This window comes from Methylobacterium sp. C33D, assembly GCF_053345825.1.
The window spans coordinates 1-56,064 of the sequence record NZ_JBKFAV010000015.1; the positions used below are offsets into that span (position 1 = coordinate 1).

Annotated in this window: 51 protein-coding genes (1 of these 51 only partly in view); 23 read left to right on the forward strand and 28 right to left on the reverse strand. The window is 71.0% G+C overall.

Annotated features, from left to right (window positions below):
- From ACLBXO_RS13670 to ACLBXO_RS13680, 3 genes are all read left to right on the forward strand, one after another.
- The coding region (locus ACLBXO_RS13670; protein WP_447685690.1) for an RNA degradosome polyphosphate kinase at positions 1–2,263 on the forward strand (2,263 nt) is incomplete at its 5' end.
- Between the two features lie 82 nt (positions 2,264–2,345).
- Entirely contained in the window at positions 2,346–3,899 is a 1,554-nt protein-coding gene (ppx, locus tag ACLBXO_RS13675; RefSeq protein WP_447685691.1) for an exopolyphosphatase, read from the forward strand.
- A gap of 511 nt (positions 3,900–4,410) precedes the next feature.
- On the forward strand, positions 4,411–6,870 hold the full coding sequence (locus ACLBXO_RS13680) for a methyl-accepting chemotaxis protein (protein WP_447685692.1): 2,460 nt from the start codon (positions 4,411–4,413) through the stop codon (positions 6,868–6,870).
- 12 nt (positions 6,871–6,882) lie between these two features.
- On the opposite strand, the gene ACLBXO_RS13685 is transcribed toward ACLBXO_RS13680, so the two are convergent.
- Positions 6,883–8,328, reverse strand: a complete 1,446-nt coding sequence (locus ACLBXO_RS13685) for an acetamidase/formamidase family protein (RefSeq protein WP_447685693.1) — start codon at positions 8,326–8,328, stop codon at positions 6,883–6,885.
- 82 nt (positions 8,329–8,410) lie between these two features.
- Positions 8,411–10,738 (reverse strand): NADP-dependent malic enzyme, encoded by a 2,328-nt coding sequence (locus ACLBXO_RS13690; RefSeq protein ID WP_447685694.1) that lies wholly within the window; start codon positions 10,736–10,738, stop codon positions 8,411–8,413.
- Positions 10,739–10,804: 66 nt separating this feature from the next.
- On the opposite strand from ACLBXO_RS13690, the gene ACLBXO_RS13695 reads away from it, so the two are divergent.
- A complete protein-coding gene (locus ACLBXO_RS13695; protein WP_331315666.1) occupies positions 10,805–11,467 on the forward strand; it encodes a CatB-related O-acetyltransferase in 663 nt (220 codons plus the stop codon).
- Positions 11,464–11,715, forward strand: coding sequence for a DUF3297 family protein (locus ACLBXO_RS13700; RefSeq protein WP_331315665.1), 252 nt, complete (start codon positions 11,464–11,466; stop codon positions 11,713–11,715). The genes ACLBXO_RS13695 and ACLBXO_RS13700 overlap by 4 nt, the downstream gene beginning before the upstream one ends.
- On the opposite strand, the gene ACLBXO_RS13705 is transcribed toward ACLBXO_RS13700, so the two are convergent.
- The 4 genes from ACLBXO_RS13705 to aspS are packed head-to-tail and all read right to left on the reverse strand — an operon-like array spanning position 11,685 to position 15,827.
- On the reverse strand, positions 11,685–12,017 hold the full coding sequence (locus tag ACLBXO_RS13705) for a hypothetical protein (RefSeq protein ID WP_447685695.1): 333 nt from the start codon (positions 12,015–12,017) through the stop codon (positions 11,685–11,687). The genes ACLBXO_RS13700 and ACLBXO_RS13705 overlap by 31 nt on opposite strands.
- Positions 12,014–13,090: an acyltransferase family protein gene (locus ACLBXO_RS13710; protein ID WP_447685696.1), complete on the reverse strand. Its 1,077-nt coding sequence runs from the start codon at positions 13,088–13,090 to the stop codon at positions 12,014–12,016. Before ACLBXO_RS13710 ends, ACLBXO_RS13705 begins: the two co-directional genes overlap by 4 nt.
- Entirely contained in the window at positions 13,087–13,959 is an 873-nt protein-coding gene (locus tag ACLBXO_RS13715) for a glycosyltransferase family 2 protein (RefSeq protein ID WP_447685697.1), read from the reverse strand. Before ACLBXO_RS13715 ends, ACLBXO_RS13710 begins: the two co-directional genes overlap by 4 nt.
- Positions 13,960–13,982: 23 nt before the next feature.
- Entirely contained in the window at positions 13,983–15,827 is a 1,845-nt protein-coding gene (gene aspS, locus ACLBXO_RS13720; RefSeq protein WP_331315663.1) for an aspartate--tRNA ligase, read from the reverse strand.
- Between the two features lie 144 nt (positions 15,828–15,971).
- On the opposite strand from aspS, the gene ACLBXO_RS13725 reads away from it, so the two are divergent.
- From ACLBXO_RS13725 to xoxJ, 6 genes are all read left to right on the forward strand, one after another.
- Positions 15,972–16,370, forward strand: a complete 399-nt coding sequence (locus tag ACLBXO_RS13725) for a hypothetical protein (protein WP_447685698.1) — start codon at positions 15,972–15,974, stop codon at positions 16,368–16,370.
- A gap of 104 nt (positions 16,371–16,474) precedes the next feature.
- Positions 16,475–17,662: a ribonuclease D gene (gene rnd / locus ACLBXO_RS13730; RefSeq protein WP_447685699.1), complete on the forward strand. Its 1,188-nt coding sequence runs from the start codon at positions 16,475–16,477 to the stop codon at positions 17,660–17,662.
- A gap of 110 nt (positions 17,663–17,772) precedes the next feature.
- Positions 17,773–18,060: a hypothetical protein gene (locus tag ACLBXO_RS13735; protein ID WP_447685700.1), complete on the forward strand. Its 288-nt coding sequence runs from the start codon at positions 17,773–17,775 to the stop codon at positions 18,058–18,060.
- 701 nt (positions 18,061–18,761) lie between these two features.
- Complete coding sequence (xoxF1, locus tag ACLBXO_RS13740) at positions 18,762–20,567, forward strand: lanthanide-dependent methanol dehydrogenase XoxF1 (RefSeq protein ID WP_331315659.1); 1,806 nt, start codon at positions 18,762–18,764, stop codon at positions 20,565–20,567.
- A 134-nt stretch (positions 20,568–20,701) separates the two neighbouring features.
- Positions 20,702–21,313 (forward strand): c-type cytochrome, methanol metabolism-related, encoded by a 612-nt coding sequence (locus tag ACLBXO_RS13745; protein WP_331290232.1) that lies wholly within the window; start codon positions 20,702–20,704, stop codon positions 21,311–21,313.
- The gene (gene xoxJ / locus ACLBXO_RS13750; RefSeq protein ID WP_331315658.1) at positions 21,298–22,158 is read left to right on the forward strand and encodes a rare earth element methanol dehydrogenase accessory protein XoxJ; all 861 of its coding nucleotides are present in this window, start codon (positions 21,298–21,300) and stop codon (positions 22,156–22,158) included. The genes ACLBXO_RS13745 and xoxJ overlap by 16 nt, the downstream gene beginning before the upstream one ends.
- A 28-nt stretch (positions 22,159–22,186) precedes the next feature.
- Here xoxJ and folK read toward each other — a convergent pair whose 3' ends face one another.
- The 16 genes from folK to ACLBXO_RS13830 form a co-directional block, all read right to left on the reverse strand.
- Positions 22,187–22,657: a 2-amino-4-hydroxy-6-hydroxymethyldihydropteridine diphosphokinase gene (gene folK, locus ACLBXO_RS13755; protein WP_447685701.1), complete on the reverse strand. Its 471-nt coding sequence runs from the start codon at positions 22,655–22,657 to the stop codon at positions 22,187–22,189.
- Entirely contained in the window at positions 22,654–23,031 is a 378-nt protein-coding gene (folB, locus tag ACLBXO_RS13760) for a dihydroneopterin aldolase (protein WP_331315654.1), read from the reverse strand. Before folB ends, folK begins: the two co-directional genes overlap by 4 nt.
- Before the next feature lie 2 nt (positions 23,032–23,033).
- A complete protein-coding gene (folP, locus tag ACLBXO_RS13765; RefSeq protein ID WP_331315652.1) occupies positions 23,034–23,870 on the reverse strand; it encodes a dihydropteroate synthase in 837 nt (278 codons plus the stop codon).
- 84 nt (positions 23,871–23,954) lie between these two features.
- Positions 23,955–24,317: a hypothetical protein gene (locus tag ACLBXO_RS13770; RefSeq protein WP_091678351.1), complete on the reverse strand. Its 363-nt coding sequence runs from the start codon at positions 24,315–24,317 to the stop codon at positions 23,955–23,957.
- On the reverse strand, positions 24,298–25,008 hold the full coding sequence (locus ACLBXO_RS13775; protein WP_447685702.1) for a hypothetical protein: 711 nt from the start codon (positions 25,006–25,008) through the stop codon (positions 24,298–24,300). Before ACLBXO_RS13775 ends, ACLBXO_RS13770 begins: the two co-directional genes overlap by 20 nt.
- An 11-nt stretch (positions 25,009–25,019) precedes the next feature.
- Positions 25,020–26,165, reverse strand: a complete 1,146-nt coding sequence (gene pqqE / locus ACLBXO_RS13780; RefSeq protein WP_447685703.1) for a pyrroloquinoline quinone biosynthesis protein PqqE — start codon at positions 26,163–26,165, stop codon at positions 25,020–25,022.
- A complete protein-coding gene (gene pqqC / locus ACLBXO_RS13785; RefSeq protein ID WP_331315648.1) occupies positions 26,162–27,247 on the reverse strand; it encodes a pyrroloquinoline-quinone synthase PqqC in 1,086 nt (361 codons plus the stop codon). The genes pqqE and pqqC overlap by 4 nt, the downstream gene beginning before the upstream one ends.
- A gap of 185 nt (positions 27,248–27,432) precedes the next feature.
- Positions 27,433–28,332 carry a pyrroloquinoline quinone biosynthesis protein PqqB gene (pqqB, locus tag ACLBXO_RS13790; RefSeq protein ID WP_447685704.1) on the reverse strand — a complete coding sequence of 300 codons (900 nt, stop codon included), beginning with the start codon at positions 28,330–28,332 and terminating at the stop codon, positions 27,433–27,435.
- 33 nt (positions 28,333–28,365) lie between these two features.
- Entirely contained in the window at positions 28,366–28,455 is a 90-nt protein-coding gene (gene pqqA / locus ACLBXO_RS13795; protein ID WP_012317526.1) for a pyrroloquinoline quinone precursor peptide PqqA, read from the reverse strand.
- A gap of 224 nt (positions 28,456–28,679) precedes the next feature.
- Complete coding sequence (locus ACLBXO_RS13800) at positions 28,680–29,384, reverse strand: response regulator transcription factor (protein WP_020091831.1); 705 nt, start codon at positions 29,382–29,384, stop codon at positions 28,680–28,682.
- Positions 29,381–31,027: an ATP-binding protein gene (locus tag ACLBXO_RS13805; protein ID WP_447685705.1), complete on the reverse strand. Its 1,647-nt coding sequence runs from the start codon at positions 31,025–31,027 to the stop codon at positions 29,381–29,383. The genes ACLBXO_RS13800 and ACLBXO_RS13805 overlap by 4 nt, the downstream gene beginning before the upstream one ends.
- 78 nt (positions 31,028–31,105) lie before the next feature.
- Entirely contained in the window at positions 31,106–31,312 is a 207-nt protein-coding gene (locus tag ACLBXO_RS13810; RefSeq protein WP_012317529.1) for a hypothetical protein, read from the reverse strand.
- 84 nt (positions 31,313–31,396) lie between these two features.
- Positions 31,397–32,191 carry a formylmethanofuran dehydrogenase subunit C gene (locus tag ACLBXO_RS13815; protein WP_331315642.1) on the reverse strand — a complete coding sequence of 265 codons (795 nt, stop codon included), beginning with the start codon at positions 32,189–32,191 and terminating at the stop codon, positions 31,397–31,399.
- Between the two features lie 3 nt (positions 32,192–32,194).
- On the reverse strand, positions 32,195–33,142 hold the full coding sequence (gene fhcD, locus ACLBXO_RS13820; protein ID WP_447685706.1) for a formylmethanofuran--tetrahydromethanopterin N-formyltransferase: 948 nt from the start codon (positions 33,140–33,142) through the stop codon (positions 32,195–32,197).
- A gap of 27 nt (positions 33,143–33,169) precedes the next feature.
- Positions 33,170–34,816 (reverse strand): formylmethanofuran dehydrogenase subunit A, encoded by a 1,647-nt coding sequence (locus ACLBXO_RS13825; RefSeq protein ID WP_447685707.1) that lies wholly within the window; start codon positions 34,814–34,816, stop codon positions 33,170–33,172.
- Entirely contained in the window at positions 34,810–35,880 is a 1,071-nt protein-coding gene (locus ACLBXO_RS13830) for a formyltransferase (RefSeq protein WP_331315637.1), read from the reverse strand. The genes ACLBXO_RS13825 and ACLBXO_RS13830 overlap by 7 nt, the downstream gene beginning before the upstream one ends.
- A gap of 396 nt (positions 35,881–36,276) precedes the next feature.
- On the opposite strand from ACLBXO_RS13830, the gene ACLBXO_RS13835 reads away from it, so the two are divergent.
- From ACLBXO_RS13835 to fae, 7 genes are all read left to right on the forward strand, one after another.
- Entirely contained in the window at positions 36,277–37,254 is a 978-nt protein-coding gene (locus ACLBXO_RS13835) for a beta-ribofuranosylaminobenzene 5'-phosphate synthase family protein (protein WP_447685708.1), read from the forward strand.
- Between the two features lie 85 nt (positions 37,255–37,339).
- Positions 37,340–38,233 (forward strand): NAD(P)-dependent methylenetetrahydromethanopterin dehydrogenase, encoded by an 894-nt coding sequence (locus ACLBXO_RS13840; protein WP_331315633.1) that lies wholly within the window; start codon positions 37,340–37,342, stop codon positions 38,231–38,233.
- Between the two features lie 22 nt (positions 38,234–38,255).
- Positions 38,256–39,407, forward strand: a complete 1,152-nt coding sequence (locus ACLBXO_RS13845) for an ATP-grasp domain-containing protein (RefSeq protein WP_447685709.1) — start codon at positions 38,256–38,258, stop codon at positions 39,405–39,407.
- Entirely contained in the window at positions 39,404–40,378 is a 975-nt protein-coding gene (gene mch, locus ACLBXO_RS13850) for a methenyltetrahydromethanopterin cyclohydrolase (RefSeq protein WP_447685710.1), read from the forward strand. Before ACLBXO_RS13845 ends, mch begins: the two co-directional genes overlap by 4 nt.
- Positions 40,379–40,487: 109 nt before the next feature.
- Entirely contained in the window at positions 40,488–41,396 is a 909-nt protein-coding gene (locus ACLBXO_RS13855) for an ATP-grasp domain-containing protein (RefSeq protein WP_331315980.1), read from the forward strand.
- Positions 41,393–42,232 (forward strand): triphosphoribosyl-dephospho-CoA synthase, encoded by an 840-nt coding sequence (locus tag ACLBXO_RS13860; protein ID WP_331315630.1) that lies wholly within the window; start codon positions 41,393–41,395, stop codon positions 42,230–42,232. The genes ACLBXO_RS13855 and ACLBXO_RS13860 overlap by 4 nt, the downstream gene beginning before the upstream one ends.
- Positions 42,233–42,456: 224 nt before the next feature.
- Complete coding sequence (gene fae / locus ACLBXO_RS13865) at positions 42,457–42,969, forward strand: 5,6,7,8-tetrahydromethanopterin hydro-lyase (protein ID WP_012317540.1); 513 nt, start codon at positions 42,457–42,459, stop codon at positions 42,967–42,969.
- A gap of 636 nt (positions 42,970–43,605) precedes the next feature.
- Here fae and groL read toward each other — a convergent pair.
- Together groL and groES are read right to left on the reverse strand one after the other, a co-directional pair.
- Positions 43,606–45,246, reverse strand: coding sequence for a chaperonin GroEL (groL, locus tag ACLBXO_RS13870; protein WP_205833381.1), 1,641 nt, complete (start codon positions 45,244–45,246; stop codon positions 43,606–43,608).
- A 71-nt stretch (positions 45,247–45,317) separates the two neighbouring features.
- Entirely contained in the window at positions 45,318–45,608 is a 291-nt protein-coding gene (gene groES / locus ACLBXO_RS13875) for a co-chaperone GroES (RefSeq protein ID WP_331315629.1), read from the reverse strand.
- A gap of 209 nt (positions 45,609–45,817) precedes the next feature.
- On the opposite strand from groES, the gene ACLBXO_RS13880 reads away from it, so the two are divergent.
- Positions 45,818–46,804, forward strand: a complete 987-nt coding sequence (locus tag ACLBXO_RS13880; protein WP_331315628.1) for a CorA family divalent cation transporter — start codon at positions 45,818–45,820, stop codon at positions 46,802–46,804.
- 207 nt (positions 46,805–47,011) lie between these two features.
- Positions 47,012–48,472 carry a methyl-accepting chemotaxis protein gene (locus tag ACLBXO_RS13885; protein ID WP_447685759.1) on the forward strand — a complete coding sequence of 487 codons (1,461 nt, stop codon included), beginning with the start codon at positions 47,012–47,014 and terminating at the stop codon, positions 48,470–48,472.
- A 9-nt stretch (positions 48,473–48,481) separates the two neighbouring features.
- On the opposite strand, the gene pdeM is transcribed toward ACLBXO_RS13885, so the two are convergent.
- From pdeM to ACLBXO_RS13900, 3 genes are read right to left on the reverse strand one after another with little or no spacing between them, the layout of a single operon-like run.
- A complete protein-coding gene (gene pdeM / locus ACLBXO_RS13890) occupies positions 48,482–49,195 on the reverse strand; it encodes a ligase-associated DNA damage response endonuclease PdeM (protein WP_447685711.1) in 714 nt (237 codons plus the stop codon).
- Between the two features lie 41 nt (positions 49,196–49,236).
- On the reverse strand, positions 49,237–51,834 hold the full coding sequence (locus ACLBXO_RS13895) for a ligase-associated DNA damage response DEXH box helicase (protein ID WP_331315977.1): 2,598 nt from the start codon (positions 51,832–51,834) through the stop codon (positions 49,237–49,239).
- A complete protein-coding gene (locus ACLBXO_RS13900) occupies positions 51,831–52,787 on the reverse strand; it encodes an alpha/beta hydrolase (protein WP_091680189.1) in 957 nt (318 codons plus the stop codon). The genes ACLBXO_RS13895 and ACLBXO_RS13900 overlap by 4 nt, the downstream gene beginning before the upstream one ends.
- Before the next feature lie 274 nt (positions 52,788–53,061).
- On the opposite strand from ACLBXO_RS13900, the gene ACLBXO_RS13905 reads away from it, so the two are divergent.
- A complete protein-coding gene (locus tag ACLBXO_RS13905; protein ID WP_447685712.1) occupies positions 53,062–53,415 on the forward strand; it encodes a DUF6460 domain-containing protein in 354 nt (117 codons plus the stop codon).
- A 142-nt stretch (positions 53,416–53,557) separates the two neighbouring features.
- Positions 53,558–54,922, forward strand: a complete 1,365-nt coding sequence (locus ACLBXO_RS13910) for an MATE family efflux transporter (RefSeq protein WP_447685713.1) — start codon at positions 53,558–53,560, stop codon at positions 54,920–54,922.
- A 28-nt stretch (positions 54,923–54,950) separates the two neighbouring features.
- Here ACLBXO_RS13910 and ACLBXO_RS13915 read toward each other — a convergent pair whose 3' ends face one another.
- A complete protein-coding gene (locus tag ACLBXO_RS13915) occupies positions 54,951–55,292 on the reverse strand; it encodes a hypothetical protein (protein ID WP_447685714.1) in 342 nt (113 codons plus the stop codon).
- 215 nt (positions 55,293–55,507) lie between these two features.
- Between ACLBXO_RS13915 and ACLBXO_RS13920 the strand changes: the two genes are divergently transcribed.
- Positions 55,508–56,064, forward strand: the 5' portion of a protein-coding gene (locus tag ACLBXO_RS13920; protein WP_447685715.1) for an HpcH/HpaI aldolase/citrate lyase family protein. The gene runs 337 nt beyond the window's last position; 557 of the gene's 894 nt are visible here — the first part of the coding sequence; its start codon is at positions 55,508–55,510; the stop codon falls past the right edge of the window.

Consider the following 56,064-nt stretch of genomic DNA (forward strand, 5'->3'; position numbering starts at 1 on the left):
GGCCGATCCGGTCGGCACGGCGGCCGCGCCGGCGCCGGCCGCCGACGCCAACGACGAGTGGCCGGCCGCCGCCGCACCGGCGGAGCCGGCGGCCGGCGCGGCCCGCGAACCGGTTCTGGAGGCGGGGCGGTCCCTGCGTCACTCGCCGGAGCGGTTCGTGAACCGCGAGCTGTCCTGGCTGCAGTTCAATCGGCGCGTCCTGGAGGAGGCGTCGAACCCGAACCACCCGCTCCTGGAGCGCCTCCGCTTCCTGTCGATCTCGGCCAACAACCTCGACGAGTTCTTCATGGTCCGCGTCGCCGGCCTGATCGATCAGGTCCGGGCGGGGATCACGGTCCCGTCGCAGGACGGCCTGTCGCCGTCGGAGCAGCTGGTCCGGATCGGCGCCGAGGTGTCGCGCCTCGCCGCCGACCAGCAGGCCCGCTGGCGGGACCTGCGCGAGGAGCTGCACGCGGCCGACATCGACATCGTCGAGCCCGCCGCCCTCTCGGCCGAGCAGGCGGCGTGGCTCGAGGAGTACTTCCTCAACCACGTCTTCCCGGTCCTGACGCCGCTGGCGATCGATCCGGCCCACCCGTTCCCGTTCATCCCGAATCTCGGCACGACGATCGCGCTGATGCTGGTGCGGCCGAAGGACGGCCGTCTGCTGCGCGCGCTCATCCGCCTGCCCGGCGTCATCGACCGCTTCGTGCGCCTGCCGGTGAGCGACAGCGAGACCGCGGCGCGGCTGATGCCGATCGAGCAGGTGATCGGGATGTTCACCGGTCGGCTCTTCCCGGGCTACCTCGTGAAGGGCAGCGGCGCGTTCCGCGTGGTCCGCGACTCCGACCTGGAGATCGAGGAGGAGGCGGAAGACCTCGTCCTGCATTTCGAGACCGCGCTGAAGCAGCGCCGCCGCGGCGTCGTGATCCGCCTCGAGGTCGAGTCCGGCATGTCGGAGGATCTGCGCAGCTTCGTCGCCGACGAGCTCGAGATCGCCGCGGACGCGATCTTCCTCGTGGAGGGCATGCTCGCCCTGAACGAGCTGTCCCAGGTCGTCGGCATCGACAGGCCCGACCTGAAGTTCAAGCCCTACAACCCGCGCTTCCCCGAGCGCATCCGCGAGAGTGGCGGCGACGTCTTCGCGGCGATCCGCCAGAAGGACTTCATCGTCCATCACCCCTACGAATCCTTCGACTCGGTGGTCCAGTTCCTGGCCCAGGCCGCCCGAGACCCGAACGTCGTCGCGATCAAGCAGACGCTCTACCGGACCTCGTCGAACTCGCCGATCGTCGCGGCCCTCGCCGAGGCCGCCGAGCTGGGCAAGTCCGTCACCGCGCTCGTGGAGCTGAAGGCGCGGTTCGACGAGGAGGCCAACATCCGCTGGGCGCGCAACCTGGAGAAGGCGGGCGCGCAGGTCGTGTTCGGCTTCGTCGAGCTGAAGACGCACGCCAAGCTGTCGCTGGTGGTACGACGCGAGGGCGACAGGCTCGTCACCTACTGCCACGTCGGCACCGGCAACTATCACCCGATCACGGCCCGCATCTACACCGACCTCTCCTTCTTCACCGCCGACCCGGCGATCGCCCGGGACGTGTCGCGCATCTTCAACTTCATCACCGGCTACGCCGAGCCGGCGGAGCTGGAGCGGATGGCGGTCTCGCCGCTGACGGCGAAGAACAAGCTGCTCGAGCACATCGAGGCGGAGGTGGCCCATGCCAGGGCCGGGCGCCCGGCCGCGATCTGGATCAAGTGCAACTCCCTGGTCGACGGCCAGATCATCGACGCCCTCTACGACGCCTCGGAAGCCGGCGTTCAGATCGACTGCGTGGTCCGCGGCATCTGCTGCCTGCGGCCGGGCATTCCCGGCCTGTCGGAAACGATCCGGGTGAAGTCGATCGTCGGCCGCTTCCTGGAGCACGGGCGCATCTACGCTTTCGGCAACGGCGTGGGGCTGCCGCACCCCAAGGCCACGGTCTACATCTCGTCCGCCGACCTGATGAGCCGGAACCTCGACCGTCGCGTCGAGGCGCTGCTGCCGATCACGAATCCGACGGTGCATCAGCAGGTGCTCGACCAGATCATGCTGGCCAACCTGCTGGACAACCGCCAGAGCTGGCGGCTCCTCGCCTCGGGCGGGTGTGAACGGATCCAGCCCGCCGAGGGCGAGGAGCCGTTCAACGCCCACAAGTATTTCATGACCAATCCCAGCCTCTCGGGACGCGGCAAGGCCTCGAAGAAGTCGAGCCCGCGGGCGCTGAGCCGCCGTGCGCAACGCAGCTGAGTTTCGCCGCGCGGCGTCGCTGGGGTAAACCTCCCGCACGGCGCGTCGGCAGGCGCGCCGGGCTGATGAAGGACTCGGACGTTTGGGCAGCCCTCTTGCCAATCTCACCCTCGCACACGACGCGGAGGCGATCGACAGCGCCGCGCAACAGCCGGTGGCGATCATCGACATCGGCTCGAACTCGGTCCGCCTCGTCGCGTATGACGGGCTGACCCGGGCGCCGACGCCGCTCTACAACGAGAAAGTGCTCTGTGGCCTGGGGCGCAACGTCCTGACGACGGGCCGACTGAACGAGGAGGCGGTGGCCCGTGCGCTCGCTGCCCTGGCGCGGTTCCGGGTGCTGTGCCAGACGATGCGCGTCCGGCAGGTCTTCGTGCTCGCCACCGCGGCGGCGCGGGACGCCGAGAACGGTCCCGACTTTCTCCGCGCCGCCGAGGCGGCCTGCGGCCAGGAGATCCAGCTCCTCTCCGGACGGCGCGAGGCGGAGCTCTCGGCGCTCGGCGTGGTCTCGGGCTTCCACGCACCGAACGGGGTCGTCGGCGACATGGGCGGCGGCTCCCTCGAACTCGTGGACGTCCGCGGGGCGGTCGTCGGCCAGGGCGTGACCATGCCCCTCGGCGGTCTCGCGCTCCAGGACCTGTCGGGCGGCTCGGTCAAGAAGGCCGCCAAGATCGTCCGCGAGTACATGCGCAAGGCGGCCCCGCAGCTCGAGACGCTGCGCGGCCGGACCTTCTACGCCGTCGGCGGCACGTGGCGCGCGATCGCGCGGCTCCACCAGGCGGCCCGCGGCTACCCCGTGCACGTGATGCACGGCTACACGGTCGAGCCCACCGACGAACTCAGCTTCCTCCAAGTCGTCGAGCAGACCGACGTTGCGCTGCTGCAGGACGTCGACGCGATCTCGGAAGCGCGGCGCCCGCTGCTGGCCTACGGAGCCGTCGTGCTGGAGGAGATCATCCGGGTCGGACGCCCGCGCGAGGTGGCGATCTCGGCATCGGGCGTGCGGGAGGGCCTGCTGTTCGAGCAGCTCGATCGGGACACCCGGCTGATCGACCCGCTGCTGGCCTCGGCGTCGGAGTTCAACGTCCTGCGCGCGCGCTCGCCCCGCCACGGGGAGGAGTTGATCGCCTGGACGGACCGATTCGTTGCGACTCTGGACGGCCACGAGACCGCCGACGAGCGCCGGCTGCGCCACGCGGGCTGCCTGCTGTCGGATGTCGGCTGGCGGGCACATCCGGACTATCGCGGGGAGCAGAGCATCGCGGTGATCCAGAACGCCGCCTTCGTCGGCGTGGATCATCCGGGCCGCGCCTATCTCGCCCTGGCAGTGTCCCTGAGGCACACGGGCCTGGCGCCCGAGAAGGCGAACGCGATGCTCCGGAGCGTGGCCGGTCCGCGCCTGTTCGAGCGCGCCCGCCTCCTGGGCGCCTTGCTCCGGATCGCCTTCCCGATCTCGGCCGGCATGGACGGCGCGCTCGGTCGTGCCCCGCTCACCGTCGAGGATGGCCGCGTGGTGCTGCGCCTCCCGCGCGACTGGGAGGCTCTGACCGGGGACCGCCTGTTGAACCGTGTTCGCGGCCTCGGGCGCATCATCGGCCTGGACGGGCGTGTCGAGGTCACGGACGGCGCCGCCTGATCCGCGCGGCTCAGGTCCGTACCGGACGACGCACCACGTCGCCGGCGCCGCGGACCGAGCACCCGCCGATGCGGCGACGGCCTCGCGCGACGCCGAGGCCATCCTCGCCCTCCGGGACCGGTATGCCGCGCGTGGAAGCCCGCACGCGGCCCGCCTGACGCGACCTGCGGTGGCACGCGACCGCCGCGACTCATCGCGTGAACGCTGCCGCGCGGCCCAGAATACCTCGATCGATCGATAGATCCGCGATAACATTCGTTTAATTGAGAAACCTAAATTTTTTATTTGTCATTCCATTCCCTGCTTTCAATTCAACATTAAAACGACATTTCATCGTATGTATCGCCAATACATACTATCCAATAGTTTCACTACCCAGGGTGATCGGCCACGCACTTCGCTCTATGATGCGCGCGACGCCCCGAACGACCTCGCATTGTGGACTGTCCGCGCGATGAGATGGCTTGGCTATTTCTCAATCAAAGTCGTCATGTGCACGACAATATTCTCGATGGCGTTGATGTTATTGGGATACGCTGGAAATGCTCTGGTCGAGGCGCGGCTCCAGGCGCAACAGGCCGACGTCGCGGTCACATTGACCCGCGCCAGCCGCCAGCTGCTCAAGACGATCCTGCCGACGCGCCTCGAGAGGGGGGCGGCCCTCGCCCTGAGCGGAGACGCCGCCGCCGACCCGGACAGCCTGAAGGCCTACGCGACGAATCGGGATGCCGTGATCGCGAATTTCAGGAGCCTTCAGGATCTCCTGAAAGACCGCGATCTGCCCGCCGTGACGGTGACGATAGCGAGGCTGATCGCCGCCCAGGACGCGGTGAACCGGCTCCGCCCCCGCATCGATGAAGCCCTGCGCGTACCGAAGCCGAAGCGGGACCCTGCGCTGCTGCCCGCCGTTCTGACGGCCTTCCAGGAACTCGTCGACGCGCTGACGGCGACTACGGACGCCGTGGATTCGGCCATTCCGCGCGCCGACGCGATCCTGCAGCGCTACCTCGTCCTCAAGCGGTCGGCCTGGGCGACCCGCGTCGCGATCGGCAACGTCGCATTGCGGGTGCATACCTCGCTGGCTGCCGGGACATCGTGGTCGCTGCCGGAGACCGTGGCCGCGGCCCAGGAGCGGGCCCGGGTGCAGTCGGCATGGTCGAGCACCAGCGAGGCCGCGGCGCAGGGCTCGGACGCCGTGCGGGCCGCGTTCGAGAGGGCCAAGCGCAGCAATTTCGAGGGCGAGGCGGCGGAGGCGGCGCGCGCGATCTTCGACGCGCTGAGCCAGCAGCGGGCGTCCCCCTACACGTTCCAGGACCTCCGGAAACGGAACACCGTCGAGCAGATGACGATCGTGGATCTCGCCGATGCCGCCCTCGCCGAGATGGTGTCGCGGGCCGAGAACCTCGCCGCGGCGGCGGACCGCGTTCTCCTGCACAGTGCCGCGGCGCTGCTGGCGGTCCTGCTGCTCGTCGGTCTGGGTCTCGTGGCCCTGTTCAGGGGTGTGCTGCGCCCGCTCCGGATCATCGCCACCGCGATGCGGACGCTGACGGCGGGCGGGACCGCCGTCGACCTCCCGGTGCACACCTACCGGAACGAGTTCGCGCCGATCATGGTGGCCGTCCAGGCATTCCGGGACAACCTGATCCGCACGCGGGCCCTCGAAGGCGAGGCCGAGCGGGCGCGGCTGGACGCCGACGACCAGCGCCGGGACAGCCTGCGCCAGATGGCACAGCGCTTCGAACAGGCGGTCGGAGGCATGATCGGTCAGGTCGCGGCCTCGGCCTCCGCCTTGCAGGTCACGGCGCAGACGATGACCGCGACGGCTACCCAGACGGCCGGGCAGTCGACGACGGTCGCGGCCGCCGCCGAGCGGGCGTCCAGCAACGTCAACACCGTGGCGGCGGCCGCCGAGGAACTGGGCACGTCCGTGGAGGAGATCGGCCGGCAGGCCGACGGCTCGGCCGATCTCGCGCAGAAGGCGGCGGCCGAGGCCGACCGGACCGCCGCGCGCGTCCAGGATCTGAGCAGCGCCGTGAACAAGATCGGCACGATCGTGGGGCTGATCTCGACGATCGCCGAGCAGACCAACCTGCTGGCGCTGAACGCCACCATCGAGGCGGCGCGCGCGGGCGCCGCCGGCCGCGGCTTCGCCGTGGTGGCATCGGAGGTGAAGGCCCTGGCCGAGCAGACCGCCAAGGCCACCGACGAGATCGCCGGTCAGATCGCGCAGGTCCAGGCCTCGACCGGTCAGGCGGTGGAGGCCATCGCGGCGATCACCGCGCGGATCCGCGAGATCAACGGCGTGGCGACCTCGATCGCGGCGGCCGTCGAGGAACAGGGTGCGGCGACCCGGGAGATCGTGCGGAACGTCGGGCAGGCGGCTGTCGGCACCGGCGAAGTGACCAGCAACATCACCGGCGTCGCCCAGGCGGCCGAGAGCACGGGTCTGGCAGCCGGCCACGTCCTCGACGCGGCCTCTTCGCTCTCGGATCAGTCCGACCACCTGACCGCGGAGGTCGGACGGTTCCTGGCGAGCGTTCGCGTCTCCTACGCGATCTCCGCCGCGCAGGTCGCGCTGGTGCGGAGCAGCTTCGCGACGGTGCAGTCAATGGGCGATGCCGCGGCGGACATCTTCTACGGCCGGCTGTTCGACACCGCGCCGCAAGTCCGGTCGCTCTTCCCGGACGACATGAGCGCGCAGAAGCGGAAGCTGGTCGCCATGCTGGCGCTGGCGGTGTCCAATCTCGACAAGCCGGAGGCCCTGGTCGCGACCGTGCGCGATCTGGGCGACCGGCACGCCGGCTACGGCGCGCTGCAGGCCCATTACGAGGCCGTCGGCGCGGCGCTGCTCTGGACCCTGGAGCAGGGGCTCGGCCCGGACTTCACACCGGAGGTCCGGGACGCCTGGGCCGAGACCTACCGGGTCATCGCCGGCCTCATGACGATGGCCGGGACCGCGAAGGCCGCGTGAACCGGCCGGAGGTCAGGCGACGCGATCGGAGAAGATCGCCTTCTTGACCACGGCGTGGACGCCCCAGTTGCCGTCGACGACCTGCGTGATCCCGAAATCGACCGCCACCGACATCAGCGAGATGGCCTCATCCTCGGTGAGGCCCTTCGCGTGCATCAGGAACTGGCGCATCTTCCGGAACGCGTCGCGCATGGCGAGGTCGATGGAGGATTTCTGGAAGATCGCGCTCTGGGCGTCCGGGCCGAGGTCGCGCAGGTAGTTCGGGTAACTGAAGCCGGACAGGACCCAGTCGTCCCGGGTCTCGATCATCGGGAAATCGAGGGCTTCCAGCGGCGTCCCGGGCAGGTCGGCCTTCTTGTGGAGGATGAACTGGAAGGTGCCGGTGAGCGAGCACTCGATCGCGGTGCCGCACAACTCGGAATCGCCCTGGCTGGCATGGGGATCGCCCACTGAGAACAGGGCGCCCGGCACTGCCACCGGGTAGTAGAGCGTCGCGCCCTTGCCGATCCGCCAGTTGTCGATGTTGCCGCCGGTATAGCTCGGCGGGATCGTGTTGACCCGGTCGGCCTCGGCGGGCGCGACGCCCATCGTGCCGAAATGCGGCCGGATCGGGACGCGGATCCCTTTCAGGACCTCGAAGGTCTTCTGCGTCTTCGTGTGGTCCACCGGCAGGCCGGGATAGTCGATGGTCGGATGGGAGACGCCGAACGGGTCGGTCACGCCCGGCCAGCGGAAGCTGTAGACCGCCCGGGCCCAGTCGCGCTCGCCGGTGGCGTCGACCTCGTAGATGGTCACGACCTCGCGGGGTTTATCGCCGGTGATCAGGTCGTTGTAGTGGTATCCCCACCACGCCGCCGCGTTGCTGCCGAAGGCCAATCCCTTGTACTTGGGGTTGGCGGAGGGCCGGGGGGCGACGTCGAGGATGCGCACCTCCAGGACGTCGCCGGGTTCGGCGCCGCGGATCGCCACCGGACCGGTGCAGATGTGCACGCCGAGGCCGCCGCCGGGGCCGACCTTGGCGTCCATGGCGCCGGCCCCGCGGGGCGAGACACCCATCTTGTCCTTGGTCCAGAGATAGACGCTCTCGGCGCCCGGATCGCCCTGGATCATGCGCTCGGCATCGTCGCTCGCCTGATGGGTGAGCGTCTCGATCGTGACGAAGTCGCCGGAACCGATCTCGACCTTGGGCTTGAGGCTGCGGCTGAAGAAGCCCCAGTGGACGGTCTCGGCATTCGCCGGCAGGTGGTAATGCGCCGTGGCGGCGATCTTGGCGCCGCTCGCCTGCGCCAGGGCCGGGCTCACGAGCGACGGGCCGCCGGCCGCCAGGGCCGCGGCGGCGGCGCCGGTCGCCGCGAAGCCGCTCTTCAGGAAGGCGCGCCGCTCCGGCTCCAGATCCCGCCGGAACCGGCGGCGGTGCTCCTCGAAGGCGTGGCAGGTTGGATCGTCGCCCGCGCACATCGCGTCATCTCCCGGTGGTTTCGTGGCCCCGGGACCGGCAAGCAAATCGACGGCCACGCTCGCGGCCGCCGACGGGCGCTCCTCACTCCGAGATCATGCCGACGCCGCTCTCCTCGGCTCTCGGAGCGGCCTCGTCCGCCTGGGCCTCGACCACGGCCGCGGCCGTGACGTTGACGATGCCGCGGGCCGTCACCGACGGCGTCAGGATGTGGGCGGGCTTGGCCGGGCCGATCAGGAGCGGGCCGACCGGCAGCGCGTCCGCCAGCACCTTCGCGAACTGGAAGGCGATGTTGGCGGCGTCGAGATTCGGGAAGACCAGGACGTTGGCCGCGCCCTTGAGCCGCGAGCCGGGCAGCACGCGCTCGCGCACCATCTCGTTCAGGGCCGAATCCGCCTGCATCTCGCCGTCGACCTGCAACTCGGGATCCCGCTTGTGCAGGAGCGCGAGGGCGTCGCGCATCTTCATCGCAGACGGCGAATCCGACTGGCCGAAATCCGAGTGGCTGAGCAGCGCGATCTTCGGCGTCATCCCGAACCGGCTGACGTGGCTGGCGCAGGCCTGCGCCACGTCGGCGATCTCCTCGGCCGTGGGGTTCTGGCGGACATGGGTGTCGGCCAGGAAGTAGGCGCCGTTATGGGTCACCACGAGGCTCATCGCGGCGCACTGCTCCACGCCCGGGGCGAGCCCGATCACGTCGCGGATGATGCGCAGCCGCGTCTCGAACCGGCCCTCGAGGCCGCAGATCAGCGCGTCGGCCTCGCCGCGGCGGACCGCGATGGCGCCGATCACGGTGTTGTTGGTACGGACCAGAGTCCGGGCCGCGTCCGGCGTGATGCCGCGGCGCCCGGCCACCTCCAGGTAGGTCTGGACGTAGGCGCGGTAGCGGGGATCGTCCTCGGGATCGATCAGCTCGAAGTCGCGGCCGTGCACCATCGACAGGCCGAAGCGCTTCAGGCGAGTCTCGACCACCCGCGGACGGCCGACCAGGATCGGCAGGGCGACCTTGTCCTCGACGATCGCCTGGACGGCGCGGAGCACGCGCTCGTCCTCGCCCTCGGCGTAGATCACGCGCTTGGGCTCGGCCTTCGCCTTCGAGAACAGCGGCTTCATGATCAGGCCGGACCGGTGCACGAACCGGTCGAGGCTCTCGACATAGGCGTCGAGGTCCGGGAGCGGCCGGCCGGCGACGCCCGAATCCATCGCGGCCTTGGCGACAGCGGGGGCGATGCGCAGGATCAGGCGCGGGTCGAACGGGCTCGGGATCAGGGATTTCGGCCCGAACGGGCGGGCCTCGCCGCCGTAGGCCCGGGCGACCACGTCGGAGGTCGTCTCGTGGGCCAGACCCGCGATCGCCTTCACGGCGGCCTTCTTCATCTCCTCGTTGATCTTGTGCGCGCCGACGTCGAGGGCCCCGCGGAAGATGTAGGGGAAGCACAGGACATTGTTGACCTGGTTCGGGAAGTCCGACCGCCCGGTGCAGATCATCGCGTCCGGCCGCTCCTTCTCGGCCAGATCCGGCATGATCTCCGGATAGGGATTGGCGAGCGCCATGATCAGCGGCTTCTCGGCCATCTCCTTCAGGTACTCGGGCTTGAGCACGCCGCCGGCCGACAGGCCGATGAACACGTCCGCGCCCGGGATCACCTCGGCCAGCGTCCGCTTGTCGGTCTCCTGGGCGTAGACGTCCTTCCACCGGTCCATCAGCTCGGCCCGGCCCTTGTAGACGACGCCCTTGATGTCGGTGACCGTGATGTTCTCGCGGGTGGCGCCGAGGGAGACGAGCAGGTTGAGGCAGGCGAGCGCCGCCGCGCCGGCGCCGGACGTGACGATCCGGACGTCGGACAGGTTCTTGCCGGCGAGTTCCAGGCCGTTGAGGACGGCGGCCGCGACGATGATCGCGGTGCCGTGCTGATCGTCGTGGAAGACCGGGATGTTCATCCGGGCCCGGCACTGCTCCTCGACCTCGAAGCACTCGGGCGCCTTGATGTCCTCCAGGTTGATGCCGCCGAAGGTCGGCTCGAGGGCGCAGACCACGTCGACGAGCTTGGACACGTCCTTCTGGTCGACCTCGATGTCGAAGACGTCGATGCCGGCGAACTTCTTGAACAGGACGGCCTTGCCCTCCATCACGGGCTTCGAGGCCAGCGGGCCGATATCGCCGAGGCCCAGCACCGCCGTGCCGTTGGAGAGCACCGCCACGAGGTTCTGGCGGACCGTGAGTTCGGCAGCCTGCTGCGGGTCGTCGTGGATCGCCATGCAGGCTGCGGCGACCCCGGGCGAGTAGGCCAGCGCGAGGTCGCGCTGGTTGCCGAGGGGCTTGGTCGCCTGGATCTCCAGCTTCCCGGGCTTGGGCAGGCGGTGGTAGACGAGCGCCCCGGCCTTGAGGTCCTCGGACATGTTATCGGCCATCGCCCACGCTCCCGCTCACCTTTTTCACCGAGGACGACACGGTCGCGCATCGCGCGGGCCCGCGTCATGACCGGTCTGTTGCACCGGCTGCGCAGGGGGCGCAACCCGCACAACGAGACCCGGATCCACCTCGCCACGCTGGCGAGGACCCACGGCTTCTCCATAGGCGCCTATTCGTACGGCCGTCCAAAAGTCCGCTTCCCGGAGAGCGGGCGGCGGCTGACGATCGGCCGCTATTGTTCCATCGCCGACAAGGTCGAGATCCTGCTCGGCGGCGATCACCGCCTCGACTGGGCGTCGACCTACCCGTTCGCGGCGATGCGCGGGCACTTCCCGGACGCCGCGGCGCCGGAGGATTACCACGCCTCGCGGGGCGACGTGGTGATCGGCAACGATGTCTGGCTCGGGTCCGGCTGCATGATCCTGTCGGGCGTCACCGTCGGGCACGGGGCCGTGGTGGCGGCCCGAGCCGTGGTGACCCGCGACGTGCCGGCCTACGCCGTCGTGGCGGGCAACCCGGCGCGGGTGGTGCGCCGCCGCTTCGACGCGGAGACCGTCGAGGCGCTCGTGGCGGCGGCGTGGTGGGACCTGCCGCACGATGCGGTGACGCGGCTGGTGCCGCTGCTCCAGAGCGGTCGGATCGCGGAACTGCTCACGGCGTTGCGCGCGGGCGCGGATTCCCGTACCGGCGGGGCCCAACGCGAAGACCATCCGAGATCCGGACGATGACCGACACGCCTCCCGACCGCCTCGCCTCGAACCCGAACAGCCCGTTCTACGACGAGAAGGTGCTGGAGCGCGGGGTCGGCGTCCGATTCAAGGGCGTCGAGAAGACGAACGTCGAGGAGTACTGCGTGAGCGAGGGCTGGGTCCGGCTCTCGGCCGGCAAGACCCTCGACCGGGCCGGCAACCCGATGACGGTGAAGCTGAAGGGCACCGTGGAGCCCTACTTCCGCGACCCGGTCGCGGAGGCCTGATCGGCCACCCGCGCGAGCGCGGACTCGAAGTTGCGGACGGCCTCGCGGACGAGCCTCCCGATCTGATCCGGAGAGCGCGGCCCGTCGACGACGAGGCTCGCGAGGATGTCGGAGCGGCGAGCGCGCTGCTTGGCGGTGCGCCCGTGATTCGAGACGCGCAGGTGCCAGGGGCAGCCCGGCCGCCTCAGGTACAGGCTGTCGCCGCGCTCGTTCCGGGCGACGATCGCGAAGTCGTCCGCCTCCAGCATCCGCGCCGCCAGACCGAGCGCCGCGAGCGGCGGAAGCGGGCCGACGGCGGTCACGGCCCGGCCGGCTCGATCGTGCCGAGGCGGCGCCGCCCGAGCGCCCGCGCCTTGAGCGCCAGGGCCGGCCGCTCGACCGCGTACCAGGACAGGGCCGCGACCGGCACCGCGAGGGCGAGGGCCGGGACCAGCAGCGCGATCCCGGAGGCGGACGGCCACAGGGCGTGCAGGCTCTGCTGGACCGGCCAGCCGTAGAGATAGATCCCGTAGGAGAGATCGGACGACGGGTCGAACACGCCGCGCGCCAGGGGGCCGAGGGCGAGCCAGACCACGCCGTAAGCCTCGGCGAGGAACAGCAGGGCGGGGTAGGCCGGCGTCCGCGCGAGGACGAAGGCGCCGAAGACCAGGCAGGCGAGGGCCGCTGCCGAGACCCGCAGGCGATCGCGCCACAGGTAGAGACACGCGCCGGCCGCGAAGATCAGCGGCAGGCGCAGCGCCGTCTCGGTGCCCTTGGGCAGGTCCGCCCCCCGGGATCCGCAGGCGATCGTCAGGGCGAGTGCCAGCCCCAGCACGATCAGGGGGGCCGACCACCGTCGCCGGAGCAGCCCGCACGGGGCGGCGACGAGGACGCCGAGGTAGCACAGCACCTCGTATTTCAGCGTCCAGACCGTGCCGAGGGGCGCGCGGTAGGGGTTGGATTCGAAGACGCCGGGGAGGGCGGCGTTGCTCTTGAAGGTCGTCAGCGTGCCGCGGATGAACGACCACAGGGCGGGATCGCGCCAGTACTCGGAGACGGGCAGACGGGTCAGCGCCGCGCCGAGCCCGAGCGCGACGACGAGCGTCGCCGCCACGAGGCCGGGCAGGATCCGCAAGGTCCGTGCGAGGGCGTAGTCTTGGATACCGCGCCGGTCGCAGCTCATCGTGACGAGGAAGCCCGACACGGCGAAGAAGCCGTTCACCGCGTGCTCGCCCAACGTGTAGCCGGTGAGCCAGGCGAGGGGCTCGTCGCCGGCGGCGCCGGTCGCGACGCTGAACGCGTGGGACACCACGACGGCCAGGGCCAGCATCAGCCGCAGGCCGGTGAAGCCGTTGGGCCCGCGCTCCAGCGCGGCCGCGATCGTCGGCGCGCTCATCCCGCCAGACCCTCGCGGGCCAGCGCGGTGCGGCCCCGGAGGAAGGCGAGGGCACCCGCGGCCGAGCCGCCGTAGCGCTCGAGTCCGGCCCGCCGCAGCACGAGCGCCGACAGCAGCGCCTTCGGCAGATTGGCGGCCAGGGCGGCGAGGCTCGGGTCCGGCAGACCGTACTTCCGGCTGACATAGGCGCGCGACCATGCCTGATGCCAGCGCGCGCGAAACACCCGTCCCGGCTCGGGCGCCGACGACCGTCCGCGACCGTGGAGCGCCTCGGCGCGGTGGACGTGGATCAGGGCGCGGCCGCTCTCGGCCACGCGCCGGCACAGGTCGTCGTCCTCGTAGAACAGGAAGATGTTCTCGTCGAACCCGCCGAGGTCGAGGAACAGGGCGCGCGGCATCATCAGGCAGGCCCCGGAGAGGAACGGCGCGCAGGCGTCGCCCTGCGGCAGCGCGCGCCGGCCGGCGGGATTGGTCAGGTAGGGCGCGAGCAGGGAGCGCGCCTGGAAGAAGAAGCGCCCGTCGGGTTCGACGAGGCGCGGGGCGAGCAGACCGGCATCCGGCCAGGCGCGGGCCGCGTCCAAGAGAGCGTCCACGGTGCCCGGCCGCAGCACGACGTCGGGGTTGACGACGAGGACGTGCTCCGCCGTCTCGGCCGCGCGGACGCCCCGGTTGTTGGCGCGCCCGTAGCCCTCGTTGCGGGCGTTGCGGATCACCTGCGCGCCGGCCGCCTCCGCGACCGACGCGGAGGCGTCCCGGCTGGCATTGTCCACGACGATCGCCGGCACGTGCTCGCCGGCGAGCGCCGCGAGGCAGGCCGGCAGCACGTCGGCGCTGTCGTGGGCGACGACGATCGCGACGAGGCTCGCCACCGCGCGGCGGGACTATCGGCGCCTCAGGCCTTCTTCTCGGGCAGGTTGAGGCGGATGTGCAGCTCGCGCAGCTGCTTGGGGGTCGCCTCGGAAGGTGCGCCCATCATCAGGTCCTCGGCGCGCTGGTTCATCGGGAACAGCACGACCTCGCGGATGTTCGGCTCGTTGCACAGGAGCATGACGATGCGGTCCACGCCCGGCGCGATGCCGCCGTGCGGCGGGGCGCCCATGCGCAGGGCGTTCAGCATGCCGCCGAATTTCTGCTCCAGCACCTCGTGGCCGTAGCCCGCGATGGCGAAGGCCTTCTCCATCACGTCCGGACGGTGGTTGCGGATCGCGCCCGAGGACAGCTCCACGCCGTTGCAGACGATGTCGTACTGGAACGCCTTGATCCCGAGGATCCGCTTGGTGTTCGCGCCGGTCTCGTCCTCGCTCGCGAGGGCGTCGAGGTCGAGCGCGAGGAACTCCTCGCGGTCGATGTTCGGCATCGAGAACGGGTTGTGGGAGAAGTCGATCCGCTTCTCCTCCTCGCTCCACTCGTACATCGGGAAGTCGGTGATCCAGCAGAACGCGTACTGGTCCTTGTCGCAGAGGCCGAGCTCGTCGCCGATGCGGACCCGCGCCTTGCCGGCGAGCCCGGCCGCCCTCGACTCGGGGCCGGCGGCGAAGAACACCGCGTCGCCCGCCTTCGCGCCGGAGCGCCCGGCGATCAGGGCCTGGACCTCGGCGGGGATGAACTTGGCGATCGGCCCCTTGCCGGTGAGCTGGCCGTTCTCCTCCTCGAACACGACGTAGCCGAGGCCGGGCGCACCCTCGGAGCGGGCCCAGTCGTTGAGCTTGTCGAAGAACGAGCGCGGCTGGCTGGCCGCCCCGGTCGCCGGGATCGCCCGGACGACGCCGCCGGAGGCGACGACGCCCTTGAACGCCTTGAAGGCCACGTCCTCGCGGGCGAACAGGTCGGAGACGTCGGCGATGACCAGCGGATTGCGCAGGTCGGGCTTGTCGACGCCGTACTTCAGCATCGAATCCGCGTAGGTGATCCGCGGGAACGCCTTGGTCACGCGCTTGCCCTCGGCGAACTCCTCGAACACGCCGCGCAGGACCGGCTCGACCGCCTGGAACACGTCCTCCTGGGTGACGAAGCTCATCTCGATGTCGAGCTGGTAGAACTCGCCCGGCGAGCGGTCGGCGCGGGCATCCTCGTCGCGGAAGCAGGGCGCGATCTGGAAGTAGCGGTCGAAGCCCGCGATCATCGTCAGCTGCTTGAACTGCTGCGGCGCCTGCGGGAGCGCGTAGAACTTGCCAGGATGGACCCGCGACGGCACGAGGTAGTCGCGGGCGCCCTCCGGCGAGGAGGCCGTCAGGATCGGGGTCTGGAACTCGAAGAAGCCGCCGTCGCGCATCCGGCGTCGGAGCGAGTCGATGATCGCGCCGCGCTTCATGATGTTGGCGTGGAGCTTCTCCCGGCGCAGATCGAGGAAGCGGTACCGGAGCCGCGTCTCCTCCGGGTACTCGAGGTCGCCGAAGACCGGCAGCGGCAGCTCGCCCGCCGGGCCCAGCACCTCGAGGTCGTCGATGTAGACCTCGACCGCGCCGGTGGGCAGCTCGGCATTCTCGGTGCCGGCCGGACGGGTGCGCACGCGACCGTCGATCCGCACGACCCATTCCGAGCGCACGGCCTCGGCGGCCTTGAAGGCCGGGGAATCGGAATCGATCACGCACTGCGTCAGCCCGTAATGGTCCCGCAGATCCACGAACAGCACGCCCCCGTGGTCGCGGATGCGGTGGCACCAGCCGGAGAGGCGGACGCTCTGCCCGACGTCGGACGGGCGGAGCGCCCCGCAGGTGTGGGAACGGTAACGGTGCATGACGGGCTTCTTCTGTGGGAAGGCCGGCACCATTCACGCGAGGCCCCCCAAGTCAAGCGCGGGGGGCGCAGAACGGCGCCGAAAGCCGCGCGCGGCGCGCCCGCCGGCCTACCGTGGGGAGCGCCCAATTCCCATATGATGTCCATGAACGACAACGTCTTTCTCGATCTGGAGCGGCCCGCGAAGGCGGTGCCCGGGCGCGAGCCGGCCGGGTGGCGGACGCTGCCCCTGGAGGGCCGTTTCGACCTCGTCTACGAGGACGCGGCCGGGGCCTGGAGCAGCCGGTCCATCGACGCCCGCGAACTCAGGCTCGGGCCGGGGCGGACGCTGCTCGGCGGCATCGACGCCCGGCGCGGCGGCTATCGCGGGTTCCGGGTCGACCGGATCCGCCGCCTCGTCGACGGGGCCACCGGCGAGCGGGTCGAGACCGGCATCCTCGACCGCCTGCTCGGCCGCGCCGAGGCGCAGCGCCGGGCCGACGCGCTGCGGATCCGCCGGCAGGCACGGGCGCGCCGGAAAGCGGCGGCCGCGGCCGTGGCGTGATCGGCGAGCCGGCGTGGTGCCCGCGTGAAAGGTGAAAGCGTGAAAGATGGGGACCTGCGAAGCCGCGTCTCCCCATGGCGGCCGCGGTTGCGTATAGCCGGTGCATGGACCTGATCACCACCACTGACGCGCTGCGCCAGATCTGCACACGCCTCGCCGAGCAGCCCTTCGTGACCGTCGACACGGAGTTCATGCGCGAGACGACGTATTATCCGAAGCTGTGCCTGATCCAGATGGCGGCACCGGACGGGACCGGCGTGCTGGTCGATCCGCTGGCGCCGGGGATCGATCTCGAGCCGTTCATCGCCCTCATGGCCGACGAGCGCACCGTCAAGGTCTTCCACTCCGCCCGCCAGGACCTGGAGATCATCTGGCTGATCGGCGGGATCCTGCCGCACCCGTTCTTCGACACGCAGGTCGCCGCCATGGTCTGCGGGTACGGCGATTCCGTCTCCTACGAGCAGCTCGTCAACGACGTCGCCAAGGCCAAGATCGACAAGTCGTCCCGCTTCACCGACTGGTCGCGCAGGCCGCTCTCGGAGGCGCAGCTGACCTACGCGCTCTCCGACGTCACCCACTTGGTGAAGATCTACGAGGTCCTCGTCGCCGAGCTGCTGCGGACCGACCGCGGCGCCTGGCTCGACGAGGAGATGGCGGTGCTGACCTCGCCCGAGACCTACCGCGCCGACCCCGCCCAGGCGTGGCGCCGGCTGTCCGGCCGGATGCGCAAGCCGCGGGAGATCGCCGTGCTCATGGAGGTGGCGGCCTGGCGCGAGACCGAGGCGCAGACGCGCAACGTCCCGCGCGGGCGCGTCCTGAAGGATGAGGCGGTCATCGACATCGCGTCGGCGGCGCCGCGGAGTGCCGAGGCGCTCGGTCGCCTGCGGACGATCCCGGCAGGGTTCGAGCGGTCCCGGACGGGGGCCGACATCGTCGCCGCCGTGGAGCGGGGTCTTGCCCGCGACACCAGCGGCGTCCGGATGCCCGAGCGCGTGCGGCGGAGCGGCGGCAACGGCGCGATCGTCGAGCTCCTGAAGGTCCTGCTGAAGGCGATCTGCGAGGCCGAGGGCGTCGCGCCCAAGATCATCGCCACGGTCGACGATCTGGAAGCGATCGCCGACGACGACGACGCCGAGGTCCCGGCGCTGCAGGGCTGGCGTCGGGGCCTGTTCGGCGACAAGGCGCTGGCCCTGAAGCAGGGGCGGCTGGCGCTCTCGGTCGAGTCCGGCCGGATCGTGGTACGCCCCCTCGAGGCCGAACCAGCGACCGTCGGCGCCGGCGCGACCGCATGACGCCGCGGCGACGCTGACAGAACAAACGCCGCGGCCGGGCGTGACTCGCCGCAGGTCCGGGACTAAATGGCAATTGGATTGCCGCTTAATCCCGCCCTTGCGTCCCGCGTATGTTCGAGCCGAACGAGATCCTCAAGACGCTGACCGGGCGCGGTCTCGTATCGGCTGAAGGATGCGAGTCGGTACGCGTCCGTTACCGAATCGTCGTCGAGAGGCGCGAGGGCGGAGTCGTCGCCTACGGCAACCTCTACGGCAGCTACGCCGGCCTCCGGCCGGTCTGGCTCGAGCCGGACGCCCAGCTCCGGCTGTCCAACGGCCGGCGCCTCAACATCTCGGTGACCGATCTGATCGGCGACGTCGCCGAGTTCGAGAGCACCGGCCCCGTCGGCGCCTTCTGACGCCGGCACGCGCTCGTTCACCAGATCACGGGCGGCACCCGGCACCGAGCCGCGAGACGCATCCTGATCCCGGACCGGGACGATTCGGCAATTTGTCGCGCGCGAACCCCGGTTGCGGACGAGGGATCCTTGAAAACGTCGGATGCGGCGACTGGGCGCATAGGGTGGCTTTGGGAGAATTCGGCACCGGATAGCCGCCGAAGCGTCTCGCAGTGCGGTCAGAGTGCAGGCGGCGGCGCCGCGTACGCCCTGGCTTGTTGCTGCCCGTCCGCGCGGACGGCGCATGCTAAACCCCAGCAAAGCTCTCTCGTTTGCAAGGTCTGCATGGGAAACGCACACGTGCCCGTGAGATGGGATCGAGAGAACCCGCAGCCGTTTGTGCGTCGCAACATTTCTTTTCGCATATGCATGACATCGACCCGGTCCGTGTCACGGGCAAAGAAGCTTTCACCGTGCTCCCACAGGCGTCGAACAGCGAGTTGACGGCGCTCAAAAATCTCTTAAGGTCCGGGCAAGCCTCGGTTTCGAGGGAGCCGCCTCAGGGATGGCGGTTCCTGGCTAGGGGATCTGTAGATCTCCTCGAAGTCCACTATGCCCGCTACCGAGGCGTCCATCCCTGTCGCAAACAGTCAGGTCGGAGTCCGAGCGACGCCACTCTCTTCGCGCGCCGTGAGAACTCTCAAGACTTGTCGGAGGAACCCATGAGAGCGGTACATCTCCTTGCGCTCGGCGCAGGTGTCGCGGCCGTCGCCGCGCCGGCGCTGGCCAATGAAAGCGTCATGAAGGGCATCGCCAACCCGGCGGAACAGGTTCTTCAGACGGTGGACTACGCGAACACGCGTTATTCGAAGCTCGACCAGATCAACGCCAAGAACGTCAAGGACCTGCAGGTCGCCTGGACGTTCTCGACCGGCGTGCTGCGCGGCCACGAGGGCTCGCCGCTCGTCGTCGGCAACGTCATGTACGTGCACACGCCGTTCCCGAACATCGTCTACGCCCTGGACCTCGACCACGAGGCGAAGATCCTCTGGAAGTACGAGCCGAAGCAGGATCCGTCCGTGATCCCGGTCATGTGCTGTGACACGGTCAACCGCGGTCTGGCCTACGCCGACGGCGCCATCCTCCTGCACCAGGCCGACACCACCCTCGTGTCGCTCGACGCCAAGACCGGCAAGGTCAACTGGTCGGTCGTGAACGGCGACCCGAAGAAGGGCGAGACCAACACCGCGACGGTTCTGCCGGTCAAGGACAAGGTCATCGTCGGCATCTCGGGCGGCGAGTTCGGCGTGCAGTGCCACGTCACCGCCTACGACCTGAAGACCGGCAAGAAGGTGTGGCGCGGCTACTCCGAGGGCCCGGACGATCAGCTGATCGTCGACCCGGAGAAGACCACCTCGCTCGGCAAGCCGATCGGCAAGGACTCCTCGCTGAAGACCTGGGAAGGCGATCAGTGGAAGACCGGCGGCGGCTGCACCTGGGGCTGGTTCTCGTACGACCCGAAGCTCGACCTCGTTTACTACGGCTCGGGCAACCCCTCGACCTGGAACCCCAAGCAGCGTCCGGGCGACAACAAGTGGTCCATGACCATCTGGGCGCGTAACCCGGACACCGGCATGGCCAAGTGGGTCTACCAGATGACCCCCCACGACGAGTGGGACTACGACGGCATCAACGAGATGATCCTCACGGATCAGAAGATCGACGGCAAGGAGCAGCCGCTCCTGACCCACTTCGACCGTAACGGCTTCGGCTACACGCTGAACCGCGCCGACGGCACCCTGCTCGTCGCCGAGAAGTACGACCCGGCCGTCAACTGGGCGACCAAGGTCGACATGGACAAGGGGTCCAAGAACTACGGCCGTCCGCTGGTCGTGTCGAAGTACTCGACCGAGCAGAACGGTGAGGACACCAACTCCAAGGGCATCTGCCCGGCGGCCCTCGGGTCGAAGGATCAGCAGCCCGCGGCCTTCTCGCCGAAGACCAACCTGTTCTACGTGCCCACCAACCACGTCTGCATGGACTACGAGCCGTTCCGGGTGACCTACACCCCGGGCCAGCCCTACGTCGGTGCGACCCTCTCGATGTACCCGGCCCCGAACTCGCACGGCGGCATGGGCAACTTCATCGCGTGGGACGGCGTCAACGGCAAGATCAAGTGGTCCAACCCCGAGCAGTTCTCGGTGTGGTCCGGTGCTCTGGCGACCGCTGGCGACGTCGTGTTCTACGGCACGCTTGAGGGCTACCTGAAGGCTGTCGACGACAAGACCGGCAAGGAGCTGTTCAAGTTCAAGACCCCGTCGGGCATCATCGGCAACGTGATGACCTACCAGCACAAGGGCAAGCAGTACGTGGGCGTCCTCTCGGGCGTCGGCGGCTGGGCCGGCATCGGCCTCGCGGCCGGCCTGACCGACCCGAACGCCGGCCTCGGCGCGGTGGGTGGCTACGCGGCTCTGTCGCAGTACACCAACCTCGGCGGTCAGCTGACGGTCTTCGCCCTGCCGAACTAATCGGCCGCAGGGTCCACCTGTAGAAATCGGTGCCGGCGCGGGTTCCCGCGCCGGCATCCTTGTGATTAGACTTTCTCGCAAGAGGCTGCGGCTCGGAGGGAGACGAAGGGCCTCGATCCAGGGAGACACATGCGTTGCTCAACCTCAGCAAGATTGTAACGCGGCCGGTTATCGCCGCCCTCGCCCTAGCGACCGTCTCGACGGTTGCCGTACATGCTGAGGATGCCAAGCCCGCCGACCCCAAGCTGGCCAATTCGCTGAACGCGAACGACAGGACCGCCGAGCAGGATCCCAAGCTGCTGAAGCAGGACGCTGCCGTGAAGGTCGAAGACGGCAAATACATGGACGCCGAAGGTCACCCGACGTTCCACGTGACCCAGGACGGCAAGATGCTCGACTGGTACACCTACTCGGGCTACCGCCGCTATCACGCCGAGTGCCACGTCTGCCACGGCCCGGACGGCATGGGCTCGACCTACGCGCCGGCGCTCAAGGATTCGCTGAAGCACCTCTCCTACGAGGAGTTCATCGGCATCCTGGCGGGCGGCAAGCAGGACGTGAACGCCGCCGAGCAGAAGGTCATGCCGGCCTTCGGCGACAACAAGAACGTCATGTGCTACTCGGACGATCTCTACGTCTACCTCAAGGCGCGCGCCGCCGGAGCGATCGGGCGTATCCGTCCCTCGGAGCACGAGGATAAGCCCGAAGCGGCCAAGAAGGCCGAGAAGGAATGCATGGGCTTTTGATGGCGCCGTTCGCCCGGATCCTCGCTCTCTGCGCTCTGTCTTTGGTGACGGCGCAGGGGGCCCGCGCCCAGCACCTTCCGGACACGGTCACCACGGACGTGCTGCGCGTCTGCGGGGATCCGGGCAACATGCCGTTCTCCGAACGCAAGGAGGACGGCTTCGAGAACAAGATCGCGGCGATCATCGCCGACGAACTGAAGATCAAGGTCCGCTACTATTGGCTGACCCAGGGTCCCGGTTTCGTGCGCAACACGCTCGGAACCGGCCTCTGCGACGTCATCATGGGCCAGGCTTTCGGCAGCGACCTCGTTCAGACCACCAATCCGTACTATCGCTCCGCCTACACGCTGGTCACCCGCGCGGGTGAGTTCGACGGCGTGACGGCCCTCGACGACCCGCGCCTGAAGGGCAAGAGCATCGGCGTGATCGCCGGGACGCCGCCGGTGAACCGGATGGGCGAGCTCGGACTGGTCTCGAGCATGAAGGCCTACGCGCCCTATCAGCTCGATCCGTCGCGCAAGTACCAGACGGTCGCCGCGGAGATCGTCGCGGCCCTGGCCGCCAAGGAGATCGACGCGGCCGTGCTCTGGGGACCCGCCGCGGGCTGGCTCGCCAAGCAGTCCGGGACGCCGATGAGCGTCGTGCCGCTGCTGAAGGAGCCGGAGCGGCCGCCGATGGCGTACCGGATCGCCATGGGTGTCCGGCTCGGCGAGAATGACTGGAAGCGGTCGCTGAACACGATCCTGCGCAAGCGCAAGGCCGACATCGACAAGGTCCTGCGCGAGTACGACGTGCCGCTCCTCGACGAGGAAGAGAACAAGCTCGTCACCCCCGGCGAGCGCTGAGGCGCGCCGGGATTGGACCGGCCCGCCGTCAGGCGCGCGCGATGCCGGTCCGGTCGAGCTTCGCCAACGCGTCCACCACGCGCTCGCCGCCGATCACGAGGTCGGGCGCGATCTCGGCCAGCGGAACCAGCACGAAGGCCCGCTCGCGCACGTAGCGGTGCGGCAGGACGAGGCGCGCGTCGTCGATGCTGGCGCCCTCGTAGGCGAGGACGTCGATGTCGATCACCCGCGGACCCCAGCGCTCCTCGCGGATCCGGCCGAGGTCGTGCTCCACCCGCAGGCAGGCGTCGAGCAGGCCGTGCGGGTCGAGGTCCGTCTCCACCGCCACGGCGCCGTTGAGGAACCACGGCTGGTCGGTCTTGCCCCAGGGCGGCGTCCGATAGTCGCTCGAGCGCGCGACGACGGCGATGCCCGGGGTCGCCGCGAGGCCGGCGACCGCGCGATCGAGCATCAGGGCCATGTCGCCGACGTTGCTGCCGATGCCCAGATACGCCCTCATCGGCCGGCTCCGCGGCGGCGCGTGATCGCGACGCCGACGCTGTCCAGGATGGCGGGCACGGGCGCGCTCGGCTTGTCGACCTGCACGGTGATCGCCTCGACGCGCGCGAAGCGCGCGAGGATCTCCGCGGCGACCGTCTCGGCCAGGGCCTCGATCAGGTTGAACCGTCGCTCGGTGGCGATCGCGACGGTCACCGCCGTCAGATCGGCGTAGCTGACCGTGCCGGCGACGTCGTCGGACCGGCCCGCCGGGCCGAGGTCGAGCTCCGCTTCGAGCGAGATGTAGAAGCGCTGGCCCAGCACCGCCTCTTCGGCCAGCACGCCGTGCCGGCCGAACACGGCGATCCGGGAGACGCGGATCAGGTCGCCCGCCATGCTCAGCGCGCCTCCGGCCGCATCACGGCGTCGACGACGCGCATCGCGTCGATATGGGCCGCCACGTCGTGCACGCGCACGATATCGGCCCCGAGGGTGGCCGCGACGGCGTGGGCCGCGAGGGAGCCGTGCAGGCGGTCGGCCGGACGGGTCTCGCGGTCGTGCAGGCGTCCGAGGAGCGACTTGCGCGAGACGCCGACCAGCACCGGGAATCCGAGGGCGCGGAGCTCGGGCAGCCGCCGCAGCGCCTCGAGATGCTGGTTCCAGGTCTTGCCGAACCCGACCCCCGGGTCGAGCACGATCTCGGAATCCGCGAGGCCCGCCCGGCGGGCGATCGCGAGGGACCGCTCGAAGAAAGCCAGCATGTCCGCGAGGATGTCGAGATCCGGCTCGATCGTCTCGCGGTTGTGCATGATGATGACCGGCGCACCGTGTGCGGCCGCCACGGCGGCGATGTCGGGCTCGCGCTGGAGGCCCCAGACGTCGTTCACGATCCGCGCGCCGGCCTCGAGCGCGACGCGCGCCGTGGAGGCCTTGTAGGTGTCGATCGAGATCGGCACAGGCAGCCGCGGCGCCACCGCCCGGATGACCGGCACGACGCGCGCCTGCTCCTCCTCGGCGGAGACCGGGACGTGACCGGGCCGCGTCGATTCCCCGCCGATGTCGAGGATGGCGGCCCCCTCGGCGACCAGCCGCTCGGCCTGGGTCACCGCCGCGGCCTCCCCGGCGAACAGGCCGCCGTCCGAGAAGGAATCGGGCGTGACGTTGAGGATGCCCATGACCAGCGTGCGGCCGCCGAGGGCGGGCAGCAGGTCGGACAGGCGGGAAGAGGCGGTCACAGGCGGGTCCCGTTCACGAACGCGGTTCGGGAGCCGGTGTGCGCGAATCGGGAGGCCGGCGCAACGCCGGCCTCGCCGTGAAACTCAGCCGTGATAGCAGCGGATCTCGGCCTCGGCCTGGGCCCGGCGCAGTTCCGCGACCTTGTCGTCGAAGATCTTGGTCGACTTGAACTCGTTCGCCCGGTTGCCGATGCCCTGCCGCATCGAGAGCACCGTGCTCGCCTGGACGTACTTGTCGTACGGCAGGATCGCGGCGAGTTGATCCAGCGAGCACGAGCATTTCTGCAGGCTCTCGCGGGTCTGGCCGTTGGCGGCCATGCAGCCGAACACGTAATCGACCCGCGCGTCGGTCGGGTAGTCGTTCTCCTCGGCGGCCCAGCCGGCCAGTCCCGACAGCGTCAGGGCGAGGGCGGCCAGGGCGCCCCGTTCAGCCAGCCTTCTGATCATAGCTCAGCTTCTCCTCAAGCAGTTCGCCGCCATCCGCGCTCTTCGACGACGCCTCGATCGAGACGATCTCGCCCGGGACGGAGGGCGCGGTCACGAAGGTATAGGTCATGTCGTCCATGCCGCGCATGCGCTGCGCCATCGCGTCGCCGGCGAACGGCTTCGTCACGACCCGCCAGCCGTCGACCTCGCGGCCGCCGAAATCCACCTTGGTCGGCGTCACGGTCGCCTTCTCGCGCAGACCCTTGCGGATCGCGAGCTTGAGATAGCGCGGATTGGCTTCCAGCACCTTCGCGAGAGCCCGGAGGTGGTTCTCCAGGAACAGCGAGACCACCGGGTTGCCCGCCATGTCCTCGAACGGGCCGGCCGGCATCCGGTTCAGGCCAGAGAACATCACGACGCCGATATCGCGGCCCTCGGCGCTCTTCCCGGGCTCGACCTTCAGCTGGATCGTGTCCTCCAGGGGCGCCCCGAACGGCCCCTTCGAGATCCCCGAGCGGCGCAGGTAGTCGTAGGTCAGCGTCGAGCCCGCCGCGGTGTTCTTCATGTGCGGCTGGTCGAACAGCAGGTCCGCAGCGGAGGGCGGGGCGGCGGCGTTCGCCGGGGTGACGGTGGCGGGCTTCGGCGCGTCCTCGGCGAGGGCCGGCAGCGTGGCCAGAGCCAGCGCGACCGTGGTCGCGGCGAGGCCCCTCACGACAAGTCTTCTCACGAGTTCACTTCCTCCTTGAACGGCGACCGGACGTTGCTGCCGATCGTCCGGTAGACGTAGTCGGGCGGGTTCTCGGCCGACTCCTCGGTGGCCAGCGCCCGCACCTTGGCGTGGAGCGGCGAGAGCGAGCAGGCCGGATCCGTGGCGGCCGCGTCGCCGGCGAGCGCGAGCGCCTGGCAGCGGCAGCCGCCCCAGTCCTTCTCGCGCCGGTCGCAGGAGCGGCAGGGCTCCTTCATCCAGTCGGTGCCGCGATAGGCCGTGAAGGCCGGCGAGTCGCGCCAGATCTCGCCGAGCGAGCGGTCGTTGACGTTCCAGAACTCCAGCCCCGGGATCGTCTCGGCCGCGTGGCAGGGCAGGACCTTGCCCTGGGGCGTGACGTTCATCAGCTTGCGGCCCCAGCCGCCCGCGCAGGCCTTCGGGTACTTGGCGTAGTAGTCGGGCACGACGAGGTCGATGACGAGTTGGCCCTTCAGGCGCTCCCGGGCCGCCTCGACGATCCGGATCGATTCGTCGACCTGCGCCTTGTCGGGCATCAGGGCGGCGCGGTTCACGTAGGCCCAGCCGTAATACTGCGTGTGCGCCACCTCGAGCCGCTTGGCGCCCATCTTCACCGCGAGATCGATGAAGCCCGCCACCTCGTGGATGTTGCCGCGGTGGATCACCGAATTCAGCGTGAGGGGGAGGCCGAGTTCGACCACCTTGGCGGCGAACGCGAATTTCTGCGGCTGGGCATTCTTCAGGCCGCCGATCTTCTCGGCGTTCTGCGCGTCGACGCCCTGCACCGAGAGCTGCACGTGGTCGAGCCCGACGTCGTAGAGGTCCTGCAGCTTGGCGAGCGCACCGCCGACGCCGGAGGTGATCAGGTTCGAGTACAGGCCGAGATCGGCGCAGGTCTTGGTGATCTCGACGATGTCGTTGCGCGCCGTCGGCTCGCCGCCGGACAGGTGCACGTGCAGGACGCCGAGCGCCGCGGCCTCCCCGAGCACGCGCTGCCACGTCTGCGTGTCGAGCTCGCCCGACCGGCGGTCGAGCTCCAGCGGGTTCGAGCAGTACGGGCAGCGCAGCGGGCAGCGGTGGGTCAGCTCGGCGAGCAGACCGACCGGGGCCGGCGCATCGGGGCGGTTCGGCGTCAGCGCGTTCATCGCTCGAGAACCCGTTTCTCCGCGAGGCCGTCGAGCATCACCAGGATGTCGGTCTCGATAGCGCGGGGATCGGCCGCGTAGGTCTTGCCCAGCTCGTCCGCGATGTCGGCCACGCTGCGCGCGCCGTCGACGAGCTTCAGGACCGCCACGGCATTGTCGTCGAGGTCGAATGTGCGCTCGGGGGCGAGCAGGACCCACTTGCCGCGGGTCTCGTCGTTGCGCAGCCGGACGCCGCGCGGCAGCCGCGGGCGATCGCCGGCCGCCATCTTCCCGCCGGCCGCACCCGGCACGGCCCGCGACGCCTCGGCCACCAGACCCTCGCCGGGCTGCCACGCGTCGGGCGGGACCATGCCGGGGGCCACGTAGGCGAAGTACAGGGCGTCGAGCTGCGTCCACAGCACGGTGCACTTGAATGTCAGCGCCGCCATCGCCTGCCGCTGCAGCTCCGGCGTCGTGGCGTGCTGCTTGACGTAGTCCAGGGCGAAGTCCGCGTCCCGCGGCGCCTGGGTCAGGCGCTTGTCGAAGTAGGCCAGCGTGTCCTTGGTGATGAAGTCGTAGTTCTTGAGCATCCCGGCGACGCGCTCGGAGATGATGGTCGGCGAGAACATCTCGGTCAACGACGAGGCGATCGCCTCCAGGAGCGTCCGCTCGGAGACGAAGTGGACGTAGGCCTCGACCGAGAACTTCGTGGCCGAGAGGATACCGCGGGTCGACAGCACGTAGTCGCGATCGAAGCCCACGCCCTCGGCCAGCTTGAGCCAGCGCTCGATGCCGCCGTCGCCCTCGTGGTCGCCGTCGTGGTCGACGATCCGCTGGCGCCAGATCCGCCGCAGCGACGCGTCAGTCATCCGCGCCAGCACGGCGGCGTCCTTCACCGGGATCATCGCCTGGTAGTAGTAGCGGTTCAGCGCCCAGGCCCGGACCTGGTCCTTGGACAGCTTGCCGTCGTGCAGCAGCCGGTGGAACGGGTGCAGGTTGTGGTAGCGGCGCGCGCCGATGTCGCGCAGGGCCGCCTCCAGTTCCTCGGGACTCAGGAGACGCTGGCTGTCGGCGGCATCGGGGGTCGGGAAAATGGCGTTCATGGCTTGTCCGGCGTCCGTCCTGAGGTCGCGTTTCCTGTGTTCCGATCCCGCCCTCGTGCGCGGGGCGACTGTCCGGGCTCAGCCACGATATAGTGCCGCCCCCCCGGGCGCCCAACCATCGCCGGCTACCGTCGGTCGCGCATATGGCCGCGGCGCGGGAATCGGCAGGCCGCTGACGCTCGGTCCTAGAGCACCAGGCTCAGCCCGTCATGCGCCACGGTCCAACCGGCCGCCTCGACATCGGCCCGCTCCGCAGAGCCCTCGACCAGGACCGGGTTCGTGTTGTTGATGTGCACGAAGACGCGGCGCCCGATCTCGACCGAAGCCAGGGCGTCGATCGAACCGTTCCCGCCGCGCATCGGCACGTGGCCCATGCGCCAGCCGGTCTTGGTGCCGACGCCGGCCCGGATCATGTCGTCGTCGTGCAGGACGGTGCCGTCGAACAGGAGCGCGTCGACGCCCGCGATCCGCGCGCGCACACCGTCCGTCACGCGGGCACATCCGGGGATGTAGGCGAGGCGCCGGCCGCCGGCCTCGATCAGCGCGCCGACCGTGGTCTCGGTCTCGGCGCCGATCTCCATGGTCTCGTCCTCCAGCCACAGCGGCACCTTGCCGGGCACCGGGAAGAGGGTGACCGCCAGGCCGGGGAGGGGCTCGAAGCGCTGGTCCATGCCGATCGGTCGGCGGGCGACGACGCCCTCGGCCATCACGTCGAAGACGCGGTTGGCGTTGACCGAATCGAGGATCCCGCGCGTGCCGTAGAGGGTGTAGGGCTGACCCTCGCGCAGCGTCAGCAGACCCGCGACGTGGTCGACGTCGCCGTTGGTCAGGAGCACGGCGCGGATCGGCGAGTGGCGCAGGCCCTCGCGCGGATGCATCTGCGGGTTGTCGAAGAGCTGTTGCCGGATATCCGGCGAGGCGTTGATCAGCAGCCAGTCCGACCCGTCCGCGGAGACCGCGATGCTCGACTGGGTCCGGGGCCGCACCCGGTCCGGTTCGGACCGCGCCAGCGTGCAGATGGGGCAGCGGCAATTCCACTGGGGAAGGCCGCCGCCGGCCGCCGAACCGAGGATCACGACGCGCATGGTGCGGCTCCCGAGATCCCCGGCCCGTGAAACTCAGTTGAAGGTGTCGATTTCTGCCGACTCGTAGCTCGTCACTTCCATGCCGACGCAGATCTCGGACACGATCGGGGCAGCCCACTTCATGGTGTTTCTCCTCAGGCGATATCTTCACCGAGTGTCACGCGGTTCCTAAGAGGACCCTAAGACACTGATGGCGCTCTCATTTCCGGCGCCGGAGAGGTATCGACGATTCACGCGCGGGCTTCAAGCACTAAGTTGCCGGATCCTCCCAAATTTTTCGTGACAGACTTCCTAAACGCCCGGAAACCATCACGAAACACGCGGAGCTGCGACTAAAGTACAGGGGCCTACTGGCGGAAGTCGGGGCCGCGCAGTTCGAGCATGAATCCTTTACCCCGCACGGTGACGAGCCCCGGGCCCCCGTAGCGGACGAAATCGGCCATCTTGGAGCGCAGGTAGCCGATATAGACGTCGACCACGTTGAGGGAGAGCCCGCCCTGGCTCGCCCAGAGCCGGTCGAAGATGTCGGCGCGGGAGACCGGCTTGCCGATATTCTCCATCAGCATGGCGAGGAGGTCGGCCTCGCGGGGCGTGAGGCGGGCGCTGGCCTCGCCGCAGCTCGCCTGGCGGGTCTCGAGGTCGAGCATCAGCTTGCCGGCGGTGATGCGCGAGCGCGGCGCCTCCGCCTGCTCGCGCCGCATCAGGTGGGTCCGCAGGCGGGCGACCAGCTCGTCGAACTCGAACGGCTTGATGATGTAGTCGTCGGCGCCGAGCGCGAGGCCCTCGGCCCGGTCGCGGATCTCGTCGCGGGCCGAGAGGAACAGGATCGCGCCCGGGAATCCGCCCTCGCGCAGGGACCGGCAGACGTCGTGGCCCGAACCGTCCGGGAGGTTGATGTCGAGCAACACGGCGCCGGGGGCCGGATCGTGGGCGGCCTTGAGGGCCTCGTCGACGCAGGCCGCGGTCCCGACCTCGAACCCCTCGGCCTCGAGCCCTCGGGCGAGGAGGCCGCGGATGTCGATATCGTCCTCGACGATCAGGATCCGCGTCATGCGGCCGGCTCCTTCACCTGCGCGCCCACGTCGGCGTCGACGGCAGCACCGCCGACCGGGCCCGTTTCCCATGCCGGATCGCAGGCCGGGATGTCCAGGGTGACCCGGGCCCCGCGCCCGTCCGGCCCGGGCCCGAGCCGGATCGCGCCGCCGTGCTGCTCCACGATCCACCGCGCCAGGGCGAGCCCGATGCCGAACCCGGTCTCGTCCGGTCCGGCGCCCGACCCGCGCTTGAAGCGCTCGAACAGCGCGTCCTCGGACGCGCCGAAGCCGGGACCGTCGTCGGTGACGGTGATCCGCCCGACCGGCCCGGGACCTGCCGCCAGGGCGACCTCGACCCGGGTGAGGCCGGCGGCGTGGCGGAGCGCGTTGTCGACGAGGCTCTCGACCGTCTGGCGCATCCACTCGCGGTCGGCGAGGCTCTCGACGTCCCGGGTGCCGGGATCGAGGGTGAGGCCGACCCGGCGGCGCGCCGCCTCGGAGCTCATGTTGTCGACCGCCTCGGCGAGGACCTGGGCGAGCCCGAGACGGCGCTTGTCGAAGGCGATCTCGCCGGTTTCCGAGCGGGCGACGCGCAGGAGGTCCTCGACGCGCAGCTTGAGGCGCTGCGCCCGCTTCTTGATCGTCGCGAAGACCGGACCCGGATCGGCGCCGCGGGTGGCGCCGCGCAGGGCGAGGTCGCACTCGCCCAGGATGACCGTCAGCGGCGTCCGCAGCTCGTGGCTGACATCGGCGAAGAAGCGGCGGCGGGACTGATCGACGGCTTCCAGGCGGGCGTTGGCGGCGCGCAGATCGGCGGTGCGCGCCGCCACCGTGTCCTCCAGCGCCGCCCGGTCGGCCGCGACCCGCGATTCCCGGCGGGCGAGGCGGGCGGCCATGCGGTTGACGTTGGTCATGAGCAGGCCGAGCTCGTCCCGCGTGGCGACGGAGAGGCGCGTGTCGAGGGCGCCGTGGCCGATGGCGCTCGCGGCGCGGCGAACCTCCTCGATGCGGGCCAGGGTCGGCCGGGTGACGCCGCGGTACAGGATCGCCAGCAGCACCAGGGCCGCCGCCACCGCGGCGGCCGCGGCCACCCGCAGGCGCTCCGACAGCGCCCGGGCCTGCTCGGAGCCGAGCGCCATGCTGCGCCGCTCGGCCTCGATCAGGAAGGAGAGCGGCTGGCCGGTCATGGCGCCGAAGCCGTTGAGCGCGCCCTTGATCGCGTCCTGGCGCCGCTCCGGATCGGTCTGGCGGCTGATCAGCGACACCTGCCGGTCCAGCACCGCGCGGGCCGCGCGCAGCTGCGCCATGGGGCGGGTCCGCGCGGCGTACTGCATCCGGTCGGCCGGGTCGTCGCTCGGCGGGAAACTCTTGGCGAGCGCCTCGTCCACGGTGGTCAGGGCGCGGTCGGCGTTGTCGCGGGCGATCGCCATCGCCTCGGGCTGGCCGTCGGGATTGCCGACCGTCTCCACCGCCGCGAGACCGAACTGCGTGAGGCGGCCGGACAGCTCGGCGAGCAGTTCCAGGCGCCGCTGGGCCTCGAGGGTCCGGTCGACGGTGCGCTCCGCCGCCCCGATCGCCACCAAGGCGGCCGCGGCGGCCAGCACCACCACGATGGCGGTGCCGCCGAGCAGCAGCGCGAAGCGGACCTTCAGCGAGCGCATCGTCCCCGTCCCGCCCTCAATCCCGCCGCGCGGGCGGGCCCGAGCATGGCACCGCCTGGGCGCCGAACCAAGGTGCCGTCACAGGTCCTTCGGCAGGCTTCCCTTCGCGGCGCAGCGCCACCGCTCCACGTGCCATTCCGGATGCGCGGCCTGCCAAGTGGCGAGCGCGCTCTGCGAATTGCGCAGGCACACGAAGGGGCTCGACTTCTCGAAGGACATCTCGATCCGGTCCTCGCGGCAGGTCGAGGGCTGGGCGACGAGACAGATCGACAGCAGCAGCAGCATGGGCGCCTCCCCGGGCTGCCGGCCTCGTGCGGGCCGGCTTGGCGGGGAGCATAGGACGCGTCCACGCCCCTTGCCCAGGCGGCGTCAGGCCGCGACCCAGATCTCACCCTTGGCGATCGTCGCGAGGTCGCCGGAATAGCGGCGCAGCGGCTTGCCGAGGAGGTCGGCGTGCTCGGCGCTCAGGCCGCGCAGGGCCTTGGCCAGCAGCCGCAGGAACACGAGGTCGTGCGCTCCGGTCTCCACGAAGGTGGGCGACATCCGGCCGTGGCTGCCGACGAGGAGCGTCCCGCGGCGCATGCCGAGGCCGGGATGGTCGCCGACCGCGAGCGCCGCCAGGGTGCCGGCGATCATGCGCGAGCCCGCGAAGGCGCCCGCGCGGCCGGCCACGATCGTCCCGCGCCGCATCCGGTCGCCGAGATGCGCCCCGGCGCTGCCCCGGATGATCAGCGTCGCGCCGTCGAGCCCTGCCTTGGCGGCGTAGACGGCGCCGCCGGCATAGTCGCCCGCATCGCCCTCGACGGTGATCGTGCCGCCGGTGGCGCCCGAGGCCGCGTAGGGCCCGGCATTGCCGGTGACGATCACGCTGCCGCCCGCCATGCCGGCGCCGAGGCGCTGGCCGACATCGCCGGTGACCCGGATCGTGCCCTCCGACAGGGAGGCGCCGACCCGGTCGAGGCGCTCGTGGCCGCCCTCGATGGTCAGGGTGTCGGAACCGTCGAGCGCGACCGCGAAGCAGTCGCCGAGGCGCACGCCGGTCCGGGTCGTGCCGATCTCGAGGCGCTCGGCCTCGCCCTGGGACAGGCGGCTGAGCGCCAGCGGGTCGATGTTCAGGAAGTCCAGCCGCTCGGGCGGGGCCGCGCGCAGGGTGAGGGTGCTCACGGCTCAGCCCTCCGGCTTGGCGTCGTCGCGCGCGATCAGGTCGCGCAGGTGGTAGTGGTGGCGGCCGAGATTGCCGCCGTAATTGCCGGCCGTGACGGCGATCAGCCCGTGCTTGCCGCCGATCTCGGTGGCGGCGTGCAGGCCGGCGCGCATCGAGTCGGACACGCCCTGCGAGGTGAGGGCGTCGATCACGATCTCCAAGACCACGCCGCACTCGGCCGGGAGCGCCGAGCCGGCGCGGCCCTTCAGCGTCGGGCAGTAGGCGTCGTTGGTCGAGGCCATCATGCCCTTGGTCCGGCCGCCGACCTTGGAGCCGGAGCGGACGATGCCGCCCGGGAACGGCAGGATCGCGCCCGGGATCGCCTTGGCGGCCTCGACGGCGATCTCGGCGACCTTGAGCGTCTCGGCGTGGTTCCGCCCGAGGAACAGCAGGTTGCCGCCGCCGACCGCGCCGTCGACGGCCCGGACCGAGTCCTCGCAGAGGAACTCGCCGTCCATCACCGGGATGCGCCAGTAGCGCCGGGCCTTGCCGCTGGCGTCGGGCAGGCGCTTGGCCACCGCGAAGCCGTCACCGAAGTAGCGGATCGCGCCACCGAGCTTGATCCTGGTCGGCCCGTCGACGCCCGCGTAGCAGGCGGTGCCCGGGCAGGTGAGGATGCACTGGCCGACGCGCTTGATCAGCTGGTCCTTGAGGCCGTTCGGCTCGAAACCGAACAGCAGGATGCGCACGCCCGGCCGCCCGTCCGGAGTCTCCTCGGGCGACAGCTCGGCGTCGATGCCGGCCTCGGCGCCGCAGCCGATCACCGAGGTGGCGAAGCCGGTCATCGTGGTCGCGGCGATCATCGCCCACTTGGCGGTGTCGTTCGTGACGATGATGGCCGTGCCGGCCACGTCGAACGCCTCCGCGAAGGTGTCGACGACCGGGATGCCGTTGAGGGTGAGGTCAGACATCGTACTTCCCGCGGCTCGCCCCGCTGATCACGCCCGGCATGGAACCGCCTCGAAGTTCTCCCGGCCCTCGCCGAAGGCCGCGTCGGGCACGGCGAAGCTGTCGAGGCCCTCGCCGAACCGCTCCGTGAGGTAGGTGTCGGCGCGCTTCGCCATGGCCTTGTCGGACTCGACGGTCAGCGACAGCGTGCGGCCGGCGCGCCACTCCACGACCTCGCCGTCCTCGACGATCGGCACGCCGTCCTTGAGGACGAGCTTGGCGGCGGTGAACATCGCGGTGCGATTCGCGTCGTCGCGGTAGACGGCAACGTCGGCCCGGGCACCGGCCCGCAGGTGGCCGCGGTCGGCGAGGCCGAGGAGCTTCGCCGGTCCGGACCGGGTCAGCTGCGCGATCTCGGAGAGCGTGTACTCGCGCTCCAGTCCCGCAAGGCTCGAGCGCTCCCCGACGACGCTCGGCAGCGTCGCGATCTCGCGGTCGCGCTCCGTCTTGTCCATCAGCAGGTGGATGATGCGGGGATACTGGGTGAACGGGCCGCCGTTCGGGTGGTCGGTGGTCAGGATCGTCCGCTCCGGGTCGGTGGAGAGCAGCATGATCTCCAGGCCGATCGCCCATTGCAGCGAGCTGGTCGGGCCCCGGGGCCGGTACAGGAACGGCACCACGCCGCCGCCCTCGGCGTCGCCCGCGTTCAGCACCCACTTCTTCGGCTTGGCGCCCTTCCGGCCGGCGAACTGGCGGAGGATGTCGAGGGACACCGTCACGGTCTGGCCGAACACGACCTGCCCGATATCGAGGGTGGCGTTCGGGTTGTCGGTGATCGCCTGCGCGATCCGCTCGGCGGCCGAGCGGAAGCCGCCGGTGCCGGGATTGGCCGGGTCGACCGCGCCGTAGGCGTAGAACTGCGCGTGGGCGAAGTGGATGCGCCGACCCTCCGCCGCGTCCAGCGTCGCCATGAAGCTGTCGTCGGCCCCGGGCAGGCCGAGGTTGTTGCAGTGGACGTGCAGCGGGTGCGGGACGCCGATCTCCTCGACCGCGTCGAGGAGCGAGCCCATGATCTGCCGGGTCGAGAGCCCGTAGCAGGGGATCTCGTCGTCGAGGGAGAGGCGCAGGGCCCCGTCCTTGAAGGCCGAGGCGCCGCCCGCGTTGATGCACTTGACCCCGAGGCCGCGCGACTGGGCGACCGACAGGGCGACGAGGTCGCGCACGGCGTTGCCGCCCTGACCCTCGCGCAGGAGCTGCAGGAGCTGGTCGTCGTTGCCCATCACGGTCAGGGCGCCGCGGTCGAGCAGCGGGATGTCGGCGAGCTCGAGCTGCGTGCCCAGCGCGTGGGTCGGCGGCATCGCCGGCTCGACGGCCGTGGTGTAGCCCATCCGCGCGTAGGTCGAGCCGATCCAGGCCGCCGCCCCGCCCGCGTGGGCGAAGGGATGGCCGTCGGGCGCCGCCTCGCTGACGTAGAGGTCGGGCAGGAGCAGCCGCGAGGTGATCACGTTGCCGCCGGCGATGTGCGAGTGCACCTCGACGCCGCCGGCCATCACCACGCAGCCCGCGGCGTCGATCACGGCGTCGGGCTCGCGGCCCGGCGGATCGATCACGCGGCCGTCCTCGATCCAGACGTCGCCCACGGAATCGCGGGACGCGGTCGGATCGACGACGCGCCCGCCCCGGATCACGCTCAGCATGCGGGTTCACTCCTCGACGCGGCCGGGCCCGTGACCAGGCGCTCCTTCAGGGCGCCCAGCACCGACGCGGCCGACGGCAGATCCGACGGCGCCGAGGCCGGCCAGAAGGTCAGCGCGGCGCGCTGCTCGTTCCACAACACGCCGCCGTGGTCGCGGCCGGGCTGGCCGACCGCGATCACCACCTCGGCGGCCCCGGCCTCACCGTCCGCGACCAGCGCGACGGAGGGGACGTTCGACAGCCAGTCCGGGCGCGACACCGGGACGGCGCCGAGCCAGAGAACGGCGTCGACCTCGCCGGCGGCGACCTGCCGGGCGGCGTCGAAGCGCCAGGGATCGTGCTCGGGCACGCGGCGCCCGAAGCCGCTGCGCGGCGCTTGCCCGGTCAGCCAGGCCGAGACCGGCACCACCGCCCGGTCCTGGCCGGTGCCGCCGACCGCGAGGGTGAAGCAGCGGGTCGTCTCGCTGAGCTCCATGGCGAGGCCCTGGAGCATCTCGATGCCGACCTCGCCCAGTTCGGCGGCATCGTAGAGGAGGATTCCGTACTGCGCGGCGGCGAGCCGGGCGGCGATCTGGCCGGGGAGATCATCGCCGGCGAGGTGGCCGCGGGCGTGGGCGCGCAGCACGCCGACCGCCTCGGTCAGCCCGCCCTCGGCCGGCCAGGACAGGGACGCGGTGGCGTTGGCGCCGACGGCCAGCAGGGTGCGGTCCGCCCCGGCGGCGCGACCGCGGCCGGGCTTGCCGTCGACGAGGCGCTTCAGGAGCGGCGCCTGCCAGGGGGCGGCGCCCACAACCAGCACCACGTCGGCGCGCCCGACGGCCTCGGCGGGCGTCGAGGTCAGCGCCCCGACCCGGCTCAGCGCTCCGAGGTCCGCGTAGGTGCCGGCCGAGCCGGCGGTGTCGACGGAGGCGCCGATGCGCCCCGCGAGATCGTAGGCCGCGCGGATCGCGGCCACGTCGGCGCTGAGGCCGGCGATCACCGGCGCGCGCGCACTGGCGAGGAGGGATGCGGCCGCCTCGATGGCGGTGCCCGCGTCCGTCGCGCCACCCTTCACCCAGGCTGCCATGCTCCCTCTCGCAACGTTCTTGCTTGGTTTCGGAGCGGGCGACGGCCGTAAGACCGGACGAAGCGGGTGCCCCTCGAGCCCGAGGGTTCCCCACCGAATCGGAATGGCTCATCCGCCCGGCATGTCCGGGCAGGCGGCAAACTCGGCGCGCCGTCGCGGGCCTAGGTTTGCCTTCATCCGCGCACCGCGGCAAGGGGGTCCGGCGGCGATGCGCGTCGGGAAGTGAATCGCGGGTATCGCTTCATCGCCGCGCGGTCTCCGCGATCGATCAGTCCTGCGCCGTCGGCGGGCACGATCCGCGCGCGTCCACGTTGCCCGGGTCCGGGCCGCGTGTGAAAAGCGCGCCGCGCAGGGGCCGGACCTGCGGGATTCGAGGCGGGATTCGAGGGAAGAGCGTTGGGCGAGGTCCCCGAACGGAACGAGGCGACGGCGGACGGTGCCGTGCGGGTCGAGGCGCCGGCGCGGCTGCATTTCGGCTTCCTGGACCTGCATGGCGGGCTCGGCCGGCGCTTCGGCAGCATCGGGCTGGCCATCGACGCGCCGTCCCTGATCCTGACCGCCCGCCGGGCGGCCCGGCCCACCGTCACGGGCTCGGAGGCCGACCGGGTGCGCGGCTACGTCGAGGCCGCCGCCGCCCATCTCGGGCGCGGCGGGGACGTCGCCATCGATGTCGAGCGGGTGATCCCGGCCCATGCCGGGTTCGGCTCGGGCACGCAGCTCGCCCTCGCGGTGGCGGCCGCGATGGCCCGCCTGAACGGCGAGCCGTTCGCGGCGGAGGCCTTCGCGGCGACCCTGGACCGGGGCAACCGGTCCGGCGTCGGCCTCTGCGCCTTCACCGAGGGCGGGCTCATCGTCGACGGCGGCCGCGGCGCGGATGGCGGGCCGCCGCCGGTCATCGCGCGCCTGCCCTATCCCGAGGCATGGCGAATCGTCCTGATCCTCGATCCGAGCATGGCCGGCGTGCACGGGACGCGCGAGGTCGAGGCCTTCCGCGACCTGCCGCGGTTCCCCGAGGCGCAGGCCGCCGAGATCTGCCGGATCGCGCTGATGCAGGTGCTGCCCGCCGTCGCCCTGGCGGAGCCGCAGGGCTTCGGCGCCGGCATCACCCGGATCCAGACGCTGATCGGCGACCACTTCGCGCCCCATCAGGGCGGCCGCTACGCCAGTTCCGCGGTGGCGGAGGCGCTCGCCGCCGTCGCCGCGCGGGGCATCGCGGGCTACGGCCAGTCCTCCTGGGGGCCGACCGGCTTCGCGCTGGTCCCGTCCGAGGCCGAGGCCCGCGCCCTGGTGGCCGGCCTCGACCGGGGCGGCCCCCTCCGGTTCGTCATCGCCCGGGGCCGCAACGGTGGCGCTTCGGTAACCGGTCCGGCGTGAGCCGGCCGCCCCGGGCTTGACCCGGGCCGCCGCTCCGGTTTTGACGGAGGGAAGGCGCCTCTCTCGCGCGCCGCACGAGGATTCCATGGCCCGCTCGATCCTCCACATGCTGACGCCGCTCCGGCACATGAGCCCGTTCGACGTGAACATGGCCGTGGATGCCGGGTTCGAGACGGTGGTGACCTACACGGAGGTCAGCCTCGCCGACGTCGTCTCGCTGACTCAGGATTCGATCTTCTCGCGGTCGCCGGCCGACGGGACGCGGACGGGCATCTTCATCGGCGGCAAGAACGCCGAGGACGCCCTCGACATGGTCGATCGCGCCAAGAAGGCCTTCGTGCCGCCCTTCGTGAACCACGTCTTCGCCGACCCGGCGGGCTCGTTCACCACCGGCGCCGCCATGGTGGCGCAGGTCTCCCGCGCCCTGCGGCAGAAGTTCAACACCGACCTCACCGGCAAGCGCATCGTGATCTTCGGCGGCGCCGGCGTCGTCGCCTACGTGGCCGCGGTGATCGGTGCCCTGCAGGGCGCCACCACCGTCCTGGTCGGCCACGACGGCGAGGAGCGCGTCTCGAAGATCGCCTTCACGATGAAGTGGCGCTTCGGCATCGAGGTCGGCGCCGTCGACGGCACGACGCCCGACGATCGGCGCGCCGCCATCCGCGACGCCGACGTCATCCTCTCGGCCGGCCCGGCGGGCATCCCGATCCTCACCGCGGAGGATCTGGAATCCGCGCCGAAGCTGCTCGTGGCGTCCGACGTCAACGCCGTGCCGCCCGCCGGCATCGCGGGGATCGACGTCAACGCGGTGGACGTCGCGCTGCCGACGGGCAAGGGGGTCGGCATCGGCGCGCTGGCCGTCGGCGACGTGAAGTACAAGACGCAGCGGCGCCTGTTCGACCGGATGCTCGCCTCCGACACGCCGCTGTGCCTCGACTTCCGCGACGCCTACGCGCTCGCCGTGGAGATCGCCGGCTAGGCCGCTCCCGGACCGGATGCCGATGGCGGACGCGGTCCTGATCGCCGCGCAGGCCGGGCGCTCCCTGGCCGAGGCGGCGCGGCGCGCGGGGCTCCGGCCCTACGTCGCCGACCTGTTCGGCGATTCCGACACCCGCGTGCTGGCCGAGGCCTACCGGCAACTGCCGGGCCGCTTCGGCACCCGCCCCGCCGCCGACGCCACCCTGGCGGCGCTCGACGACCTCGCGGCGCGGGCCGGGAAGCCGGTCGGCCTGATCCTCGGCAGCGGCTTCGAGGACGCGCCCGACCTGATCGCGCGCCTCTCCGCGCGGCACCGGCTCATCGGCGCCTCGGCCGGGACCGTCGCCGCCCTGAAGGAGCCCCTGGCCTTCGCGGCCCTGTGCGCGCGCCTCGGCGTGCCGCATCCGGCCGTGACGGCCGCGCCGCCGGCTGACCCCGCGGGCTGGCTTGTCAAGCGGATCGGGGGCTCCGGCGGCAGCCACATCCGGCCGGCCAGCCGGTCGCCCGCGCCGGCCGGCCACTATCTGCAGGCGCGCGTGCCGGGGCGGCCGCACGCCCTGAACGTCCTCGCCGACGGCCGCGCGATCCGCGTCCTCGCGGTCACCGAGCAGTGGTGCGCGCCGTCGCCGATCCGCCCGTTCCGCTACGCCGGGGCGCTCGCCCGCGGCGCCGGGGAAGACTCGGCGCTCCCTGCCGACCTCGTGCAGGCCGTCGCCGCCGGGATCGAGCGGATCGTCGCCGCGACCGGCCTGCGCGGCCTCGCCAGCGCCGACCTGCTGGTCGACGGGACCGACTGGTGGCTCACCGAGATCAACCCGAGGCCCGGCGCGACCCTCGACGTCCTCGACCGGCGCGGGACGCCGCTGCTCGCGGCCCACGTCGCGGCCTGCCTCGGCACGATGCCGGAGCCCGGACCGCATCCGGCGGGTGCGGCGGCCGCGCAGATCTGTTACGCGGACCGGGAGCTTGCGCCTGTGCCGGACCTCGATTGGCCGGACTGCGTGCGCGACCGCCCGTGCCCCGGCTCGGCGGTCCGCCGCGACGCGCCGCTCTGCACGGTGCTGGCCGAAGGCGCGGACCGGGCGGAGGTGCTCGCCCTGTTGGAAACGCGGACGGCACACCTGCGGGCCGTCTGCGCGGCGAAGAAAACACACCCCGAGGAAGCCCCGTCATGAGTGCCAGCCCGACCTATCCCAGCATCAACGCGCTCGCCGGCCCGCTGGTCGAGCGGCTCGTGGCCGACGCCGCGACGCTGCGGCTCTCCGTGTCGCAGGCCGCCGGCGGCGCCCGCATGGTCGATGCCGGCGCGCAGGCGCGGGGCTCGATCGAGGCCGGGCGGCGCATCGCCGAGATCTGCCTCGGCGGCCTCGGCACCGTCACCATCGCGCCGAGCGGGCCGATCGCGTCCTGGCCGTACTCGGTGACGGTCCATTCCGCCGACCCGGTGCTCGCCTGCCTCGGCAGCCAGTACGCGGGCTGGAGCCTCGCGGACGAGACCGGGGATTCCGGCTTCTTCGCCCTCGGCTCCGGCCCGGGCCGCGCGGTGGCGGCCGTCGAGGAGCTGTACCAGGAACTCGGCTTCCGCGATTCCGCCACCAAGACCGCCCTCGTGCTGGAAGCGGCCGGCGGCCCGCCCGAGAGCGTCGTCGCCAAGGTCGCGGAGGCCTCCGGCCTCAAGCCCGAGGACCTGACCTTCATCTTCGCGCCGACCCAGAGCCTCGCCGGCTCCACGCAGGTCGTGGCCCGCGTCCTGGAGGTCGCCCTCCACAAGGCCCACACGGTCGGCTTCGACCTGCACGCCATCGTGGACGGGATCGGCTCGGCGCCGCTGTCGCCGCCGCACCCGGACTTCATCAAGGCGATGGGCCGCACCAACGACGCGATCATCTACGGCGGCCGGGTCCAGCTCTTCGTGGACGCCGACGATTCCGACGCCAGGCAGCTCGCCGAGCAGCTGCCCTCCACGACCTCGAGCGACCACGGCGCGCCCTTCGCCGACATCTTCGCGCGGGTGAACGGCGACTTCTACAAGATCGACGGCGCCCTGTTCTCGCCGGCCGAGGCGATCGTCACGTCGGCGCGCTCCGGCGCCACCTACCGCGGCGGCCGCCTGGAGCCGACGCTGGTCGACGCGTCCTTCGCCTGAGGGCACGCGGGGCGCCGCTCCCGCGCGGGCGGGCCCCACTCCGATCCACCGAGCGACAGAACCTCGGGCCGCCCCGGAGGCGGGCGGCCCCGTGACGATCAGGACCCCCATGCGCATCGGGCTCGCGGCCGATAACGGCACCTGGCACAAGAACCGCCTGCTCGCGGCCCTGCGCGCGAGCGGCGTGGAGCCGGTGCTGTTCTCCCTCGCCGACGTGGCCGTCGTCACGGGCGGCGGCGAGCCGCTGCGCGTGCCGGGCTTCCCCGACGCGCTGCCGGACGGCGTGCTGATGCGGACCATCGCGGGCGGCACCTTCGAGGCGACGACGATGCGGCTCGGCGTGCTGCACGCCCTGGTCGCCGCAGGAGTCACCGTCTGGAACGCGCCGACCGCGATCGAGCGCTCGGTCGACAAGGCGGCGACCTCGCTGCTCATCGACCGGGCCGGCCTACCGACCCCGGCAACCTGGGTGTTCTCGAAGCGCGAGGCGGCCGCGGCCCTGGTCGCCACCGAGGCGCGCCCGGGCGCGCCGCTGGTCCTGAAGCCGCTGTTCGGCTCGCAGGGGGAGGGGCTCGCCCTGATCGAGCGCCCGGAGGACCTGCCCGACGAGGAGGCCGTGGCCCGGGTCTACTACCTCCAGCGCTACGTGCCGCGCCGGGACGGCCTGTGGCGCGACTACCGGGTGTTCGTCTGCGACGGCCGGGCGATCGCCGGGATGATCCGCGAGGGCGACGGCTGGATCACCAATGTCCACCGGGGTGGCCGCCCGCTGCCCTGGGCGATGCCGCGCGCCGCCGCCGAGCTGGCCGAGGCCGCCGCCGCCGCGGTCGGCGTCGACTATTCCGGCGTCGACCTCGTCGAGGACGGGGAGGGCGGCTTCTCGGTCCTCGAGGTGAATTCGATGCCGGCCTGGTCGGGGCTCCAGACCGTGTGCGAGACCGACATCGCCGCCGCGGTGGTGCGCGGCTTCCTCGCCGCGGCCCGCGGCGCCAGCCGTCCCCGGCTCGTGGTGGCATGAGCGGGGGCGGCCTCGACGCGGCGCTGATCGGCACGCTCTACCGGGCGGCCTGCCTCGCGGAACTCGACGCCCTCAAGCCCGGCAACGTCCACGCCTACGCGCCCGGCCACCGCATGGTGCTGGCGGATTTCGTGACGAGCGCCGACGTCTCGGCGCCGCCCCTGGCCCGGGCGGGCGCGGGCGTCGGGGCGCGGGTCCGCGACAGCGTCGCCGCCACCATGGCGGCGGTGGGCCAGAACACCAATCTCGGCATCCTGCTGCTCTGCGCGCCGCTCGCGGTCTCGGCCGAGGGGGGCCAAACCGTCGCGGCGGTGCTCGATTCCCTGGACGGCGCGGATTCGGAAGCGGTCTTCGCGGGTATCCGCCGCGCCAATCCGGGCGGCCTCGGCGCGGCCGGCCGGCACGACGTCGCCGACGCGGCGCCCGGCTCCCTGCGCGACGCCATGGCGGAGGCCGCCGATCGGGACCGGATCGCCCGCGCCTACGTGACGGGTTTCGCGGACGTGCCGGCGATCGGACTCGCGGCCCTGCACGAGGCCCGCGCCGCCGGGCTCGACCCGACCTGGTGCACGACCGCGATCCACCTGGCCTTCCTCCGCGCCGTCCCGGACAGCCACGTCGCCCGCAAGCACGGCGCGGCGGCGGCCGAGCGCGTCCGCCGGGAAGCCGAGGCGGCGCTCGCCGGGCTCGACCTCGCCGCGCGGCCGGTCGATGCGCTGCTGGCCCTCGACGCGTCGCTGAAGGCCCGGGCGATCAATCCGGGCACGAGCGCGGATTTCACGGTCGCGACCCTGTTCTGGGACGCCCTCGCGGGCGCCGGCGGCCGGCTGGCCTGAACCGCGCGCACGATCCGGTGTCCACGGCCTCGGACGGATAGAAATTCCTTCGTGTCAGGGCCTTGCGCGGGTTGTGAGCCGCAGGGCCCCGCTGTAGGGTCCGCCGCGCTGTCCGGCCCAACCGGCTCGGCCGGCATGGTCGGGCGCCGATAACAAGGATGGCTTCCCGGCCGCGGCTTCGCCCGGCGCGCGGCTCTATTTCGGAATCCAGGGAGAGACACCGAATGGCGAAGATCACCAAGGTTCAGGTCGGCGAGGCCCTCGTCGGCGACGGCAACGAGGTCGCCCACATCGACCTCATCATCGGACCGCGCGGTTCGCCGGCCGAGACGGCTTTCTGCAACGGCCTCGTGAACAACAAGCACGGCTTCACCAGCCTGCTCGCGGTCATCGCGCCGAACCTGCCGTGCAAGCCGAACACCCTGATGTTCAACAAGGTCACCATCAACGACGCCCGTCAGGCCGTCCAGATGTTCGGCCCGGCCCAGCACGGCGTTGCCAAGGCCGTGCAGGACGCGGTGGCCGAGGGCATCATCCCGGCGGACGAGGCCGACGACCTGTACATCCTGGTCGGCGTGTTCATCCACTGGGAGGCGGCCGACGACGCCAAGATCCAGAAGTACAACTACGAGGCCACCAAGCTGTCGATCCAGCGCGCCGTGAACGGCGAGCCGAAGGCCTCGACGGTCACCGAGCAGCGCAACTCCGCGCAGCACCCCTTCGCCGCCAACGCTTAGATCGGGGACGGTCCTGGGCAGAGCGAGCCTCCGCCCGCACCGCGGGGCCTGCTCCAGCGACTGGCTTCGATCTTCCTTGGCCGATAATTGAGCCCCTGAACGGGACGGCGCGAGCCGTCCCGTTTTCTGTTTGTCGTCCGCCGCACGAGCCACCGCGGCGACGGAGTGTCGGCCTTCGGCGCGCGGGACCCGTTTCGGTCGGCACGCGCGGCCGCGTCCGCGCCGGCAGAGCCGCGCGGTGAGGTCATACCTTGATCCGCCGAAGGGCTCGCGACCCTGCGCGATCACTGGAGGCACGGCGGCCCCCTGGTCCTCGCCGCGGCTCCCGACACGTCCGATCACGCGGCGATTCACGCCGGGATCCTCGCCTTCGTCGAGACCGGCGCGGACGATACCGATCAGGACAGCATCCCGCCCCTGATCGACCACAGCCTGGACTTCACTCTCCCGTTCCAGGCGACCGAGCGCGTCCGGCAATCCTCGAATCGCCACCGTGCGGGCGCGTCTCGCGGCCCAGGCGTCGCGTCGCGGCATCGGACCGGGCCGCGCCCGCGGGCGACCGCGGCAGGCCGGCGCCAAAAGAAAAGGGGCCGCCTCGCGGCGACCCCCTTCCTCCGTGACGCGAGTGGCGCGGACTTAGAAGTCCATGCCGCCCATGCCGCCGCCCGGCATCGCCGGAGCGGGGCTGTCCTTCTTCGGCGCGTCGGCGACCATCGCCTCGGTGGTCACCAGCAGGCCGGCGACCGAGGCCGCGTCCTGCAGGGCGGTGCGCACCACCTTGGCCGGATCGACGATGCCGGCCTGGATCATGTCGACATACTCTTCGGTCTGGGCGTTGAAGCCGAAGGTCTCCGAGGAGGTGTTGTCGGTGATCTTGCCGACCACGATCGAGCCTTCCACGCCCGCGTTCTGGGCGATCTGGCGGAGCGGGGCCTCAAGGGCCTTCAGGACGATCTTGATACCGGCCTGCACGTCCGGGATCTCGGACTTCAGCTCGGAGACCGCCTTCTTGGCGCGGAGCAGCGCGGTGCCGCCGCCCGGGACGATGCCTTCCTCGACCGCCGCGCGGGTGGCGTTGAGGGCGTCGTCGACGCGATCCTTCTTCTCCTTCACCTCGACCTCGGTCGCGCCGCCGACGCGGATCACCGCGACGCCGCCCGCGAGCTTGGCCAGACGCTCCTGCAGCTTCTCACGGTCGTAGTCCGAGGTGGTCTCCTCGATCTGCGCCTTGATCTGCGAGATGCGGCCCTCGATGTCGGACTTCTCGCCGACGCCGTCGATGATCGTGGTGTTCTCCTTCTCGATGCGCACGCGCTTGGCGCGGCCGAGCATGGGGAGCGTCACGTTCTCGAGCTTGATGCCGAGGTCCTCGGCGATCATCTGGCCCTTGGTCAGGATCGCGATGTCCTCGAGCATCGCCTTGCGGCGGTCACCGAAGCCCGGCGCCTTGACGGCCGCGACCTTCAGGCCGCCGCGGAGCTTGTTGACGACGAGCGTGGCCAGAGCCTCGCCCTCGATGTCCTCGGCGATGATCAGGAGCGGCTTGCCGGTCTGAACAACCGCCTCGAGCACCGGCAGCATGGCCTGGAGCGACGAGAGCTTCTTCTCGTGGATGAGGATGTAGGGGTCCTCGAGCTCGGCGACCATCTTCTCCGCGTTCGTGATGAAGTACGGGGAGAGGTAGCCGCGGTCGAACTGCATGCCCTCGACGACGTCCAGCTCGGTCTCGGCGGTCTTCGCCTCCTCGACCGTGATGACGCCCTCGTTGCCCACCTTCTGCATGGCGTGGGCGATCATCTCGCCGATCTCCTTGTCGCCGTTGGCGGAGATCGTGCCGACCTGGGCGACCTCGTCGGAGGTCGAGACCTTCTTGGCGCGCGCGATGATGTCCTTCACGGCGGCCTGGGTGGCGAGGTCGATGCCGCGCTTCAGGTCCATCGGGTTGATGCCGGCCGCGACGTACTTGGCGCCCTCGCGGACGATGGCCTGGGCCAGCACGGTCGCGGTGGTGGTGCCGTCACCCGCGATGTCGTTGGTCTTCGAGGCCACTTCGCGCACCATCTGGGCGCCCATGTTCTCGAACTTGTCGGCGAGCTCGATCTCCTTGGCGACCGTCACACCGTCCTTGGTGATGCGCGGGGCGCCGAAGCTCTTCTCGATCACGACGTTGCGGCCCTTCGGGCCCAGCGTCACCTTCACCGCGTCGGCGAGGATGTCGACGCCGCGCAGCATCTTATCGCGGGCGTCGGCGGAGAAACGAACGTCTTTCGCTGCCATTGTGTGCCTCTTAGCTAATGGTTGAACCCCGAGTCCGGGACGGCCTCAAAGGGCGGTGACGGGTGATCCGATTAGAGGGCGACGACGCCCATGATGTCGGATTCCTTCATGATCAGGAGGTCCTGACCGTCGATCTTGACCTCGGTGCCGGACCACTTGCCGAACAGGACGCGGTCGCCGGCCTTGACGTCGAGCGCGTTGACGCGACCGGCCTCGTCGCGGGCGCCGGGGCCGACGGCGACGACCTCGCCCTCCTGCGGCTTCTCCTTGGCGGTGTCCGGGATGATGATGCCGCCCTTGGTCTTCTCTTCGCTCTCGATGCGACGGACGACCACGCGGTCGTGCAGCGGACGGAACTTCATGAGCTGCCCTCTTGCTTCAGGTCTTGAGTTGGCGTTGATGCGGCCGGCGGGACCGCCGCGAACTCGACTGTTAGCACTCTGTCTCGGCGAGTGCCAAAGACGGCCGCGAGATAGGCGCGGGCGGGTTCCGAGTCAAGGCTGTCGCACCCCCGCGCGACGGCGCGATGACGCGCCGGCGGCACCGATCCCCTCATGGACGACTCGCTCTCATGCTGAGCCTGCACGGACCCGAAGGCCCGGTGGCGCTGCGACCCGGCAGCCCGATCGCGCGCGACACCGTGTGGCTCGACCTGAACGACCCCACGCCGGAGGAGGCCGCGGCGGTCGAGGCCGCGACCGGCCTGCGCGTGCCGTCGCGGGCGGCGCTCTCGGAAGTCGAGACGTCGAGCCGCCTGCGCCGGGTGAAGGGCGGGCTCTCGCTCTCGACGCCGATGATCACCTTCGAGCAGAGCGCGTCGCAGCTGAAGCCACTGGGCTTCCTGCTGACCAAGGATCACCTCGTCACGATCCGCTTCCACGAGTTGCGCGCCTTCGAGGGCTCCGCGAAGCGCATCGCGGACGGCGACGGCAGCACGACGCCGAGCGAGATCTTCCTCGTCGTCCTGGAGGAGCTGGTCGACAGCCTCGCCGACGCCCTGGAGGATATGGGATCCGAACTCGACACGCTCTCGACCCGCATCTTCGACTTCGACGTCCGCGGTGCCGAGCGGCGGCGCCTCGAGAGCCCGCCGCCCCGGCGCCGCGACCTCGCCCTCCGCCGGATCCTGCGCGGCATCAGCAACCGCGGGAAGGTTCTGGGAAAGATCCGGTCGAGCCTGCTCGGCCTCGAACGGATCATCCCGTTCGTCGCCGCGGCCTGCGACAGTCTCGGCCTGCCGGAGGATTCGCGCTTCGAGACGATCAAGCGGGACATCGAGTCCCTCGACGAGTTCGAGACGCGGCTCGCCGAGAACGTGCAGTTCCTGCTCGACGCCGCCCTCGGCCTCATCACGATCGAGCAGAACAACGTCTTCCGGGTCCTCACCGTCGTCTCGGTGGTCGGCGTCCCGCCGACGCTCATCGCGTCGATCTACGGGATGAACTTCAAGCACATGCCCGAGCTGGACTGGGCGCTCGGGTACCCCTACGCGCTCGGCCTGATCCTCCTCAGCGCCGTGGCACCGATCGTATACTTCCGCATGCGCGGCTGGTTCTGATATTCATAAGCAAAACACAGCATTCATGTCTCCATAGATCGGATAAAATGCAAATATCTGCGCGGATCCGAAATCGGCCACACAGCAGCGGCGACGTTACAAGCATTCGACCCGTGTCACCCGGATTTTAATCTGGATGAATGTCGCGATAAAGGGTTCATTAACGCTACGAGGCTAGACATGGCGCGGGAGAACGCGAGCAGCACCATGTTCAATCGCACTGTTTTCAACGAAGCCCAGGCCAAGATCGATGCCCTGGACCGCTCGCTCGCGATCATCGAGTTCTCGATGGACGGTACCGTCCTGCACGCGAACCAGAACTTCCTGCGGCTGATGAAGTACGGCCTCGGCGACGTCCAGAACCGCCATCACCGCATCTTCGTGGAGAGGGGCTTCGCCGAATCCGCGGAGTACGCGGCGTTCTGGAACAAGCTGAAGGACGGGCACTACGTCACGGGCGAGTTCCTGCGCCTCGACAAGGAGGGCGAACCAGTCTGGCTGGAGGCGACGTACAATCCCGTCCTGGACGCGCGCGGCAAGCCGATCAAGGTCGTCAAGTTCGCCGCGGACATCTCGGCGAAGAAGAAGGAGATCAACCGGCTCCTGACGATGATCGACAACGTTCCGGTGGCGGTCATGACCGCGGATCTGAAGGACAATTTCAAGATCGACTACATGAACGCCACGTCGCGCAAGACGCTCGGCACGATCGACCAGCACCTGCCGGTCAAGGTCGACGACATGCTCGGCCGCTCCTTCGACATCTTCCACAAGAACCCGAGCCACCAGCGCACCATGCTGGGGGACGCGAGCCGGCTGCCGCACAGCACCAAGATCAGGGTCGGGCCCGAGACCCTCAACCTGCGGGTCACGGCCGTGACCGACGAGAGGGGGCAGTATCTCGGCCCGATGCTGACCTGGGCCGTGGTCACCGCGCAGGTGAATATGGAGACCGAGGTCAAGCAGGTCGTCGAGGCCGTCGGTTCGGCCATCCAGGAGATGCAGAGCTCGGCCGAGGGGCTGATGCAGTCGGCCGAATCCGCCCGGCACAAGGCCTCCTCGGTCGCGTCGAACTCCGAGCAGATGAACGGGGCGATCCAGGAAATCTCGGGCCAGGTCGGGCGAGTCTCGGAGCGCGCGCAGCAGATCGCCGCCCAGGCCGGAACCACCGACGCGACCATGCGCCAGCTGGCCGAGAACGCCCGCAAGGTCGACGCGGTGGTGGGCATGATCAAGTCGATTGCCGACCAGACCAACCTGCTGGCGCTGAACGCCACGATCGAGGCGGCCCGGGCCGGCGCCGCCGGCCGCGGCTTCGCGGTCGTCGCCTCCGAGGTCAAGGCGCTCGCCGAGCAGACTGCCAAGGCGACCGGCGAGATCACCCAGCAAGTCTCGGCGATCCAGAGCGCGACCGGCGACGCGGTCGGCGCCATCGAGATGATCACCGCGGCGGTGGACGAACTGTCCAACCTCACCCTGGCGATGGCGAGCGCCGTCGAGGAGCAGGCGGTCTCGACCCACGAGATGGCGGGCAATATCGGCGGCGTGTCCGAGGCCGCCAACGCCACCGGTCAGCTCGCCCAGACCGTCCAGGGCATCGCCGACAGCCTCGCCGCCCACTCGACGAGCCTGTCGGAGAGCGTCATCCGCTTCATGAAGTCGGCCTGATCGCGCGCCTCAATCCCGGGCGAGCTGCGCCCGGCCGATGGCGAAGACCCGCCCGTCCCCGAGGAGATGGGCGGTGAAGCCGTCGGGGAACAGGCTCTCGATCGCCCGGTCGCGGACGTTCAGGCCGCCCGCGTAGGCACCGAAGGCCGGCATGACGAGGCGGGCGCCGTCCGTGACGAAGCAGCGGCGGCGCACCGCCCGCCCGCGCATCGCCACCTTCCCGCAGGGATGGAGATGGCCGGCGATCTCGCCGGGGACGGGCTCCGGGCTCGGCTCGTGGCGCAGGACGAGGCTGCCGAGCGTCAGCGCGTCGGCGTAGCGGCCGCCGACGCCCTCGTTCACGGCCGCGTCGTGGTTTCCGGCGATCCAGACCCAGTCCCGCCCCTCCTGCAGGGCCGCCACGAGGGCGCGGTCGCCCGGCTCCATGCGCTCAGGCCCGCGGGCATCGTGGAACGAATCGCCCAGCGCGACCACGCGGGCGGGATCGTGGCGCACCACCGCCTCGTGCAGGCAGGCGAGCGTCTCGCGGGTGTCGTAGGGCGGCAGGAACTGGCCGGAGCGGGCCGCGTAGGACGAGCCCTTCTCCAGGTGAAGGTCGGACACGATCAGCGTCCGGTGCTCCGGCAGCCAGAGGCCGCCGCAGAGGTCGAGCACCAGGGTCTCGCCCGCGAGTTGAAGGGTGGGGTGCTTGGGAGTCTTCTCGAGTCTCAGGCCGGCCGCCAAGATCGCATCCTCGGTGTCGTCGGGGGAGGGCGGATCGGCGGTCAGGACAGAGCCTCTTGGAGAAGCTCCGCCTCGGCCTCGGCCAGGATCTCGTCGGCGCCCTCGCCGTAGACCCGCTCGCGCCCGATCTCGAGCATCACGGACACGGAGAGCGGCGAGACCCGGTCGAGAGACCTGTGGATGATTCGCCCCTGGATGCGCTCTAGCATCATGCCGAGGCGCCTCACGTCGAGGAGTCCGGTTGCCGCATCCTGCCGCGCCGCCCGGAGCAGCAGGTGGTCGGGCTGGTGCTTGCGCAGCACGTCGTAGATCAGGTCGGTCGAGATCGTGACCGCGCGGCCGGATTTCTTCAGGCCCGGATGGTGGCGCTCGATCAGCCCGGCGATCACCGCGCATTGGCGGAAGGTGCGCTTCATCATCGCCGACTCGTCGAGCCACGCCTCAAGGTCGTCGCCCAGCATGTCGACCGCGAACAGGTCGCCGATGAAGTCCGGATCGATCGCGGCGCGCTCCGAGACGTCGCGGGTCGACCAGATGGCGATGCCGTAATCGTTGGCCGCGAAGCCGAGCGGCCGCAGGCCGGCGCGCTCCAGGCGCCGGGTCAGCAGCATGCCCAGCGTCTGGTGGGCGAGGCGACCCTCGAACGGGAAGGCGGTCAGGTAGTAGCGCTTGCCCCGCGGGAAGGTCTCGACGAGGAGGTCGCGCTCGCCCGGCAGGACCGAGCGGCGGCGCTGCTGCAGCAGGTACGCGCCGATCTGCTCGGGCAGGCGGTCCCACGCGAACGGGTCGGCGATCAGCGCCCGGACCCGGGCCGCCAGGAAGGTCGAGAGCGGGAACTTCGCGCCCGCGTAGGACGGGATCGCGGGGTCGGTGCCGGCCGGCGCGCGGGTGACGAGGCACTCGTCCTCGGCGAGCCCCTCGAAGCGCAGGGTCTCGCCCGCGAACAGGAAGGTGTCGCCCACCGTCAGCGTCTCGGCGAACTCGTCCTCGATCTCGCCGAGCACCCGCCCGGTCTTGGGCAGCACCGTGCCGGGCTTGCCGCGCAGGGTCCGGCCGAGGCGGACTTTCACCCGGGCCGCCTCCACGATCGTGCCGACGTTCATCCGGTAGGCCTGGGCGGTGCGGGCGTCGCGCACCCGCCAGAGCCCGTCCGGTCCGCGCAGGATCTTGGCGAAGCGCTCGTAGGCGCGCAGCGCGTAGCCGCCGGTGGCGACGTAGTCGACGACCTGCTCGAACGATTCCCACGCGAGACCGGCGTAGGGCGCGGCCGAGACGATCTCGTCGTACAGGTCGACCGGGTCGAAGGCGTCGGCGCAGGCCATGCCGAGGACGTGCTGGGCGAGGACGTCGAGGGCGCCCTGGCGGGCGTCGGGCGTGTCCTGCGCGGCCTCCTCGACGGCGTCCAGCGCCGCCTGGCACTCCAGCATCTCGAACCGGTTGCCCGGAACGAGGTAGGCCTTCGAGGGCTCGTCCATGCGGTGGTTGGCCCGGCCGATCCGCTGCATGATCCGGCTCGCCCCCTTCGGCGCGCCGACATTGACCACGAGGTCGACGTCGCCCCAGTCGATGCCGAGGTCGAGGGTAGCGGTGCAGACGATCGCCCGGAGCTGGCCCGCCGCCATGGCGGCCTCGACCCGGCGGCGCTGCTGGGCGTCGAGCGAGCCGTGGTGGATCGCGATCGGCAGGGCGTCGTCGTTGAGTCGCCACAGCTCCTGGAACGTGTACTCGGCCTGGAGGCGGGTGTTCACGAAGACCAGCGTGGTCCGGTGCTCGCGGATGAGGTCGTAGATCGCCGGCATCGAGTGCCACGCGGTGTGGCCGGAGATCGGCAGCGCCCGGCCGAGGTCGAGCATGCGCAGGTCCGCCTTCGCCCCGCCCGCCACGGTGACGAGGTCGGCCATGGGGTGCGCGACGGCCCCCCCGTCCCGTGCGGGAGAGGGTTGAGGTGAGGGAGGAGACGCGTCGGATTCGGCCGCGCCGTCCCCGCTCGCGGAGGGGTGAGACGGGAGCGGCCCCTGTGGCACCAGGTACTTCCGCAGCTCGTCCGGCTCCCGCACCGTGGCCGACAGCCCGATCGCCGCGAGGCCGGGGCTCAGCCTGTGCAGCCGCGCCAGCGCCAGGGACAGCAGGTCGCCGCGCTTCGACGTCACCAGCGCGTGCAGCTCGTCGAGCACCACGCAGCGCAGTCCGGCAAAAAACTCAGCCGCCTCGCGGTGGGCGATCAGCAGGGCCAGCTGCTCGGGCGTGGTCAGAAGGATGTCCGGCGGCCGGCTGATCTGGCGGGTGCGCTTGTGCGCCGGCGTGTCGCCGGTACGGGTCTCGACGCGCACCGGCAGCGCCATCTCGGCGATGGGCGCATCGAGGTTGCGGGCGATGTCCACCGCCAGTGCCTTCAGGGGTGACACGTAGAGGGTGTGGAGGCCCGCCGCCTTCCGCTGGGGGCCGCGCTCGGCGAGGGCGACGAGGCTCGGCAGGAACCCCGCGAGCGTCTTGCCGGCACCCGTCGGCGCCACCAGCAAGGCCGAGCGGCCGGCCCCGGCGATCCGCAGGAGGTCGAGCTGGTGCGGCCGCGGCGCCCAGCCCCGCCCCGCGAACCAGGCGCGGAACCGCTCCGGCAGGATCTCGGCCGAATCGCTCAGGCGAGCGCCATCAGGAAGCGGTCGATCAGCTCCAGCGCCCGCTCGCTCATCGGGCTCGGGTAGCGGGCGAAGACGTGGCAGCCGCCGGGATAGATCGCCGTGTGACCGCCATTCCCCGCCGCCGCCCAGCGCGCCGACATGTACAGCGTGTCGTCGAGGAGCGGATCGGCGGTGCCGATGGTGAACAGGGCCGGCGGGAGGCCCTTCAGGTCGGCGTAGATCGGCGACACGTCCGGCCGGCGCCTGTCGATGCCCTCGCGGACGTAGCCGTCGGCGAACTTGGTCAGGTCGCGGGTGTTCACGACCAGCCGCTCCTCGCCCCAGTTCCGCACCGACGGGGTCAGGCCCAGATCGAAGAAGCCGGCGTTGAGGTTGGCGCCCCGGAAGGCCCGCGGCAGGTTGTGCTTGTCGCGCAGCCGCAGCAGCACCATCACGGCGAGGTGCGCGCCGACCGACTCGCCGCCGATGGTCAGCGCGTGGATGCCGAACTCGGTCTTCCCCGGACCGGCCAGCCACAGGGCCGCGGCCTCGCAGTCGAGCAGGGCCGCCGGATAGGGATGCTCGGGGGCGAGGCGGTACTCGACCGACAGGGCGACGAAGCCGCAGGTATCGGCGATCCGCTCGAGCCACGGGTCCTGCTCGTCGGCCGAGCCCCACACCCAGCCGCCGCGGTGGATGTGCAGGTAGGCGCCGCGCAGCTTCGTGCCGGGCTTGGGCCGGACCACGCGGAGCTTGAGCGGGCCGCCGGGCCCGTCGATCGTCAGCCACTCCGCCCGGGCGCTGTGCGGCATCGCGGGCGCAGCCTTGGTGCCCAGGCGGCGCCGCTCGCGCACCTCGGCGATCGGCAGCGACCAGGGGTCAGGCAGCGCGGCGTGGGCCGCGACGATCTCGGCGTTGAGCCGGAGCGTCTCGGGATCGATCGTCGCCGGGTCGAACAGGGCGTGGTCGATCATCGTGCGTATGGTCCCGTCGGCACTCTGAGCCTCTCACACCGATCCCGTTCCCGGGAGTTCTCCCTTTGGCCGAGGCCGCACCGCGAGAGTCCCGCGGCGTCGTCCACCCCGTCCGGCATCTTGGCGCGCGCGACGCCGCTTGCCATCTGCACGGCGCGCGAGAAACCCGCCAACGCCTGATCCGCGCTCGGGTTTCGATGCGGTGTGGTGCGCCGGCCACGGTTCCGCCCGCTTCGTCGCCGATCCGAGGCCCCTGACGCTTCACGAGGACGCAATGCTCGTCGATCACGACCGGCGCCGGCAAGGCTATCAGCAGGGCGCCCCGCCGAACGCCCCCTACGGCGCGGACAGCTACCGGTCGCGCTCCTCCGCGCTGCGGCGGTTCCTCGGCGGCTCGCCCGCCGGCGTGTTCCTGCGCCTCCTGTTCCTGTCCGTGCTGGTCGGTGCCTTCATGTCGATGCTCGGCCTGACGCCGGGCCGGCTGTTCTGGCACGTCTACGATTCGGCGCGGGCGCTGGTCGAGGTCGGGCTGGCCTCGCTCCACGATTTCGGCGGCTGGATCGTCGCCGGGGCGATCGTGGTCGTGCCGCTCTGGCTGATCGCGCGCCTCTTCGCCGTTTCCCGCTGACGGGGTCCGGGGCCGATTCGGCACGGTCGCGCCCCGACGATCCAGCGCGCCGCGGGTTCGGGCAGATCGGCCGCCCGCCGCCGCAACCCGCCGATGCGATCGGCGCGCTTTTCGCGGGCGGCGCGTCTCCCTAGCGTGCGGCATGATGCACACCGTCGCCAGCCCGGCCCGCCCGACGAACCGCCGCGTCCTGGCCCTGGCGCTGCCCATGACGATCGCCAACGTCACGACGCCGATGCTCGGCTTCGTCGGCGCGGCGGTGATCGGGCGGCTCGGCGACGCGGCGCTGCTCGGCGCCATCGCCCTCGGCGCCGTGATCTTCGACGCGATCTTCTGGTCGTTCGGGGCGCTCCGCATGGCGACCGCCGGCCTGACCGCGCAGGCGGTCGGCGGGCGGAACGCGGCCGAGGTCGACCGCATCCTGGCGCGCGCGCTGGCGGCGGGCGCCCTGATCGGGCTCGTCCTGATAGTCCTGCAGGGCCCCCTCGCGCAGCTCGCCTTCGCGATCAGCGGGGCGAGCGCGGCGGTGATCGCCGGTCTCGCGACCTACTTCCACATCCGCATCCTGTCCGCACCCTTCGTGCTGGCAAGCTACGGCGTGCTCGGCTCGATCCTGGGGCGCGGGCGCACCGATCTCGGCCTGCTGCTGCAGATCGCCATCAACCTGACCAACGTCGCGCTGACGCTCACGCTTGTCCTGGCCTTCGGACTAAGCCTCGCCGGCGCGGCGCTGGCGACCCTCGGCGCCGAGGCGCTCGGGCTCGGCCTCGGGCTGATCCTCCTGGCGCGGCTCGGCTCCCGGCCCTTCCGGATGCCGCTGCGCGACCTGCGCGACGCCGCGGCGCTTCGCCGGACGCTCAGCGTCAACGGCGACGTCATTCTGCGGACGCTGGCGCTGATCACCGGCATCGTCCTGTTCTCGGCGCTGGGCGCCCGGCAGGGCGACGTGGTGCTCGCCGCGAACTCGGTCCTGTGGAATCTCTTCCTGATCGGCGGCTTCTTTCTCGACGGCTTCGCCACGGCCGCCGAGACCCTGTGCGGGCAAGCCGTCGGCGCCCGGGACCGGGAGGCGTTCGACGCGGCCGCCGCCCTGAGCCTGCGCTGGTGCCTCGGCTTCGGCCTCGCGGTCAGCGTGCTGTCGCTGGCGGGCGGCCCGGCCTTCATCGATGCCGTGACCACGAACGGCCCGGTCCGCGAGGCGGCCCGCTCCTACCTCGTCCTCGCCGCCCTGGCGCCGCTCGCCGCCGCGGCGCCCTTCGCGTATGACGGGATCTATATCGGCGCGACCTGGACGCGGGCGATGCGCAACCTGATGGTGTGCGCGCTCGCCGCCTACTGCGCGGTCCTGGCGCTCGTCGAGAGCCTGGGCTTCGGCAATACCGGGCTGTGGCTGGCCTTCGTGAGCTTCCTGGGCGCCCGGGGGCTGGGACAGGCCATCGCGTTCCCGCGCCTCGCCCGGGACGCGTTTCGCAGGCCGACCCCGGCCGCCCTCGAACCGGCGATCTAGCGGCAGCCGCGCCCCGCCGGGAACGGCGCTAGCGCGGATCCTTCCAGGTGGTGGGCTGGGCCGGCGGCGCGGCGCGGGCCACCGAGCCCGTGGTGCGCGGCACGGCCGCCTCCGCCCGGCGCGGGTAGGACCGGCGCGGCGCCGCGTAGCCGTAGCGGCGCCCCCGGCGGACGTGGCGGCGCCCGCGCTCCGACGAGTTCCCCACGAAGCCGCCGACCACGGCCCCCGCGACCGCGCCGATCGGCCCGCCGACCAGCGCCCCCGCGACCGCGCCGGAGCCGACGCCGAGGGTGGTACGGCTCTGCGCCCGGGCCACCTCGGGTGCCGCCAACGTCCCGAGCAAGGCGAGAGTGACCAAGACTTTGCGCATCGTAGAGATTCCGGACCCCGAGAATTGGTTTCTTTCGGCCTTTAAGCGGCGGAACATGACCAAACCGCGGCTTCGATCTGCGAAGAGACGGCGCGGTATCAAACCGCGCGGGGACTCACCGGCCCCGACCTTTAGGGTGTGGCGCGGCCGGGTTCGTGCTTTAGGGTGCGGCGCAACGACGGGAGGCCGCGCGACGGCCCAGGAGGGAGAAGCCGATGGCCACGACCACCGATCTGCGCCTGCGCCGGAGCGTGCTGTACATGCCCGGCTCGAACCAGCGGGCGCTCGATAAGGCCAAGACCCTGCCGGTGGACAGCATCATCCTCGACCTCGAGGATGCCGTCGGGCCGGAGGAGAAGGAGATCGCCCGCGAGCAGGTCTGCGCCGCCGTGAAGAGCGGCGCTTACGGCGGCCGCGAGCTGGTCATCCGGGTCAACGCACCGCAGACCCCGTGGGGCGAGGCGGATCTCCACGCCGCGATCGAGGCGAAGCCCGACGCGATCCTGATGCCGAAGGTCTCGTCGCCCGCCGTGCTGGAGAGCATCGCCGACCGGCTCGAATCCCTCGACGCGCCGGACGGGATCGCGATCTGGGCGATGATCGAGACCCCGGCCTCGATCCTCAACATCCAGGAGATCGCCCGGGCCAAGCGCGACCCGCGCAACCGCCTGACCTGCCTCGTCCTCGGCACCAACGACCTCGCCAAGGACACCTGGGCCAAGATCGTCCCCGGCCGCGTTCCGATGCTGCCCTGGATGATGATGGCGCTGGC

Excerpts from the sequence above, each read along its gene's own strand:
- mch (WP_447685710.1), top strand. The coding sequence starts at position 39,404 with ATGAGTGCCAGCCCGACCTATCCCAGCATCAACGCGCTCGCCGGCCCG.
- fhcD (WP_447685706.1), bottom strand. The coding sequence starts at position 33,142 with ATGTCTGACCTCACCCTCAACGGCATCCCGGTCGTCGACACCTTCGCG.
- ACLBXO_RS13805 (WP_447685705.1), bottom strand. The coding sequence starts at position 31,027 with ATGCGCTCGCTGAAGGTCCGCTTCGCGCTGCTGCTCGGCGGCACCGCC.
- ACLBXO_RS13690 (WP_447685694.1), bottom strand. The coding sequence starts at position 10,738 with ATGGCCGATAACATGTCCGAGGACCTCAAGGCCGGGGCGCTCGTCTAC.
- ACLBXO_RS13810 (WP_012317529.1), bottom strand. The coding sequence starts at position 31,312 with ATGCTGCTGCTGCTGTCGATCTGTCTCGTCGCCCAGCCCTCGACCTGC.
- ACLBXO_RS13860 (WP_331315630.1), top strand. The coding sequence starts at position 41,393 with ATGAGCGGGGGCGGCCTCGACGCGGCGCTGATCGGCACGCTCTACCGG.
- rnd (WP_447685699.1), top strand. The coding sequence starts at position 16,475 with ATGGACCTGATCACCACCACTGACGCGCTGCGCCAGATCTGCACACGC.
- ACLBXO_RS13700 (WP_331315665.1), top strand. The coding sequence starts at position 11,464 with ATGACCGACACGCCTCCCGACCGCCTCGCCTCGAACCCGAACAGCCCG.
- ACLBXO_RS13880 (WP_331315628.1), top strand. The coding sequence starts at position 45,818 with ATGCTGAGCCTGCACGGACCCGAAGGCCCGGTGGCGCTGCGACCCGGC.
- ACLBXO_RS13710 (WP_447685696.1), bottom strand. The coding sequence starts at position 13,090 with ATGAGCGCGCCGACGATCGCGGCCGCGCTGGAGCGCGGGCCCAACGGC.
- pqqA (WP_012317526.1), bottom strand. The coding sequence starts at position 28,455 with ATGAAGTGGGCTGCCCCGATCGTGTCCGAGATCTGCGTCGGCATGGAA.
- groL (WP_205833381.1), bottom strand. The coding sequence starts at position 45,246 with ATGGCAGCGAAAGACGTTCGTTTCTCCGCCGACGCCCGCGATAAGATG.
- folK (WP_447685701.1), bottom strand. The coding sequence starts at position 22,657 with ATGAGGGCGTATCTGGGCATCGGCAGCAACGTCGGCGACATGGCCCTG.
- ACLBXO_RS13685 (WP_447685693.1), bottom strand. The coding sequence starts at position 8,328 with ATGTGCGCGGGCGACGATCCAACCTGCCACGCCTTCGAGGAGCACCGC.
- ACLBXO_RS13825 (WP_447685707.1), bottom strand. The coding sequence starts at position 34,816 with ATGCTGAGCGTGATCCGGGGCGGGCGCGTCGTCGATCCGACCGCGTCC.
- ACLBXO_RS13830 (WP_331315637.1), bottom strand. The coding sequence starts at position 35,880 with ATGGCAGCCTGGGTGAAGGGTGGCGCGACGGACGCGGGCACCGCCATC.
- ACLBXO_RS13680 (WP_447685692.1), top strand. The coding sequence starts at position 4,411 with ATGGCGTTGATGTTATTGGGATACGCTGGAAATGCTCTGGTCGAGGCG.
- xoxJ (WP_331315658.1), top strand. The coding sequence starts at position 21,298 with ATGCATGGGCTTTTGATGGCGCCGTTCGCCCGGATCCTCGCTCTCTGC.
- pqqE (WP_447685703.1), bottom strand. The coding sequence starts at position 26,165 with ATGAACGCGCTGACGCCGAACCGCCCCGATGCGCCGGCCCCGGTCGGT.
- groES (WP_331315629.1), bottom strand. The coding sequence starts at position 45,608 with ATGAAGTTCCGTCCGCTGCACGACCGCGTGGTCGTCCGTCGCATCGAG.
- xoxF1 (WP_331315659.1), top strand. The coding sequence starts at position 18,762 with ATGAGAGCGGTACATCTCCTTGCGCTCGGCGCAGGTGTCGCGGCCGTC.
- aspS (WP_331315663.1), bottom strand. The coding sequence starts at position 15,827 with ATGCACCGTTACCGTTCCCACACCTGCGGGGCGCTCCGCCCGTCCGAC.
- ACLBXO_RS13840 (WP_331315633.1), top strand. The coding sequence starts at position 37,340 with ATGGCCCGCTCGATCCTCCACATGCTGACGCCGCTCCGGCACATGAGC.
- folB (WP_331315654.1), bottom strand. The coding sequence starts at position 23,031 with ATGGCGGGCGACCTGATCCGCGTCTCCCGGATCGCCGTGTTCGGCCGG.
- pqqC (WP_331315648.1), bottom strand. The coding sequence starts at position 27,247 with ATGAACGCCATTTTCCCGACCCCCGATGCCGCCGACAGCCAGCGTCTC.
- ACLBXO_RS13855 (WP_331315980.1), top strand. The coding sequence starts at position 40,488 with ATGCGCATCGGGCTCGCGGCCGATAACGGCACCTGGCACAAGAACCGC.
- ACLBXO_RS13845 (WP_447685709.1), top strand. The coding sequence starts at position 38,256 with ATGGCGGACGCGGTCCTGATCGCCGCGCAGGCCGGGCGCTCCCTGGCC.
- ACLBXO_RS13735 (WP_447685700.1), top strand. The coding sequence starts at position 17,773 with ATGTTCGAGCCGAACGAGATCCTCAAGACGCTGACCGGGCGCGGTCTC.
- pqqB (WP_447685704.1), bottom strand. The coding sequence starts at position 28,332 with ATGCGCGTCGTGATCCTCGGTTCGGCGGCCGGCGGCGGCCTTCCCCAG.
- ACLBXO_RS13900 (WP_091680189.1), bottom strand. The coding sequence starts at position 52,787 with ATGATCGACCACGCCCTGTTCGACCCGGCGACGATCGATCCCGAGACG.
- ACLBXO_RS13770 (WP_091678351.1), bottom strand. The coding sequence starts at position 24,317 with ATGATCAGAAGGCTGGCTGAACGGGGCGCCCTGGCCGCCCTCGCCCTG.
- ACLBXO_RS13885 (WP_447685759.1), top strand. The coding sequence starts at position 47,012 with ATGTTCAATCGCACTGTTTTCAACGAAGCCCAGGCCAAGATCGATGCC.
- ACLBXO_RS13725 (WP_447685698.1), top strand. The coding sequence starts at position 15,972 with ATGAACGACAACGTCTTTCTCGATCTGGAGCGGCCCGCGAAGGCGGTG.
- ACLBXO_RS13910 (WP_447685713.1), top strand. The coding sequence starts at position 53,558 with ATGATGCACACCGTCGCCAGCCCGGCCCGCCCGACGAACCGCCGCGTC.
- ACLBXO_RS13695 (WP_331315666.1), top strand. The coding sequence starts at position 10,805 with ATGACCGGTCTGTTGCACCGGCTGCGCAGGGGGCGCAACCCGCACAAC.
- ACLBXO_RS13800 (WP_020091831.1), bottom strand. The coding sequence starts at position 29,384 with ATGACGCGGATCCTGATCGTCGAGGACGATATCGACATCCGCGGCCTC.
- fae (WP_012317540.1), top strand. The coding sequence starts at position 42,457 with ATGGCGAAGATCACCAAGGTTCAGGTCGGCGAGGCCCTCGTCGGCGAC.
- ACLBXO_RS13905 (WP_447685712.1), top strand. The coding sequence starts at position 53,062 with ATGCTCGTCGATCACGACCGGCGCCGGCAAGGCTATCAGCAGGGCGCC.
- ACLBXO_RS13915 (WP_447685714.1), bottom strand. The coding sequence starts at position 55,292 with ATGCGCAAAGTCTTGGTCACTCTCGCCTTGCTCGGGACGTTGGCGGCA.